This is a genomic window from Streptomyces sp. AC512_CC834, from assembly GCF_019049325.1.
In the GTDB taxonomy this organism is placed as follows: Bacteria; Actinomycetota; Actinomycetes; order Streptomycetales; family Streptomycetaceae; genus Streptomyces.
The window spans coordinates 1-56,116 of record NZ_JAGMUO010000038.1 but is presented as its reverse complement, the minus strand read 5'-3'; the positions used below and the strand labels follow the sequence as shown (position 1 = coordinate 56,116).

49 protein-coding genes and 1 pseudogene (1 of these 50 cut by a window edge) are annotated in these 56,116 nt (G+C 71.8%); 29 read left to right on the top strand and 21 right to left on the bottom strand.

Annotated features, from left to right (window positions below):
• The 3 genes from KUM40_RS16395 to KUM40_RS16385 form a co-directional block, all read right to left on the bottom strand.
• Nucleotides 1-1,073, bottom strand: partial view of an FAD-dependent oxidoreductase gene (locus tag KUM40_RS16395; RefSeq protein WP_217166713.1) — the 5' portion only. It extends 193 nt beyond the left edge of the window; 1,073 of the gene's 1,266 nt are visible here — the first part of the coding sequence; it begins with the start codon at nt 1,071-1,073; its stop codon lies beyond the left edge, outside the window.
• A gap of 211 nt (nt 1,074-1,284) precedes the next feature.
• Nucleotides 1,285-2,559: a deoxyguanosinetriphosphate triphosphohydrolase gene (locus KUM40_RS16390; RefSeq protein WP_217166712.1), complete on the bottom strand. Its 1,275-nt coding sequence runs from the start codon at nt 2,557-2,559 to the stop codon at nt 1,285-1,287.
• A 137-nt stretch (nt 2,560-2,696) separates the two neighbouring features.
• Nucleotides 2,697-3,476, bottom strand: coding sequence for a sirohydrochlorin chelatase (locus KUM40_RS16385; protein ID WP_217166711.1), 780 nt, complete (start codon nt 3,474-3,476; stop codon nt 2,697-2,699).
• 165 nt (nt 3,477-3,641) lie between these two features.
• Here KUM40_RS16385 and KUM40_RS16380 point away from each other — a divergent pair, with 165 nt between their 5' ends.
• The 3 genes from KUM40_RS16380 (at nt 3,642) to KUM40_RS16370 (ending at nt 7,816) form a co-directional block, all read left to right on the top strand.
• On the top strand, nt 3,642-4,334 hold the full coding sequence (locus tag KUM40_RS16380) for a vancomycin high temperature exclusion protein (protein WP_217166710.1): 693 nt from the start codon (nt 3,642-3,644) through the stop codon (nt 4,332-4,334).
• A 175-nt stretch (nt 4,335-4,509) separates the two neighbouring features.
• Entirely contained in the window at nt 4,510-6,681 is a 2,172-nt protein-coding gene (locus KUM40_RS16375) for a molybdopterin oxidoreductase family protein (RefSeq protein ID WP_217166709.1), read from the top strand.
• A gap of 205 nt (nt 6,682-6,886) precedes the next feature.
• A complete protein-coding gene (locus KUM40_RS16370) occupies nt 6,887-7,816 on the top strand; it encodes a LysR family transcriptional regulator (protein ID WP_217166708.1) in 930 nt (309 codons plus the stop codon).
• Here KUM40_RS16370 and KUM40_RS16365 read toward each other — a convergent pair.
• The 3 genes from KUM40_RS16365 to KUM40_RS16355 form a co-directional block, all read right to left on the bottom strand.
• Complete coding sequence (locus KUM40_RS16365; RefSeq protein WP_217166707.1) at nt 7,765-8,508, bottom strand: SDR family oxidoreductase; 744 nt, start codon at nt 8,506-8,508, stop codon at nt 7,765-7,767. The two genes, KUM40_RS16370 and KUM40_RS16365, sit on opposite strands and share 52 nt — an antisense overlap.
• A gap of 52 nt (nt 8,509-8,560) precedes the next feature.
• On the bottom strand, nt 8,561-9,355 hold the full coding sequence (locus tag KUM40_RS16360; RefSeq protein ID WP_217166706.1) for an SDR family oxidoreductase: 795 nt from the start codon (nt 9,353-9,355) through the stop codon (nt 8,561-8,563).
• A gap of 151 nt (nt 9,356-9,506) precedes the next feature.
• Nucleotides 9,507-10,094 (bottom strand): NADPH-dependent FMN reductase, encoded by a 588-nt coding sequence (locus KUM40_RS16355; protein ID WP_217166705.1) that lies wholly within the window; start codon nt 10,092-10,094, stop codon nt 9,507-9,509.
• A 291-nt stretch (nt 10,095-10,385) separates the two neighbouring features.
• Between KUM40_RS16355 and KUM40_RS16350 the strand changes: the two genes are divergently transcribed.
• The 3 genes from KUM40_RS16350 (at nt 10,386) to KUM40_RS16340 (ending at nt 13,216) form a co-directional block, all read left to right on the top strand.
• A complete protein-coding gene (locus KUM40_RS16350; protein WP_217166704.1) occupies nt 10,386-10,928 on the top strand; it encodes a hypothetical protein in 543 nt (180 codons plus the stop codon).
• A gap of 119 nt (nt 10,929-11,047) precedes the next feature.
• A complete protein-coding gene (locus KUM40_RS16345; RefSeq protein WP_217166703.1) occupies nt 11,048-11,677 on the top strand; it encodes a class F sortase in 630 nt (209 codons plus the stop codon).
• Between the two features lie 405 nt (nt 11,678-12,082).
• The gene (locus KUM40_RS16340) at nt 12,083-13,216 is read left to right on the top strand and encodes a PQQ-binding-like beta-propeller repeat protein (RefSeq protein ID WP_217166702.1); all 1,134 of its coding nucleotides are present in this window, start codon (nt 12,083-12,085) and stop codon (nt 13,214-13,216) included.
• Nucleotides 13,217-13,905: 689 nt separating this feature from the next.
• Here KUM40_RS16340 and KUM40_RS16335 read toward each other — a convergent pair.
• Entirely contained in the window at nt 13,906-15,087 is a 1,182-nt protein-coding gene (locus tag KUM40_RS16335) for a helix-turn-helix transcriptional regulator (protein ID WP_217166701.1), read from the bottom strand.
• Between the two features lie 150 nt (nt 15,088-15,237).
• Between KUM40_RS16335 and KUM40_RS16330 the strand changes: the two genes are divergently transcribed.
• From KUM40_RS16330 to KUM40_RS16305, 6 genes are all read left to right on the top strand, one after another.
• Complete coding sequence (locus tag KUM40_RS16330) at nt 15,238-15,606, top strand: hypothetical protein (RefSeq protein WP_217166700.1); 369 nt, start codon at nt 15,238-15,240, stop codon at nt 15,604-15,606.
• Nucleotides 15,603-15,779: a hypothetical protein gene (locus KUM40_RS16325; RefSeq protein WP_217166699.1), complete on the top strand. Its 177-nt coding sequence runs from the start codon at nt 15,603-15,605 to the stop codon at nt 15,777-15,779. The genes KUM40_RS16330 and KUM40_RS16325 overlap by 4 nt, the downstream gene beginning before the upstream one ends.
• Nucleotides 15,776-15,964, top strand: a complete 189-nt coding sequence (locus tag KUM40_RS16320; protein ID WP_217166698.1) for a hypothetical protein — start codon at nt 15,776-15,778, stop codon at nt 15,962-15,964. The genes KUM40_RS16325 and KUM40_RS16320 overlap by 4 nt, the downstream gene beginning before the upstream one ends.
• 215 nt (nt 15,965-16,179) lie before the next feature.
• A complete protein-coding gene (tgmA, locus tag KUM40_RS16315) occupies nt 16,180-16,395 on the top strand; it encodes a putative ATP-grasp-modified RiPP (protein ID WP_217166697.1) in 216 nt (71 codons plus the stop codon).
• Nucleotides 16,395-17,342 (top strand): ATP-grasp ribosomal peptide maturase, encoded by a 948-nt coding sequence (tgmB, locus tag KUM40_RS16310; RefSeq protein WP_217166696.1) that lies wholly within the window; start codon nt 16,395-16,397, stop codon nt 17,340-17,342. Before tgmA ends, tgmB begins: the two co-directional genes overlap by 1 nt.
• The gene (locus KUM40_RS16305; protein ID WP_217166695.1) at nt 17,329-18,516 is read left to right on the top strand and encodes a hypothetical protein; all 1,188 of its coding nucleotides are present in this window, start codon (nt 17,329-17,331) and stop codon (nt 18,514-18,516) included. Before tgmB ends, KUM40_RS16305 begins: the two co-directional genes overlap by 14 nt.
• 111 nt (nt 18,517-18,627) lie before the next feature.
• Here KUM40_RS16305 and KUM40_RS16300 read toward each other — a convergent pair whose 3' ends face one another.
• Nucleotides 18,628-19,410 (bottom strand): sulfite exporter TauE/SafE family protein, encoded by a 783-nt coding sequence (locus KUM40_RS16300; RefSeq protein ID WP_217166694.1) that lies wholly within the window; start codon nt 19,408-19,410, stop codon nt 18,628-18,630.
• A gap of 184 nt (nt 19,411-19,594) precedes the next feature.
• On the opposite strand from KUM40_RS16300, the gene KUM40_RS16295 reads away from it, so the two are divergent.
• From KUM40_RS16295 to KUM40_RS16275, 5 genes and pseudogenes are all read left to right on the top strand, one after another.
• Nucleotides 19,595-20,830 (top strand): NAD(P)/FAD-dependent oxidoreductase, encoded by a 1,236-nt coding sequence (locus KUM40_RS16295; protein WP_217166693.1) that lies wholly within the window; start codon nt 19,595-19,597, stop codon nt 20,828-20,830.
• Nucleotides 20,830-23,466, top strand: coding sequence for a nitrite reductase large subunit NirB (gene nirB, locus KUM40_RS16290; RefSeq protein ID WP_217166692.1), 2,637 nt, complete (start codon nt 20,830-20,832; stop codon nt 23,464-23,466). Before KUM40_RS16295 ends, nirB begins: the two co-directional genes overlap by 1 nt.
• A complete protein-coding gene (nirD, locus tag KUM40_RS16285; RefSeq protein ID WP_217166691.1) occupies nt 23,463-23,813 on the top strand; it encodes a nitrite reductase small subunit NirD in 351 nt (116 codons plus the stop codon). Before nirB ends, nirD begins: the two co-directional genes overlap by 4 nt.
• 47 nt (nt 23,814-23,860) lie before the next feature.
• Nucleotides 23,861-24,454, top strand: a complete 594-nt coding sequence (locus tag KUM40_RS16280; RefSeq protein WP_217166690.1) for a TetR/AcrR family transcriptional regulator — start codon at nt 23,861-23,863, stop codon at nt 24,452-24,454.
• A 102-nt stretch (nt 24,455-24,556) separates the two neighbouring features.
• Nucleotides 24,557-25,326: pseudogene (locus KUM40_RS16275) on the top strand (SDR family NAD(P)-dependent oxidoreductase).
• Between the two features lie 87 nt (nt 25,327-25,413).
• Here the strand turns inward: KUM40_RS16275 and KUM40_RS16270 are convergent.
• Nucleotides 25,414-26,349 carry an oxidoreductase gene (locus KUM40_RS16270; RefSeq protein ID WP_217166689.1) on the bottom strand — a complete coding sequence of 312 codons (936 nt, stop codon included), beginning with the start codon at nt 26,347-26,349 and terminating at the stop codon, nt 25,414-25,416.
• A gap of 195 nt (nt 26,350-26,544) precedes the next feature.
• Here KUM40_RS16270 and KUM40_RS16265 point away from each other — a divergent pair, with 195 nt between their 5' ends.
• Nucleotides 26,545-27,003: an excalibur calcium-binding domain-containing protein gene (locus KUM40_RS16265; protein ID WP_217166688.1), complete on the top strand. Its 459-nt coding sequence runs from the start codon at nt 26,545-26,547 to the stop codon at nt 27,001-27,003.
• A 31-nt stretch (nt 27,004-27,034) separates the two neighbouring features.
• On the opposite strand, the gene KUM40_RS16260 is transcribed toward KUM40_RS16265, so the two are convergent.
• Nucleotides 27,035-28,246, bottom strand: a complete 1,212-nt coding sequence (locus KUM40_RS16260) for an acyltransferase (protein ID WP_217166687.1) — start codon at nt 28,244-28,246, stop codon at nt 27,035-27,037.
• 303 nt (nt 28,247-28,549) lie between these two features.
• Nucleotides 28,550-31,279 (bottom strand): pyruvate, phosphate dikinase, encoded by a 2,730-nt coding sequence (gene ppdK / locus KUM40_RS16255; RefSeq protein WP_217166686.1) that lies wholly within the window; start codon nt 31,277-31,279, stop codon nt 28,550-28,552.
• A gap of 480 nt (nt 31,280-31,759) precedes the next feature.
• On the opposite strand from ppdK, the gene KUM40_RS16250 reads away from it, so the two are divergent.
• A complete protein-coding gene (locus tag KUM40_RS16250; RefSeq protein WP_308401165.1) occupies nt 31,760-33,685 on the top strand; it encodes a CDP-alcohol phosphatidyltransferase in 1,926 nt (641 codons plus the stop codon).
• A gap of 19 nt (nt 33,686-33,704) precedes the next feature.
• On the opposite strand, the gene dusB is transcribed toward KUM40_RS16250, so the two are convergent.
• Nucleotides 33,705-34,871: a tRNA dihydrouridine synthase DusB gene (dusB, locus tag KUM40_RS16245; protein ID WP_217166685.1), complete on the bottom strand. Its 1,167-nt coding sequence runs from the start codon at nt 34,869-34,871 to the stop codon at nt 33,705-33,707.
• 108 nt (nt 34,872-34,979) lie between these two features.
• On the opposite strand from dusB, the gene KUM40_RS16240 reads away from it, so the two are divergent.
• Together KUM40_RS16240 and KUM40_RS16235 are read left to right on the top strand one after the other, a co-directional pair.
• Complete coding sequence (locus KUM40_RS16240) at nt 34,980-36,425, top strand: MFS transporter (protein ID WP_217166684.1); 1,446 nt, start codon at nt 34,980-34,982, stop codon at nt 36,423-36,425.
• 215 nt (nt 36,426-36,640) lie between these two features.
• The gene (locus KUM40_RS16235) at nt 36,641-37,405 is read left to right on the top strand and encodes a class I SAM-dependent methyltransferase (RefSeq protein ID WP_217166683.1); all 765 of its coding nucleotides are present in this window, start codon (nt 36,641-36,643) and stop codon (nt 37,403-37,405) included.
• Nucleotides 37,406-37,426: 21 nt separating this feature from the next.
• Here KUM40_RS16235 and KUM40_RS41345 read toward each other — a convergent pair whose 3' ends face one another.
• From KUM40_RS41345 to KUM40_RS16215, 3 genes are all read right to left on the bottom strand, one after another.
• A complete protein-coding gene (locus KUM40_RS41345) occupies nt 37,427-42,130 on the bottom strand; it encodes a cation-translocating P-type ATPase (RefSeq protein WP_254395197.1) in 4,704 nt (1,567 codons plus the stop codon).
• Nucleotides 42,131-42,139: 9 nt separating this feature from the next.
• Complete coding sequence (locus KUM40_RS42435) at nt 42,140-42,874, bottom strand: hypothetical protein (protein ID WP_308401164.1); 735 nt, start codon at nt 42,872-42,874, stop codon at nt 42,140-42,142.
• A gap of 86 nt (nt 42,875-42,960) precedes the next feature.
• Nucleotides 42,961-43,890, bottom strand: a complete 930-nt coding sequence (locus KUM40_RS16215) for a helix-turn-helix domain-containing protein (RefSeq protein WP_374227386.1) — start codon at nt 43,888-43,890, stop codon at nt 42,961-42,963.
• Nucleotides 43,891-43,991: 101 nt separating this feature from the next.
• Between KUM40_RS16215 and KUM40_RS16210 the strand changes: the two genes are divergently transcribed.
• Together KUM40_RS16210 and KUM40_RS16205 are read left to right on the top strand one after the other, a co-directional pair.
• Nucleotides 43,992-45,425, top strand: a complete 1,434-nt coding sequence (locus KUM40_RS16210; protein ID WP_217166682.1) for an MFS transporter — start codon at nt 43,992-43,994, stop codon at nt 45,423-45,425.
• 135 nt (nt 45,426-45,560) lie between these two features.
• Nucleotides 45,561-46,652 (top strand): chitinase, encoded by a 1,092-nt coding sequence (locus KUM40_RS16205; RefSeq protein ID WP_217166681.1) that lies wholly within the window; start codon nt 45,561-45,563, stop codon nt 46,650-46,652.
• 103 nt (nt 46,653-46,755) lie between these two features.
• Here KUM40_RS16205 and KUM40_RS16200 read toward each other — a convergent pair whose 3' ends face one another.
• Nucleotides 46,756-48,138 (bottom strand): glycine--tRNA ligase, encoded by a 1,383-nt coding sequence (locus KUM40_RS16200; protein WP_217166680.1) that lies wholly within the window; start codon nt 48,136-48,138, stop codon nt 46,756-46,758.
• Between the two features lie 160 nt (nt 48,139-48,298).
• Here KUM40_RS16200 and KUM40_RS16195 point away from each other — a divergent pair, with 160 nt between their 5' ends.
• The 4 genes from KUM40_RS16195 (at nt 48,299) to KUM40_RS16180 (ending at nt 51,496) form a co-directional block, all read left to right on the top strand.
• Nucleotides 48,299-49,297, top strand: a complete 999-nt coding sequence (locus KUM40_RS16195) for a metal ABC transporter substrate-binding protein (RefSeq protein WP_217166679.1) — start codon at nt 48,299-48,301, stop codon at nt 49,295-49,297.
• A gap of 23 nt (nt 49,298-49,320) precedes the next feature.
• On the top strand, nt 49,321-50,094 hold the full coding sequence (locus KUM40_RS16190) for a metal ABC transporter ATP-binding protein (protein WP_217166678.1): 774 nt from the start codon (nt 49,321-49,323) through the stop codon (nt 50,092-50,094).
• A 20-nt stretch (nt 50,095-50,114) separates the two neighbouring features.
• The gene (locus KUM40_RS16185) at nt 50,115-51,017 is read left to right on the top strand and encodes a metal ABC transporter permease (protein ID WP_217166677.1); all 903 of its coding nucleotides are present in this window, start codon (nt 50,115-50,117) and stop codon (nt 51,015-51,017) included.
• A 62-nt stretch (nt 51,018-51,079) separates the two neighbouring features.
• Complete coding sequence (locus KUM40_RS16180; RefSeq protein ID WP_217166676.1) at nt 51,080-51,496, top strand: Fur family transcriptional regulator; 417 nt, start codon at nt 51,080-51,082, stop codon at nt 51,494-51,496.
• Here the strand turns inward: KUM40_RS16180 and KUM40_RS16175 are convergent.
• The 5 genes from KUM40_RS16175 to KUM40_RS42430 form a co-directional block, all read right to left on the bottom strand.
• Entirely contained in the window at nt 51,493-52,278 is a 786-nt protein-coding gene (locus KUM40_RS16175; protein WP_217166675.1) for a YoaK family protein, read from the bottom strand. The two genes, KUM40_RS16180 and KUM40_RS16175, sit on opposite strands and share 4 nt — an antisense overlap.
• Before the next feature lie 109 nt (nt 52,279-52,387).
• The gene (locus KUM40_RS16170; protein WP_217166674.1) at nt 52,388-53,218 is read right to left on the bottom strand and encodes an isoprenyl transferase; all 831 of its coding nucleotides are present in this window, start codon (nt 53,216-53,218) and stop codon (nt 52,388-52,390) included.
• 42 nt (nt 53,219-53,260) lie between these two features.
• Complete coding sequence (gene recO, locus KUM40_RS16165; protein ID WP_217166673.1) at nt 53,261-54,010, bottom strand: DNA repair protein RecO; 750 nt, start codon at nt 54,008-54,010, stop codon at nt 53,261-53,263.
• 22 nt (nt 54,011-54,032) lie between these two features.
• Nucleotides 54,033-54,254, bottom strand: coding sequence for a hypothetical protein (locus KUM40_RS16160; protein ID WP_217166672.1), 222 nt, complete (start codon nt 54,252-54,254; stop codon nt 54,033-54,035).
• Entirely contained in the window at nt 54,251-54,457 is a 207-nt protein-coding gene (locus tag KUM40_RS42430; protein WP_308401163.1) for a hypothetical protein, read from the bottom strand. Before KUM40_RS42430 ends, KUM40_RS16160 begins: the two co-directional genes overlap by 4 nt.
• 114 nt (nt 54,458-54,571) lie before the next feature.
• On the opposite strand from KUM40_RS42430, the gene KUM40_RS16155 reads away from it, so the two are divergent.
• Entirely contained in the window at nt 54,572-55,405 is an 834-nt protein-coding gene (locus tag KUM40_RS16155) for a helix-turn-helix transcriptional regulator (protein WP_217166671.1), read from the top strand.
• Nucleotides 55,387-55,623 (top strand): DUF397 domain-containing protein, encoded by a 237-nt coding sequence (locus KUM40_RS16150; protein WP_217166670.1) that lies wholly within the window; start codon nt 55,387-55,389, stop codon nt 55,621-55,623. Before KUM40_RS16155 ends, KUM40_RS16150 begins: the two co-directional genes overlap by 19 nt.
• Nucleotides 55,624-56,116 lie beyond the last annotated feature (493 nt).

The window sequence follows — 56,116 nt, the reverse complement described above, 5'->3', positions numbered from 1 at the left end:
ACCTGGTCGTACGATCCCGCCGGCGCCCAGCCGGAGTACTCCATGCCCAGGTCGTACTGGTCGGTGAAGAAGTAGGGCACGCGGTCGTGGGCGGGGCCCTTGCCGAGCATCGCGCGGGCCGCGGCCGGGCCGCCGTTCAGGGCGTTGGCCCAGTGCTCCACGCGCAGGCTGGTGTCGAAGAGGGCGTGGTGGAAGGAGGCCACGTCGCCTGCGGCGTAGACGTCGGGGTCCGAGGTGCGCAGGTGCGCGTCGACGACGATGCCGCCGCCCCGGTCGCGGTCGGCGATCTCCAGCCCGGCGGCCTGGGCGAGCGAGGTGCGCGGGGCGGCGCCGATCGCGGCGAGCACGTCGTGCGCGGGGTGCTCCTCGCCGTCGTCGGTACGGGCGGCAAGGACCATGCCGTCCTGGCCCACGATCTCGGTCAGCCGCACCCCGAAGCGGAAGCGGACGCCGTGCGCCTCGTGCAGCTCGGCGAAGACCGCGCCCAGCTCGGGGCCGAGGACGCCGTGCAGCGGGGTCGGTCCCGGCTCGATGACGGTGACCTCCGCCCCGTACTCACGCGCCGCCGCCGCGACCTCCAGGCCGATCCAGCCGGCGCCGGCGATCACGAGGTGGCCGTTGTCCCGGCCGAGGGAGGCGAGGACGCCCTTGAGGCGTTCGGCGTGGGCGAGGCGGCGCAGGTGGTGGACGCCGGCGAGGTCGGTGCCCGGGACGTCGAGGCGGCGGGGTTCGGCGCCGGTCGCGACGAGCAGCTTGTCGTACCTGACGTGGGTGCCGTCGTCGCCGTAGTGGACGGTCTTGGCGACGCGGTCGATCGCGACGACGGTCTGGCCGAGGTGCAGCTCGATGTCGTGCCGCGCGTACCAGGCGGGCTCGTGCACGAAGACGCTGTCGCGCTCCTCCTTGCCGAGGAGGTAGCCCTTGGACAGCGGCGGGCGCTCGTAGGGGTGGTCGCGTTCGTCGCAGATGAGGATCACCCGGCCGCTGAACCCCTCCGTGCGGAGTGTCTCGGCCGCCTTCGCGCCCGCCAGGCCGCCTCCGACGATGACGATTGTCTGATCCGCGTCGACCACTTGTTTGCCTCCTCGTCAGGGTGCCGCCACATGCGAGCGTCCCGCACGTGGCGTGGTGCGGGAAGGGGGAGTGACCCGATCAGGCCATGGACTGCCGCGTTTCGGCGCCCGAGTGCCGCGTTTCGGCGCGTGAGTGCCGCGTTTCGGCGCGTGAGTGCCGCGTTCGGGGCGCCTGGGGCCTGATCGGGTCACATCCGTCCCGCCGCCAGTCTCATGATTGCCCCGTCAGGCGGGCGTGAAGCGAGCGGGCCGAGGCGTCGGTGAGGGAGGCGATCTGGTCGACGATCACCCGCTTGCGCGCCCGGTCGTCGGCGGCGCCGTCGAACAGGGCGCGGAACTGCGGGTCGAGGCCGTCCGGTGCGCGGGCGGTCAGCGCCTCGGCCAGCTCCGCGACGACGACGCGCTGGTCGGCGCGGAGCCGCTCCTGCTCGGTGCGCTGCATGACGTACCGGACGGCGACCGCCTTGAGGACGGCGCACTCCATGCGGGTCTCGCGGGGTACGACCAGCTCGGCGGTGTACCGGGTGAGCCGGCCGGCGCCGTACGCGGCCCGGGTGGCGGCCTCGGCGGCCAGGCAGAAGCGGCCGATGAGCTGGCTGGTGGCGTCCTTCAGCCGGGCCTGGGCGACGGCCGAGCCGTCGTAGCCGTGCGGCCACCAGTCCTGGGCGAGGAGCCGGTCGAGGGCGGCGGCCGGTTCGGCGTGGTCGGTGCCCTCCGGGACGTACCGGCCGACGGCGACCTCGAAGACCGCCTCGCGCTCGGGGTCGGCGAGCAGGCAGTTCGGGTCGATGTGCCCGGCGTGCAGGCCGTCCTCGACGTCGTGCACGGAGTACGCCACGTCGTCGGCCCAGTCCATGACCTGCGCCTCGAAGCAGGTGCGGGCGCCGGGGGCGTCCTTGCGGAGCCACTCGAAGACGGGCCGGTCGTCGTCGTAGACGCCGAACTTGCGCGAGGCCGGGTCGGTGGGATGGGCGCCGCGGGGCCAGGGGTACTTGGTCGCGGCGTCGAGCGTGGCGCGGGTGAGGTTGAGGCCGACGGAGCCGTCCTCGGTGAACCGCTTGGGCTCGATGCGGGTGAGGAGCCGCAGCGACTGGGCGTTGCCCTCGAAGCCGCCGCAGTCCTCGGCGAACGCGTTGAGCGCCTGCTCGCCGTTGTGCCCGAAGGGCGGATGCCCCAGGTCGTGGGAGAGGCAGGCCGCCTCGACGAGATCCGGGTCGCAGCCGAGGGCGGCCCCGAGTTCGCGGCCGACCTGGGCGCATTCCAGGGAGTGCGTGAGGCGGGTGCGCGGACTGGCGTCCCAGACGGGGCTGCCCTCCCCCGGCGTCACGACCTGCGTCTTGCCGGCGAGGCGGCGCAGGGCGGAGGAGTGCAGGATGCGGGCGCGGTCGCGTTGGAAGGCGGTGCGGCCGGGGCGTTTATCCGGTTCGGGGGCGTAGCGGGCCACTGACGTGGGGTCGTACGGGATGGGGGGTGCGGTGCCTTCCATGTACTGAACAGTATGCGGAGGGGCTGACAAGTGGGGGCGGATCCGTCTGCCGGGTTCTGTGGGCGCGCGGCCGCGGGTCCGTGCGCGGCTGGTCGCGCCCGCGCGGCGGAGCCGCACATCGACGGGGCCCCGCGCCGCTAGGTGGTGGCCGCTGCCCGGCGATTCAAGGCGCCGCTGGTCATCAGCGCCTCGTCGTAGCGGTGCAGCAGCAGGCGGGCCATCGCCGGGTGGGTGCCCAGGGGCGCCGACGCGATCCACGGCGCCGCTGCCGTGCACTGTGTCGCGAAGCGGCCCGGGGCCGTGAAGCAGGAGGCGACGGCCACCCGGCGGTGGCCCCGGGCCGTCAGGGCGCGTACCGCCTCCGGGACCGTCGGGGAGGCCGCCGAGGCGTAGGCCGGGAGCACCGGGACGCCCAGGCGGGCGGCGAGGAGGGCCGCGGTGCGGGCGGTGTCGGTGGCCGAGTCCGGGGCGCGGGAGCCGGCGGCGGCGAGGACGACGGCGTGGTCCGGCCCCGGGTGGGTGGGCCAGCCGGCCTCCAGGAGGCGGTCTTGGAGGGCGTCCACGAGGAGGGGGTGCGGGCCGAGCGGGGCGGCGACGCGGGTGCGGGCCGGGGAGACCGCGGCCATCTCGGGGATGTCCCGTTTGACGTGGTGGCCGCGGCTGAGCAGGAGGGGGACGAGGACCGCGTCCCCGTCGCCGAGGGCGGCCAGCGTGTCCGGCAGCAGGGGTTCGTTCAGTTCGATGTGACCGAGGTGCACCGGCAGGGCGGGGCGCAGGGCGCGCACCCGGTCGAGGAGGGCCCGTACGGTGCTCAGCGCGCGCGGGTCGCGGCTGCCGTGGGCGACGACGACCAGGGCGGGGGTGCCGCCGGTGGCCTCCGTGCTCGTGCTGCTGCCTGTCAGTGTCATCACCGTCATGCACCGAGGGTGGCGGCGGCACGTTGCCTTTCCGTTGCGTGGGTGTCACGGGAACTTTCCGTCGGTTCACAGCGCGCCGCGCACCGCGTGTGAGCGTTCGGCGAACCGGACGGCACGCCTCGACGTCCCTGGGGGCAGGAGACCGACCGGGGAGGGAACCGTCCGATGCGCCGCCCGAGCTTTCGCAGACCGCGCCTGCCGCGCACCCGCAGGGGGCGGCGGAGGCTGATCCAGGTGGTCATGGCCGGGTGCGTGCTGGCCCTGCTGCCCGCGACGTGGCTGCGCCTGGTCACCGACGACCGGCTGCGCACCACGGCCGACGTGCCCCGGACCGAGGTCGCGGTCGTCTTCGGCGCCGGGCTGTGGGACGGGGAGCCCTCGCCGTACCTCGCGCACCGGCTGGACGCGGCGGCCGAGCTGTACCGGGCGGACCGGATCGAGGTGGTCCTCGTGAGCGGGGACAACAGCCGTGAGGAGTACGACGAGCCGGACGCCATGCGGGCCTACCTCGTGCGCCACGGGGTGCCCGACGGGCGGATCGTCAGCGACTACGCGGGGTTCGACACCTGGGACTCCTGCGTGCGCGCGAAAAGGATCTTCGGGGTGGACAGGGCCGTGCTGATCAGCCAGGGCTTCCACATCCGGCGGGCGGTGGCCCTGTGCCAGGAGGCGGGGGTGGCGTCGTACGGCGTCGGGGTCGACGACAAGCACGACGTGACCTGGTACTACGGGGGCGCCCGGGAGCTCCTCGCGGCGGGCAAGGCGGTGCTGGACGCGGTCTTCGAGCCGGATCCGCACTTCCTGGGGCCGAGGGAGCCGGGGGTGGCGCGGGCGCTCGCACTCGCCGACGCAGAGTGACACGTCCCACACCGCGCCCAACGCCGCCTCCCACACCGCGCCCCTCGCCCTGCCCCTCACCGTGTCCCTCACCCCGCCCCTCACGGTGGCCGCGGGGCGGCGGGGAGGTCGCCGTCCCGGCGGTGTAACAGAGCGCCGCCCGGTCGCGTAACACGGGCGACGCACGCTGGACGGCATGCAGAACACCGCCCCGCAGAACACCGCACCGCAGAGCACCGCCACGCCCACGCACTGCCCGTACTGCGCCCTGCAGTGCGGGATGAATCTGACCCCCGCCGCCGACGGGACCGTCGAGGTGAACGAGCGGGCGGACTTCCCGGTGAACCGGGGCGCGCTGTGCGGCAAGGGGCGTACGGCGCCGGCGGTGCTCGCGTCGGGGGCCCGGCTGACCTCGCCGTTGGTGCGTTCCGGCGACGGGACGCTGGTGCCGGCCGGCTGGGACGAGGCGCTGGACCGGATCGCCGGGAACCTGGCCCGCACGCGGGCGGAGCGCGGCGCGGACGCGCTCGGGGTGTTCGGCGGGGGCGGGCTGACCAACGAGAAGGCGTACGCGCTGGGCAAGTTCGCCCGGGTGGCGCTGGGGACCTCGCAGATCGACTACAACGGGCGGTTCTGCATGTCGTCGGCCGCGGCGGCCGGGACGAGGGCCTTCGGACTCGACCGGGGGCTGCCCTTCCCGCTGGAGGACATCCCGAAGACCGGCTGTGTGATCCTCGTCGGGTCAAACCCGGCGGAGACGATGCCGCCGTCCCTCAGGTACTTCACGGAGCTGCGCGAGAACGGCGGCACGCTGATCGTCGTCGACCCGCGCCGGACGAAGACCGCGGACCAGGCCGACCTGCACCTCGCGCCCCGGCCCGGGACCGACCTGGCGCTCGCGCTGGGCATGCTGCACCTGGTGGTCGCCGAGGGGCGGGTCGACGAGCGGTACGTCGAGGAGCGCACGGCCGGCTGGGAGGAGGCGCGGGCGGCGGCGATGGCGCACTGGCCGGAGCACGTGGAGCGGATCACGGGCGTGTCCGTGCCCGAACTGCGGGAGGCGGTGCGGCTGTTCTGTGCGCCCGAGGCGGCGATGGTGCTGACCGCGCGCGGGCCCGAGCAGCAGGCCAAGGGCACGGACACGGTGGGCGCGTGGATCAACCTGTGCCTGGCGACCGGGCGGGCGGGGCGTCCGCTGTCCGGGTACGGCTGTCTGACCGGGCAGGGCAACGGGCAGGGCGGGCGTGAACACGGCCAGAAGGCCGACCAGTTGCCCGGCTACCGCAAGCTGACCGACCCGGCGGCGCGGCGGCACGTCGCCGAGGTGTGGGGCGTGGAGGCGGACTCGCTGCCGGGGCCGGGGCGCAGCGCGTACGAGCTGCTGGACGCGCTGGGCACGGACATCGGGTCGCTGCTGGTGATGGGGTCCAACCCGGTGGTGTCGGCGCCCCGCGCGGCGCACATCGAGGAGCGGCTGCGGTCGCTGGACTTCCTGGCCGTGTGCGACGTGGTGCTCTCCGAGACGGCGGCGCTGGCGGACGTCGTCCTGCCGGTGACGCAGTGGGCGGAGGAGTCGGGGACCACGACCAGCCTGGAGGGGCGGGTGCTGCTGCGGCGGCGCGCGATCACCCCGCCGGACGGGGTCCGCAGCGACCTGGAGGTGCTGCACGAGCTGGCCGCCCGGCTCGGCGTGGAGAAGGGCTTCCCGACCGAGCCCGAGGAGGTCTTCGAGGAGCTGCGCCGGGCGAGCGCGGGCGGCCCGGCGGACTACTCCGGGATCGACTACCGGCGGCTGGCGCGGGAGAACGGGGTGTTCTGGCCGTGCCCGGCACTCCCGGTACCCCCGGCACCCCCGGCGCCCCCGGACGAGGAGGCCGTGTCCGTGTCCCATCCGGGCACCCCGCGCCTGTTCCTCGACCGGTTCGCCACCGACGACGGCCGCGCCCGCTTCGTCCCGGTGTCGCACCGTCCGAGCGCCGAGGAGCCGAACGACGCGTATCCGGTACTGCTGACCACGGGGCGCGTGGTGGCGCAGTACCAGTCCGGCGCGCAGACCCGGCGGGTGGACGAGCTGAACGCCGCCGCGCCCGGCCCCTTCGTGGAGCTGCACCCGAGGCTGGCGGCGCGGCTGGGGGTGGCCGAGGGTGACCGGCTGGCCGTCGTCTCCCGGCGCGGCCGGGCGGTGGCGCCGGCCCGCATCACCACCGGCATCCGTCCCGACACCGTGTTCATGCCCTTCCACTGGCCGGGCGAGGGACGCGCCAACACCCTGACCAACCCGGCGCTCGACCCGACCTCGCGGATGCCGGAGTTCAAGGTGTGCGCGGTGCGGGTGGAGGCGGAGGCGGAGGCGGAGGTCGCGCGGTAGCGCTCGCCTCGCAGGGTCATCCTCGTCCACCGACTACGCGGGCGCCCGCGCCGCCAGCCGCCACCCTCAGCGCGGCCGGTGAACGTGGGCTGACGGCCGCTCCCGGTCACGCTCACTCACGCTCCCTTACCCTTGCGGCGAGGCCGCGGTGCGCATCGCGGCCCGTCGCAGCGGGGGAACGAAGGGAACGAGGGGACGGCAGCCGATGAGCCTCCGACAGTTCGAGTACGCCCTGGCCGTCGCCGAGCAGGGCTCGGTGACCGCCGCGGCGGAGGTGCTGCGCGTCGCTCAGCCCTCGGTGTCCCAGCAGATCCGCGGACTGGAGCGGGACCTCGGTGTGGAGCTGTTCTCCCGCACGCCGACCGGTCTCGTGCCCACCGTGGCCGGCCGCGCGTTCCTGCGGGAGGCGGAGGTCGCGGTGAGCGCGGAGCGGCGGGCGCGGGCGACGGCCCGGGCCGGCGCCGACGAGCTGGTGGGCGAGCTGGTGGTCGCGGTGCAGATGGGCCTGGGCACGCGGCAACTGCCGGGCGCCCTGGCCGCGCTGCGCCGCCGCTTCCCGCGCCTCGAGATCACCGTCTTCGAGGAGCCGAACCCCACCGAGCTGGAGCGGCTGGCCCGCGGGGGCGTGATAGACCTCGCCCTGATGGCCGGGCCGTGCGAGGACGGCCTGTACGACGGCCACCACCTCGGCGACGAGGAGTTCGTCGTGGTGCTGGCCGCCGGGCACCCGCAGCTCGCCGCGGACCGGGTCGCGCTGCGTGACCTGGAGCGGGAGCCGTGGGTGCGGTTCGACCCCAACAGCGCGCTCGACGGCGTACTGGTGGACGTGCTGCGGGACAACGGGCTGGCCCCGACCACGGTCGCCCGCGTCTCCCAGACGGCGACGGCCGTGCGCTGGGCCGCTCACGGGCTGGGGGTCACCTTCGTCCCGGCCTCCGCCGTGCCCCCGGGGCACGAGCACCTCGTGCGCCCGCTGTCCCCGGTCGTGTCCCAGCCCGTCGTCGCCGCGGTACGGCCGGGCGCGGGCCCGGCGGAGACGGCCCTGCTCGAGTTCCTGCGCCAGGAGACCTGGTACAGGTTCGCTCAGAGCTGGGTGGCACCTCCGTCGACGGCGAGTTCGGCGCCCGTGGTGTAGGTGGCGTCGAAGGCGAGGAACGCGGCCGCCCGGGCGATCTCGTCGGGGGTGCCGAAGCGCCGCATCGGATTGTCCGCGACCCGCTCCGCCTTGAACCGCTCGGCCTCCTCCGCGCTCATCGTCGCGTCCAGGGCCCCCGTGTCGACGGGGCCCGGACTGACGGCGTTGACCCGGATCCCGCGCGGCAGCAGCTCACGGGAGAGACTGCGGGCCATCGAGCGCAGCGCTGCCTTGCCCGCCGCGTAGACGCTGGTGTCCACCATGCCGATGACGTTCGCGACCGAGGTGGTGAGGACGACGCCGGCGCCCGTGCTCAGCAGCGGGGCGAGCTTCTGCACGGTGAAGTAGGCGCCCTTGACGTTGATCGCGAACAGCTCGTCGTAGGCCTCCTCGGTCGTCGATCCGAAGGGCGTGAGGTTCGCGACGCCGGCGTTGGCGAACAGGGCGTCGACCGTGCCGAGTTCGGTCTTCACCCGGTCGGCGAGAGCGTCCAGGTCGGACAGTGCGGCCACGTCGCCGCGGACGGCCACCGCGTTCCCGCCGAGCCGCTCCCGCGCGGCGTCGAGCGTGGCCTGCGAACGGCCGGTGATCACGACGCGCGCTCCGCCGGCCACCAGCAGTTCCGCCATCGCGAAACCCATTCCACTGCCGCCGCCCGTGATCACGGCATTCTTGTTGCTGTACTTACCCATTTCCGGGGCCCCTTTTTGGCAGGCTTCTCGAGTTTCACTTTCTTTTCGGGGATCAGCCCTTGGGATATTCCCCGCCGTCCACGGCGAGGTTGGTCCCGGTCACCCAGCCCGCCCGGTCGGACACGAGGAACAGCACCGCGTGGGCGATGTCGTCGGGCAGGCCGTCGCGTCCCAGCGGGGCGGTGCCGGTCGCGGCCGGTCCGGCGTTGAGGCTCGCCCAGTGCTCCCGGGTCTCCTCTCCGCCGGGGGTGGAGGTCCGGCCGGGGCTGACGGTGTTGACCCGGACACCGGAGGGGGCCAGCGTCGCGGCCAGTCCGGCGCTGTAGTTGTCCAGCGCCGCCTTCGCCGCCTGGTAGTGCAGGAACGGGGGTGCCGGGGGCGCGACCGCGGCCGAGGAGATGTGCACGATCGCCCCCGAGCGCCGTTCCCGCATGCCCGGCGCCAGCAGCGAGTTCAGCCGGACCGACGCGAGGAGGTTCAGGTGCAGCGTGTCCAGCCACTCCTCGTCGGGGATGAGCAGGCCGTCCTTGTGGGGCCGCGCCCCGCCCGCGTTGTGGACCAGGATGTCCACCCCGCCGAGCGCCTCCCGCGCGGCCCCGGCGAGCGCCTGAGCCCCGGCGAGGGTCCGCACGTCCGCCTGCACGAAGCCCGCCCCCTCCGGCGCCGTGCCCGTCGCCGACCTGGCGGTGGTGATCACCTCGGCACCGGCGCCCAGGAGCCGCCGGACGATGGCCGCTCCGATTCCGCGCGTACCGCCGGTGACCAGGGCCCGCTTTCCAACGAGTTCCCCGTTCTCCCCGTTCTCCGGGTTATCCGAGTTGTCCGACTCGTTTTTCTTCACGGCCATGACGTTATCCCTTTCACGTTCGCATGATTACCCCCACACGGTAGATCCGGAAATCGAAGGGAAGCAAAGACGAAATTGCAGCGGCTGCCATAGGAAGCTCCTATGGCAGCTTCCTATGGGCGCTTCCTACGGGCGCGCTTCCTACGGCGCCTCACGCGTCGTCGTAGGGCCGCTTCTCCTTCGCCTCCCGCAGGGCCTGCCCCCACCACACCAACTGGTCGAGCATCGTCTTGGCCGCCGCGTCCGGCCCCGACGGGTCCCTGAGCGTGCCCTCGTCGTCGAAGGACGCGCCCGCGTTGTGGAAGGAGACGGTGTCGCGGACGGTGACGGCGTGCAGTTCGGCGAAGACCTGGCGCAGGTGCTCGGCGGCGCGCAGGCCGCCGGACAGACCGCCGTAGGAGACGAGACCGACGGGCTTGGCCCGCCACTCGGTGAAGTGCCAGTCGATGACGTTCTTCAGACCCGCCGGGAACGAGTGGTTGTACTCGGGGGTGAGCACGACGAACGCGTCGGCGTCCGCCAGTTTCGGGGTGATCTCCGCCAGTGCGGCACCCGCCTCCGGGGTCCGGGCGAAGGTGGTGGGCAGCTCGGTCCCGGCGACGTCCACCACCTCCGGGACCAGGTCGTCGTGGGCCTCGAGGTGGTTCATGAGCCAGTCGGCGATGACGGGGCCGAAGCGGCCGTGCCGGTTGCTGCCGACGAGCAGGGTCACACGCAGGGGTGCGGTCGTGGTGTTCATGCGGGAGAGCCTGGTACCTCAACCTTGCTCGAGGTCAAGCCGCGATGCGGGAGGGCCCGTTCGGAGGCACCGGTCACCCGTTCACACCCGCGTCCCGCGCCCCTCCGGATCTTTTCGGAACCCGCCCGCCGCACGCCCGTGACCTGCCCAGACGCTGTCCGGTACCGGGCGTTCGGGAGCGCGGGCAACACCCATTCGCCCCATACCCCGCGCGTTCTCGGGGGGCGGGCCGCGTCCGGTGCCACTTTCCTCGGTAGGGCAGGGGCCACCGAAGAGCTCAAAGGAGCACCGATGCGACGTACCGCCCGCCTGCTGACCGGTACCGCGCTCGCCGCCGCGGCCGTCGGTCTGACCACCGCGGCCCCGGTGTACGCCGGGGAACCCGGCACCGCCGGCGGCGGTCTGACGGTGTTTCCGTCCTCGGTCGTGCCGGGCGAGCGGGCGGTGGTGACGACCCCGGCGTGCGGCAGGGGCGGCTCGGCGGCGGGTGACGCCAGTGCGGTCGGCGCGGGTGCCTTCCCGCTGGCGCCGGGCACCGGCGAGGGCGAGGGCGAGGCGAGCGGCCACTTCGAGGTGCCGCCGAGCGCGCAGCCGGGGACGTACGAGATCGTCGCGACCTGTGGGGACGACGAACGGCGGGTGACGGGCGACCTGGTGGTCACGCTGACCTCGGCCGCCGAGCAGGTGTACCCCAGAGGAAGCGTGAAGACGGGGGTCGGCGGCGCTCTTGGCCCCGATCCCGCGCAGACCGCGGCCGGCGTGGCGGCTCTCGCCGTCGCCGCCGCGGGCGGTACCTGGCTCCTGCATCGCCGGGCGAGAGGCGACGGGATCTGACGGGCACCCTCCGCTGCCCGTCCGCCGGTACCGCACTTCCCCACCCCCTCCGGGTCCGACGCCCCTCGCGGCCCGGAGGGGGCAGGGGACCTCCAGGGATCCGAGGGAGAGGGGACGTCATGCGCAGGGTCAAGGACACCGCGATAGCGGGCGTCACCGTGGTCGCCCTCTGCTGCGGGGCGGGGCTCCTGCTGGCCGGCGCCCACACCGACGCCCCACCCCAGCCGTCGGCCGCACAGGCCGGCACCGGCCGGCCCGACCAGTCCGACCGGGGGGCCGCCGCACCCGCGCTGCCGCCCTCCCCGCCGGACCGCGTCCGCATCCCGGCGATCGGCGTGGACGCCCCGCTGACCGGCCTGGGCCTGACGGAGACGGGCAGCCTGGACGTGCCGCCCGCCGAGAAGAAGAACCTCGCCGGCTGGTACGAGGCCGGCACCACCCCGGGCGAGACGGGCACCGCGATCGTCGCCGGGCACGTCGACAACGCCGAGGGCCCCGCCGTCTTCTACCGCCTCGGCGCCCTGAAGAAGGGCTCCACGATCGAGGTCGACCGGCGCGACGGCGGCGTCGCGCTCTTCACCGTGGACGCGGTGGAGGTGTACGCCGCCGACGACTTCCCCGACGAGAAGGTGTACGGCGCGGCGAACCGCCCCGAACTGCGCGTCATCACCTGCGGCGGCGACTACTCACGCAGTACCGGGTACCAGGGCAACGTGGTCGTCTTCGCCCACCTCACCGGCAGCCGGTGACGCGTTCAGCACGTGCGCTCGCGGTGCCGGTGAGGAGCATGCGCCGAATGACAAGAATCCCTGCACTTCCCGCCAAGGACTGCGGAGCCCGTCCGAGGGACAGTGGCAGCACAGGGGTCCAACGGTTTCAGGGGTGGGGATGCAGAGCATGAGCGCGTCGGTGACGCGGTGAGGGTTCACGGAGGGACCAGGGCCCCGGCGACCGGGCCCGGGCGACGGGCTTCCCGCACGCTGACGGCTGCCTGCGCACTGCTCCTGCTCACTGTCGGCTGCGGCGGTTCCGGCGACCCGGACGACGCCGGTTCCCGTACGGAGGATCAGCGCGAGGCGGGTCGTAGCGGCGATGGCGGGGAGGGCGCCGAGGCTCTCGTCGCCCACGACCCACCGACGCGATTCGCACCGGGCGTGCCCTTCGCCGTGAACCCGAGCGGACTCGCCGCGGTGACACTCGACGGAACGAAGGCATACACGTTCGGCGAGCAGGGTGGTTCTCTCATCGCCATCGACCTGGCATCGGGCGAGACAGTGGGGACAGCGAAGCCGGAGGGCAGCATGCCGGACGGGTACCTGCCCGCGAGGCGCGACCCGCCCAGAGACCTCACTCCCTCCTGCGAGAAGCGGGGACCGGCCGTGGCGACCGTGGGTGGGAAGAAGGTCGCGCTGGCACTGTTCCCGGTCGTCGAACAGGGCAGCGGCACCCAGCCCGACGCCGAGGCCGTCGAGATGGTGGCCCTGGACGCCGACAGTGGGAGGACCGCGTGGCGTACTCGCCTGGACCTCCAGGAGGAACACACCACGTGTCGTGTCGCCGGAGTCAGCGGGCACACGGCGGTGCTGGTCCTCGGAGGCGACCGGTCAATCGGTGTGTCGCACACGACCTACGGGGTCGACCTGACGACCAGGAAGGTGGTGTGGCAGCAGGAGAACTTCGAGGCACAGCTCGTCCTGAACCACCACGTCGTCGGCGGAACGGAGAACGCGGAAGGCTGGGTGGTCCTCGCCTCCCACGACGCGGAGCGCGGCGCGCGGCAGTGGACATCGTCCGCGACGTCATACGGTCAGCTCGACGCCACCATGTTCTCACCGGAACGGGTGCTCGCCCGGGCCGTCGGCCTGGGCTCCGGCACCACGGTCGTGAAGCTCTCCGACGGCAGTCCGCAGCCCCTGGAGGGATACGGCGAGGATTCCCCCGCCATCAACCGCTGCCTGTACGACGGACGGTCGCTGACGGTCTGCAGCATGGGCGACGAGGAGGAAGCGGAGCTGGTGGCATACGACGCGGACGGGAAGCGTCGGTGGAGGATCGGAGGCCCGTCCGACGACACCGGCCGGATCGCACCGTTCCTGACCGCGGCCTACCACGGCCTCGTCTACGGAGTGGTCCAGCGGGAGAACCGGCAGCCCGAGCCGATCGTCCTAGACGGGCGCACCGGCACGGACCGGGAACGCTCACCGGGCGCGGCTCCCCGGCTGGTGAACGCGTACGTCGGGCTGGACGACGAAGGGGCGTCCGTGATGGTCCACCGGTCGGCGGGCTGAAGCCCCGCCCCGACTTGGCCCCCGGGCAGAAGTCTTCGCCACCTGCTGGAAACGCCTCACCGCCCTACAGGCTGTCACCTGACAGCAGGCTACCAAGGACCAGCAAGGAGAAGACCAGCAGCACTCCGGGCCCGTGGAACCCGCCGCACCCGCAGCGTCACGCGACGGCCCACCTCGAACGGTCCGAGGACATCAGGGGCGAACTGCCGAGCAGGTCAGCCACCGAATCCTGCTGACGAATCGAGGCTAGTCCTGCCAGCACATGCCGGTGGCCGACCAGGGCATGCTGCGAGGTAGGTCAGTTCTGAGCTCAGGGGGTGAAGGCATGCCTTCACTGCTCAAATTTAATGCTGAGCGTAAGCGGTCATTGCTCACTACAGGCCGACCGTGCTGGTAGACGCATAAGGCCGCGCCAATGTCCCCGTGCTGGGCGAAGTTCGCCAGGACCGCCTCGCGGACCGGTTCGAAACCGGGCGCTACCTCACCGTCGATCGTTGTCATGTCGCTCATCCTGGCAACTTGGCTGCCTACTTGACGGGGTGAGCCCACCGCCAACCTCACCCCGCCGAGCTGCTCACGCCCCCAGAACTGGCCGGCCCGGCCGTCTCGTCCGCATGAGCACGGTCGGGCAAGCCGTAAGATTCACCGAGGGCTTCTCGTACGCAGGAGGCTTGCGTCCCAGAACCGGCCTACCCAGAGAGGCCGGTCTTCTTCGCCATCTCCATGAGCTTGGGTCGTGCTCTCTGATGGAGCACGAAAAGCACTCGGACTACCTCTCTCACCATTGGATGGACCTCAGCCATCTGAGGGGCCACCTCGAATGCCTTCTCCAGGGCTTGTTCAGCCCCCGCATAGTCCCTGGTCTCCAACCTCACTCGGGCTACGTCGATGTACATTCGACCAAGGCGGTTGGGTGTGAGGGTCGCAGGCGGGGTTCTGATCAATGGACCCGCCATTTCGGCTGCCTTATCGGGCTTCCCCAGCTCCATATGAGCCGCAAGCTCATACAGGGCCGTGTTCTCCTGCCCGAAAGTCAAATTGTGCTTCAGAACATCGTTCGGGATCCGCTCAGCATGCCTTTTCGCCTTCCGAAGGTGGTCCGCCGTGGCATCGGAGTCCTTATGACGGGACGCGAGGACGATTCCTCGAAGGTGCAGGGAGCCCAGGGAGAGCGCTCGGGCCGGCGTATCGGCTCCGGCGACCTGTTCGTAGCGGCTGACGGCCCGTTCGACGATGGCCAGGCCGTCGCCGTACTGCCCAGCGCTCTGGTAGGTGCCGGCCTCGTTCCAGGCCGCCACGACTTCCGCCTCAGGGTTCCAGGTCTGCTGTGCGGCCCAGACCTGACGAGAGACGATCATGTCTGCGAGATCGGACTGTGCGAGCCGGTGAGCGGCTGCGTAGGCGCATCCGTAGACGTCGGAGACCTGAGTCCAGGCGCCGGCCTCTCCGGAGGACGACAGAGCCGTTGCGGTGACTTGACCCAGAAGCCGGGGCAGCAGCTCAAGTAGCTCCAGGTACTTGGTTTCAGCCCGGAGTCTCATCGCCTTGTCCACGTCGGCCGCCAATACGGCCGGATCGGGCACGTCTTCCCGGGGAAGGGTGTACCTGCGCACCGCACCCCGGAGTTCGTTGAGAAGGTCGGCCTGTTCGGACAGGCCCAGGAACGGCTGTCCGTAGATGCGCTGGACCGGGACGTGCAGAGTCTTCGCCACCGCTGCGGCCAACGGGGGCGTGGTCGGCCGGATGCCGTTCTCGATCTTGGTCAGGTAGGACACGGAGATGCCGGCCAAGCGAGCCAGCTTGGCCTGGCCGAGTCCTCTGGCCTTGCGAAGGACAGCGATGTTCTCGCCGGGTGCCGGGGTGCTCTCCATACACCTACTGTTCCACGATCAGATGCCAACGGCCCATCAGATGACGTACGACCGACAGCAGTTGTGCAACTCCTGTGTTAGCTGATCTTGCTCTTCCACTGTTGTCTAGTAACAGACAGCGACAACGTGTCCACACGGAGGTACACGGTGGTGAGCGGGAGTAGAGAGAAGATCGCAATCAGCGTCGATGACATGCCGATCGACGTGGACGGAGCTGGGGACACCGTGGATTCGGTCCTGGGCATGAGGCTGGACGCTTCAAGACGCCAGGACATCGACTCACGCACGGGTGTACTCATCGGTTTCATGAGCGAGCTGCTTACGGCAGACCTCGGAGCGAACGATGACGATGAGGTCATGGCCCTCTACCGAGCCTGCTATCACCTGCTCGACCTGAAGAGGCGCCCCACCCAGGAAACGCCGGTCTACGAGTCATTCCAGTTCATGCGGGACTGTGCGATCCGTGCCAGGGCGCTCCTGGCCCTCTACGAGGTGAAGAACGGGGCCAAGGCCCCGTGACGAGAGTGGTTCGCAGGTTCGTGGACTACAAGAAGAAGGACTGCGGGGCCACGTCCAAGGAGCTGGGCGGCGAAGAGGCCGCTGTCGACCGGATGGCCGAGCACCGCGCCGAGACGGGGCACAGCCGCTTCAGGCTGTCGTTCAGTGACTACGCCCTGGTGGAGCCGGAGTGACGCGCCGCCCTCTGGTCCACGGCTGGTGTCTGCTGTGCCGGCACCCCGCCCTGGTCTTCTGGATTGGGCCTGTCGAGCACGCCGGACTGTCCGCGCCGGCCTACATGTGCGAACCCTGTGCCGACTTCGTCCGCGAGTACATCGCGTACTACAACGAACAGCGAGACGCCCGCCCGGCCTGCTGACTCTCGCCCTGACTTGGAGGATTCACGCGGCGCCCCTCGCACCGCGCGTACTGACACAGCGCGGGCGCGCCGACACAGACTCCTCGCCCGTCCGTAATCCCATCCCCCGTGGCGCGGATGGGCGAGGACTGCTCGCCCCGGTGGTCCACGGCGCCACACAGCCCGAGTGCCCGCCGGGACGGGTGCAGCATCCCTACGAGAAGAGAGGCAGTTACATGACGACCCTGCCCGCCGAGATGACGCCGTTCGCGATGCGGTACGCCGCCCGGCAGACCAGCACGGCGCCCGACACCAGCGGCGTGGTCTACGACCCGACGTTGCAGGTTGCCTTGACGGCAGAGGGCAACCCCTGGGCGGACCTCATGGCCAACGACACCAGCAGCAACACGAACAGCGACAGCAAGAACGACGAAGGAACGGACCTCTACTGATGGCCGCCGCCAGGGGGTCGGTGCTGGTTCTCACGAACCAGCTCGACGCAACCGCGGATTCGGTGGTGTCGCGGCTGAACGACCGGGACGTTCCGGTCTTCCGCTGCGACTCGGCGGAGTTCCCGCAGGAACTCACGCTGTCCGCCACGCTCGCTGACGGTTGGGCCGGCGTACTCGACAACGGGGTTCGCCAACTCGATCTGTCCGACGTGAGGGCGGTCTACTACCGCAGGCCCGAGGAGTTCCGGCTCCCTGGCGGCATGTCCGAGGCTGAGCGGCAGTTCGCTGCCGCTCAGTCCCGGGCGGGCTTCCTCGGCGTGGTCGCGTCGCTCCCCTGCCTGTGGGTCAACCACCCCGCCCGCGAGCAACAGGCCAACTACAAGCCGTGGCAACTCAGGGTCGCTCACGGCCTCGGGCTGAACCCGCCCCGGTCCATCGTCACGAACGACCCCGCAGCCGGTCGCAAGTTCGCAGCCGACATCGGAGCTCCGATCATCACGAAGTCTCTCGGCTCCCCGGTTGACACGGTTGTTGTCGACCCGGCCGAGTTCGACGACTCGGTTCGCCTCTGCGCGCACCTCTTCCAAGAGTGGGTGGACAAGGCTCACGAAGTGCGGTTGACCGTGGTCGGGTCGCGCTTCTTCGCAGTCGAGATCCACGCAGGGTCAGACGCGGCGCGGGTGGACTGGCGGACCGACTACGGGAGTCTCGCGTACCGTCCGACGGTCGTTCCGGAAGCGGTGCGACGGCGTGTAAACGCCTTCATGGACCACTTCGGGCTCGCCTTCGGCGCCTTCGACTTCATCGTGACCCCGGAAGGGACCTGGCGGTTCCTGGAGGTGAACGCCAACGGCCAGTGGCAATGGATCGAGCAGGAGACAAGCCTGCCGATCGCCCGCGGTATCGCTGACCTACTGGAGAAAGGCAGAACCGATGACGACCAGTGAGACGCCCGAGCAGCTCCCGGCGCTACTGAGGAAGCTCGTGAGTGAGTTGGTGGCAGACGGGTCGCTCCATTCCCGTGCGTGGCGTGCCGCTGTCGAGGCGGTACCCCGGCACGCCTTCCTTCCTGAGTTCTTCCGGGACGCGCCGGGGAGCGACGGGGTTACGGAGTACACACCCGTGAGCCAGGGGCGTGACCCCGACGGGTGGTTGCGCCTCTGTTATGAGAACAAGACGTGGGTGACACAGCTCGACAACGGGGCGACCACTTCGGCTGACGCCCCGGTTCGAGGCATCCCGACAAGTTCGTCCACGCTCCCCGGTTCCGTCGTGCGCATGCTCGAAGACCTCGACGTGACGGAAGGCATGTCCGTACTTCAGGCGGGCGGAGGGTCGGACTACTCGACCGCGCTTCTCTGCGAACGGCTCGGCGACAAGCATGTTGCACGCGTCGAGTACGACCCCGGGCTGTCGGACCTCGGGCGCGATCGGCTCGCTTCCCTCGGCTACACCCCTCGCCTGGTGGCCGGCGACGCTGCCGCAGGCTGCCCGGAGGGAGCACCGTACGACCGAATCATCAGCACGTACTCACCCACCCATATTCCGGCGGCATGGCTGGAGCAGTCGGCCCCGGGCGGCGTCGTACTCGCTTCACTGGTGGGCAGCCTCGGGGCGTACGGGTACGTGCGGGTGCACGTCGAGTCCCCGGAGACGGCGCGCGGGCGGTTCATCGACAGTACGGTTTCGTTCATGCCCGACCGGGACACTGTGAAGCCCGAGATCGGGCCTCTGATTCGGCCGGCGATCGAGAGGCGCAACGAGGTGGACGGCGTCCCGTCGGGCGTCGCCCTCGCCATGCTCGCGGTACCGTCCCTGATGTGGGCGCTTCAGCTCCGGTTGCCGGGAACGCTGGCCGTTGGTCTCAACCTGAACGGGACTCCCGGCCGCTGGTTTCTGCACCCTGACGGGGCCTGGGCGACGCTGGAAGCCGATGACAAAGGAGTCCGCGCGTACCAGGGCGGCCCACGTGACCTTTGGTCCGAGATTGAAGCCGCTGTCTCCCAGTGGCTGGGGGACGGGTGCCCGGAGCTGAGCCGCTACGGGCTCACCGTGACACCGGGAGAGAACACAGTGTGGCTCGACTCACCGCGTAGGCAGGTCGGAGCACTGAGCGAGTAGCCGTAGCGGTCGGTGTTTGGACAGTCTGTCCCGGCAGAAGCGCCACTTCGGCGGCGTGTCGCCGGGACAGGCTGTCCAAACATGAGCCCCGGACCATGGGGCCGCCGTCCGCTACGCCACCCACTGCTCCCACGCCAGGTTCGCCACCAGCGCGAACACCACCGTCAGCAGGACGACGCGGACGAAGCCGCTGCCCCTCTTGAGGGCCGTGTGGGCGCCGAACATGCCGCCTGCCAGATTGAAGACGGCCATCAGGGCGGCGAGCTGCCACAGGACCGCGCCCTGCCAGGCGAACATGGCGAGGGCGCCCACGTTGGTGCAGCAGTTGACGATCTTGGCGGTGGCGGACGCGGTCACCAGGTCCAGGTGGAGCACGGCGGTGAGGGCCAGGATCAGGAAGGTCCCCGTGCCGGGTCCGACGAGGCCGTCGTAGAAGCCGATGCCGAGGCCCGCGAGGCCGATCGCGGCGAGGACCCGGCGGCGGGTGACCGGGCCGGTGGCGGGCGCGGTGCCGAAGGCGGGGCGGAAGATCACGAAGGCGGCGACCGCGAGCAGCACCACCATGATCACCGGCTTCAGGACCTCGGTGCTCATCCCGGCGGCGAAGAACGCCCCGCCCGACGATCCGGCCAGCGCCACCAGGCCGATGCGTACGGCGGTGCGCACGTCCACCGGCGCCTTGCGGGCGTACGTCACCGCCGCGCCCGTGGTGCCGACGATGGAGACCGCCTTGTTGGTGCCCAGCGCGTGCGCGGCCGGGGTCCCGGCGGGCAGGCCGAGCAGCAGTGCGGGCAGGAGCAGGAGGCCGCCTCCGCCGACCACGGCGTCGATCCAGCCGGCCGCGAGCGCGGCGAGGCAGAGCAGAACGACCGTGGTCAGCGATATGTCGGGCATGATCGCGACCCTATGGACGGAATGGATGTGCCGTCCATCGAGATGAGGGACTTCTGAGGTTGCCGCGCACCCGGCCGTGGCCCTCATCCCTCACATCCCTCCCCCACCCCCGCTGAGGGCAGCGTTCCCCGCGGGAAACAGTCGTGATGCCACCGGGTAACACCCGCACCGCACGCTCGGTGTCATGACCTCGAATACGCGTGTGGTGGTGATCGGCGCCGGACTGGCGGGCGTGACGCTCGCCCGGCGGCTCGGTGAGCTCGGCACGCCCGCGCTGGTCGTCGGCGACGAGGAGCACCGCCCGTACAACAGGGTGCTGCTCGCCGAGGTGCTGGCCGGACGGTACAGCCCCGAGGTGATCGCCCTGCCCGCGCCCGGCGTGCTGCTGCGCGGCCGGGTCACCGGCATCGACCGGGCCGGGCGGACCGTGCGGTGCGCCGACGGGTCGGTGATCGCCTACGACACGCTGGTCCTGGCCACCGGCTCCAACGCCGTGCTGCCGCCCCTGCGCGGCCTGTTCACCCCGGACCACGAGCTGCCCGAGGGCGTGCACGCGTTCCGGACCATGGACGACTGCCTGGGGCTGTCGAAGGCGGTACGGCCGGGGGTGCGGGCGGTCGTCATCGGGGGCGGGCTGCTCGGAGTGTCCGCGGCCCGTGCGCTGGCCGTGCGCGGCGCCCAGGTCGTGCTGGCCCAGCAGTCCGAGCGGCTGATGGAACGGCAGCTCGACCCGGCGGCCTCCGCGCTCGTCCGGCGCCATCTGGAGGGCCTCGGCGTCGAGGTGCACACCGAGTGCCGGGTACGGGACGTACGCAGCGTCGGCGGGGCGGTGCGGTCGGTGGAGATGGCCGACGGGTACGCCCTCGGCGCCGATCTCGTCGTCCTCGCCTGCGGGGTCCGGCCCCGGGTCGGGCTCGCGCGGGAGGCCGGGCTGGAGGTCGGCAAGGGCGTCCTCGTCGACGACGAGCTGCGCACCTGTGACCCGCACATCCGCGCCGTCGGCGACTGCGCCCAGCACGCCGGACGCGTGTACGGGCTGGCCGCGCCCGCCCTCGAACAGGCCGGCGCGCTCGCCGAGCTGCTCGCCGGGAGCGGCACCGCCCGCTACACCGGCACCCGGTCCCTGACCCGGCTCACTCTCACCGGACCCGGCAGCCCCTTGGGGCCGGACGTCCCCCTCGACCTCGCCGCGTTCGGTGAGACCGACCCCCGCCCCGGCGACGACGTCGTGCAGCTCGCCGACGCCACCCGGGGCACCTACCGCAAGGTCGTCGTCCGTGACGACCGGCTGGTCGGCGGGGTCCTGGTCGGCGAACTCGGCACCGTCGGCGCGCTGGCGCGCGCCTGGGAGGGAGCAGAGCCGCTCCCGTCCGACGGCGGCCCCCTGCTCCACCTGCTCACCAACGACGGAGGCTCCTGATGACCGCCACCCCGGGGCCCACCCCCACGATCGTCCTCGTCGGCCACGGCATGGTCGGCCAGCGCTTCCTCGAAGCCCTCGCCGAGCGCGGCCTGACCGCCACGCACCGTGTGGTCGTGCTGTGCGAGGAACCGCGTCCCGCGTACGACCGCGTCCAGCTCACCTCGTACTTCTCGGGGAAGACACCCGAGGACCTGTCGATGACCGACCCGGCCTTCATCACCGAGCACGGCATCGAGCTGCGCGTCGGAGATCCGGCGGAGACGATCGACCGGGAGGCGCGCAGGGTGACCGCCCGGTCGGGACTCGTCGTCGACTACGACGTCCTCGTCCTGGCCACCGGCTCCTACCCCTTCGTCCCGCCGGTGCCCGGCAAGGACGCCGAGGGCTGCTTCGTCTACCGGACGATCGAGGACCTGCTCGCCATCGAGGAGTACGCGAAGACGCGCGCGACGACCGGTGCCGTGGTGGGCGGCGGGCTGCTCGGTCTGGAGGCGGCCGGTGCGCTCAAGGGGCTCGGACTCACCTCGCACATCGTGGAGTTCGCGCCGCGGCTGATGCCGGTGCAGGTCGACGACGGCGGCGGCGCGGCGCTGCTGCGCACCATCGAGGACATGGGCCTGTCCGTGCACACGGGCGTCGGCACCCAGGAGGTCGTGACCGGCGACGACGGTGCCGTCACCGGTATGAAGCTGTCCGACGGTTCCGAACTCGCCACCGATCTCGTCGTGTTCAGCGCCGGTGTCCGGCCCCGCGACCAGTTGGCCCGGGACTGCGGGCTCGCGGTCGGCGAGCGCGGCGGCGTCAGCGTCGACGAGCGGTGCCGCACGGTCACCGACGAGCACGTGTTCGCGATCGGCGAGTGCGCGCTGGCGGCCGACGGCCGGGTGTACGGTCTCGTGGCCCCCGGGTACGAGCAGGCCGAGACGGCCGCCGCGACCATCGCCGCCCAGGACGCCTCCTTCACCGGCGCCGACCTGTCCACCAAACTGAAGCTGCTCGGCGTGGACGTGGCGTCCTTCGGCGACGCGCACGGCACCGCCGAGGACTGCCTGGACGTCGTCTACTCCGACTCCCGCGCGGGGCTCTACAAGAAGCTGGTCGTCGGGCGCGACGGCACGCTGCTCGGCGGCATCCTGGTCGGCGACGCGGAGGCGTACGGCACGCTGCGCGCCTTCACCGGCTCGGTCCCGCCGGTCTCCCCCGAGTCGCTCGTACTGCCCGCCGATGCCGGGGGCCCGGTCCAGCTCGGGCCGTCCGCGCTGCCCGACGACGCGGTGATCTGCTCCTGCCACAACGTCACCAAGGGCAGCATCCGCGGCGCGGTGACGGAGCACTCCTGCACGTCCGTGCCCGAGGTGAAGAAGTGCACCAGGGCCGGCACCGGCTGCGGCTCCTGCGTCAAGGTGCTCGGCCAGTTGGTCACCGCCGAGCTGGAGGCGAGCGGCGTCGAGGTCGACAAGGGCCTGTGCGGCTGCTTCGCCCAGACCCGCGAGGAGCTGTACGAGATCGTCCTCGCCCTGCGGGTCACCTCCTACCGCGAGCTGCTGGACCGGCACGGCCGTGAGGGCGCGCGGGGCGGTGAGGGCTGCGAGGTGTGCAAGCCGGCGGTCGGTTCGATCATCGCCTCGCTGGCCCCGGCGATCGGCGCGAGCGGCTACGTCCTGGACGGCGAGCAGGCCACGCTCCAGGACACCAACGACCACTTCCTCGCCAACCTCCAGCGCAACGGCTCGTACTCCGTCGTCCCGCGCATCCCCGGCGGTGAGATCGCGCCGGAGAAGCTCATCGTCATCGGTGAGATCGCCCGGGACTTCGGGCTCTACACGAAGATCACCGGCGGTCAGCGCATCGACATGTTCGGCGCCCGCGTCGAGCAGCTCCCGGTGATCTGGGCGCGCCTTGTGGACGCCGGCTTCGAGTCCGGGCACGCGTACGGCAAGTCGCTGCGCACCGTGAAGTCCTGCGTGGGGCAGACCTGGTGCCGCTACGGCGTCCAGGACTCGGTGCGCATGGCGATCGACCTGGAGCTGCGCTACCGGGGGCTCAGGTCCCCGCACAAGCTCAAGTCGGCGGTGTCCGGTTGCGCCCGCGAGTGCGCGGAGGCCCAGTCGAAGGACTTCGGCGTGATCGCCACCTCCAACGGCTGGAACCTGTACGTCGGCGGCAACGGCGGCGCCACCCCGCGCCACGCGGACCTGCTCGCGCAGGACCTCTCGGACGCCGAACTGGTCCGCCTCATCGACCGGTTCCTGATGTTCTACATCCGCACCGCCGACAAGCTGGAGCGCACCTCCACCTGGCTGGAGCGGATCCCGGGCGGCCTGGACCACGTACGGGACGTCGTCGTGCACGACTCGCTCGGCATCTGCGACGAGCTGGAGTCCCTGATGCGCGCCCATGTCTCGCACTACCGCGACGAGTGGGCCGAGACCATCAACGACCCCGAGAAGCTGGCCCGGTTCGTGTCCTTCGTGAACGCGCCCGACACCCCCGACCCGGTCGTGGGCTTCGTGCCCGAGCGCGACCAACTCAAGCCCGACCTGCCGCTGCTGAACATCGGCATGCGGCGCCCCGAAGCAGACCTAGAGAACGACCTCGAGAAAGACCTCCTGGAAGGAAGCACCCGGCGATGACCCTGGCACCCGAGACGACCGACCTCAAGGTCCGGCTGCGGCTGACGGACGACTGGTTCACGGCCTGCGACCTCGGCGCCCTGCTCCCCGGCCGCGGCGTGGCGGCCCTGCTCCCGGACGGCGGCCAGGTCGCCCTGTTCCGCGACCGGGACGGCGAGCTGTACGCCATCGACAACCGGGACCCGTTCACCGGCGCGGCGGTCCTCTCCCGCGGCCTGACCGGCACCCACCGGGGCCGCCCCTTCGTCGCCTCCCCGCTCCTCAAGCAGCGCTTCGACCTCACCACCGGGGAGTGCCTGGACGACGAGGCGATGCGGGTGGAGACGTACGAGGTGAAGGCCGCCTGACTCGACATTTCTTGACCGAGCGTTTCAATTAGACCTAGGCTGCACGCGTGGCCAGGACCAAGGAGTTCGATCCGGACGCCGCGCTGCGGGCAGCCCTGGAGCTGTTCTGGCGGCGCGGCTACGAGGCGACGTCCATGTCGGACCTCGTCGAACATCTCGGCATCGGGCGCGCCAGCATCTACGCGACCTTCGGCAACAAGCGCGAGCTGTACCTGAAGGCGCTGGCGCGCTACGAGGAGGGGCTGCTCCCGGACCTGCTCCAGGACCTGTCCCGGCCGGGCCCCGCCCTGCCGGGCGTGCGGTCCCTGGTGCGGCGCTACGCCGTCGAGGCGACCGTCGACGACCTGCGCCTGCGCGGCTGTTTCGTCACCAACACCGCGGCCGAGCTGGCCCCGCACGACGCGGTCGCCGCCCGGCGGGTCGAGCGCAACTGGGACCAGTTGGAGACCGTGCTGCACACGGCGCTGACCCGGGCCCGCGCCGAGGGCGAACTGCCCGCCGGCCGCGATCCGCAGGCCCTCGCCCGGATGCTGCTGGTCCTGCTCCAGGGCATGCGGGTGGTCGGGAAGGCCTCGCAGGACCCGGCCCGGGTGCGGGACGCGGCGGAACAGGCGCTGACACTGCTCGACCCGCTCGACTGAGACACCGGCGCACCCCTCTCCGGAGGGACGTTTTCGTGACCTCATAATGAACCGATCGTTCAAGAAAACCTGATTGACGCGGTCAAGAAAAAGGGGAGATTCATGACCACCCAGCGCTTCACCGACAAGGCCGCCCTCGTCACCGGTGCGGGCTCCGGCATCGGACGGGCCGTCGCGCTCGCCCTCGCCGCCGAGGGCGCGAACGTCGTCGTCTCGCCGGGCGCGGACGGGGGCCGCTCGACGAGACGGTGACCCTGATCGAGGCGGCGGGCGGCAAGGCGCTGGCCGTCACCGCGGACGTCACCCGGACCGCCGACGTGGAGGCCGTCGTGGATGCCGCAGTGGAGCGCTTCGGCTCCCTCGACGTGGCCGTCAACAACGCGGGCGTCTTCCGCGGCGGGGTACCCCTGGCCGAGCTGCCCGAGGAGGACTGGCGCACGCAGCTCGACATCAACGTCACCGGCGTGTTCCTCGCCCTGCGCGCCGAGGTCCGCCGCATGCGCGCCCAGCCCGGCGGCGGCGCCATCGTGAACATCGCCTCCACCTTCGGGGCGCACAAGCGCAGCCCGGGCGCCACGGCCTACGCGGCGGGCAAGGCGGCCGTGTCGGTGCTCACCCGGGGTGCCGCCCTGGACCACATCGCCGACGGTGTCCGTATCAACGCCGTCAGCCCCGGCGCCACGGCGACCTCCATGTCGCTGCTGCCCGGCGAGACGGAGGCGGGACGGGCCGAGCGGATGCGCGGGCAGACGCCGCTCGGCCGGGTGTCGGCGGTGGCGGAGGTCGCGGCGGCCGTGCTGTACCTCGCGTCGGACGACGCGGCGTCGGTCGTGGGCACCGACCTCGTGGTGGACGGCGGCCAGACGGCCTGAGCGCGCTCGGCTCCTGAACGCTCGGATCCTGAGCGCTCGGGACCTGAACGCCCGGGACCTGAACGCTCGGCTCCTGAGCGCCCGCGATCAGGGCTGCCGCAGCGCCTCGTAGGTGACGCCCGTCAGCCGCTCGGAGGCGGACCACAGCCGCTCCCCCATCGCGTCGTCGGTGGTCCAGGACGCCCGCCAGGACGGTACGGGCGTCCCGCGCCACATCGCGAAGGAGGGGCCGGTGAAGGAGTCGGAGGGGACGCCGGGCGCGGTCGCGGCGTACAGGACGGGCAGCGCGCCCGCCTCGGCGGGCTGGGCGACGACCCGGTTGCCGAGCCGCGCCAGCCGCTCGGCGAGCCGACGCCCCTCGGCGCGGGGTCCGGCGGTCTGCAGACCGGTCTCGGCGTATCCCGGGTGGGCGGCGACAGCGCGGACGTCCGAGGCGCCCTCGCGGGCCGCGAGCCGGCGCGCCAGCTCGTGGGTGAAGAGCAGGTTGGCGGACTTCGAGCGGGCGTAGGCGGTCCAGCGCCCGTACCGCCGGACACTGTTGAGGTCGCGCGGATCGACGTTGGCCAGGGCGTGCATGAAGCTGGAGACGGTCACGATCCGGGCGCCGGGTGTGGCGAGCAGGGTGGGCAGCAGCAGCCCGGTGAGGGCGAAGTGACCCAGATGGTTGACGCCGAACTGCGTCTCGAAGCCGTCCGCCGTCGTCCCGTGGGGCAGGGCCATCACCCCGGCGTTGTTGACGAGGAGATCGACCCGCTCGTACGGCAGTCCGTAGGAGAACTCCCGGACCGAGGCGAGGTCCCCGAGATCCAGCCGTGCCGCTTCCACGGCGGCGCCGGGCACCTCCCCCAGGAGGCGCTCCACGGCCGCGCTCCCCCGTGCCTCGCTGCGGCAGGCCAGCACGACGGACGCGCCGTTGCGCGCCAGTTCCCGGGAGATCACGTGACCGAGGCCGCCGTTGGCGCCGGTGACGACGGCGACGCGCCCGTCCAGGTCGGGGATGTCACCCGTGTTCCAGCCGGTCATCCGCGGCTCCTTCGCTGACTCCTTCGCTGGTCCGGACCCGTCTCACCGTACGCGCCCGGCACCCCTGAGCGGAGAGCTACCGTCCGGTCACGTCACGTTTACATCACGAGTCCTTCATAACTCCACCACATCTCGGGCACCTCAATAGCTTCGTCATCTCATATCCGTCGATCCACACCATTCCCGGGACTCTCGATGAACCTGCTCCGCAAGCCCGCCGCCGTGACCGTCGCCGCGCTGGCCCTGGCCGCCCTGCCGACCGCCGCCGCCCAGGCGCACGACGGCACCCACCCGTTCAAGAACTGCACCGAGGCGTACGACGCCGGCTACTCCAACATCCAGAAGGGTGACGAGCACTACGGCGCCCACCTGGACCGCGACAACGACGGCTTCGGCTGCGACAAGCCGCCCGCCGACTTCGTGCCCGCGAGCGACAAGGACACCGACGACGGCGCAGGCGCCGGCAGCGGGAAGGACTCCGGGAGCGACAAGAGCGGCGGGGACGAGGCCGCCGGGCAGCAGGGCCCCGACCTCGCGGAGACCGGCGGCGACGACAACACGCCGTACATCGCGGCCGCAGGCGGTGTCGTCGTGCTCGCCGGCGGCGGACTGCTGCTGGTGACCCGACGGCGCCGGAGCAACAGCGCAGCCTGACCCGGCGCGGGGCCGCCGGGGTGCCGTCCGCTCAGCGGCGGCGCTCCGGCGGCTTGAGACTGAAGGCGGCGCTGCTCAGCCAGCGCCGCGAGGCCCGGGCCACCGGGCGTTCGACGAACCGCTGCACGAGGTAGGCCAGCGCCACCAGCGCGGCGACGGTGATCCCGACCATCACCCACGGGTCGGCCCGGTCGCCGAAGTGGTGCAGGACGTTGACGCCGATGGTGTCGTGCAGCAGGTACAGCGGGAAGGTCAGGGTGCCCGCGACGGTCAGCCCGCGCCAGCGGATCCGGCTGGTCCAGCCGAGGGCGACGGCGGCGATCAGCAGGAAGAACACCGTGATGACCAGGACCAGCCAGCCGCGCCCCGGCTGCCAGGAGTCCCAGTTCAGCCGGCCCCCGTCGGGTGTCAGCAGGTAGTGCAGCGCCACCAGCCACGACATGGCGACGATGCCCCACAGCAGCGGGGTCGGACGGTAGCGGTACATGAGGTAGAAGGCCATGCCCGCGATGAAGTACGGGGCGGACGGCGGGTTCACCAGCAGCGTGAGCAGGTGGATGTCGGCACTGGGGGCCAGTACCGCGGCGACCGTCCACAGCCCGCAGTAGATCACCACGCGCTGGTAGGTCAGGCCCTTCCACACCACGACCGCGAAGGTCAGGTAGAAGCACAGCTCGGGCCAGAGCGTCCAGTAGACGGAGTCGAGGTCCTCCACGCCGAGCGGCGTCTGGAGCATCGTCAGGTTGGCGAAGATCACGCGCGCGGGCGGTTTCCCGAACGGGTCGCCGGCGATGAAGTAGATCACGCACGCCGAGATCGCGACGGCCGCCCAGTACATCGGGTAGAGGCGGGTGACGCGCGAGATGAAGAAGTCGCGCGGGGAACGGCCCCACGCGCTCATGCAGATGACGAAACCGCTGATCAGGAAGAACAGTTCGACGCCGAGCCGGCCGTAGGCGACGTACGGGTGCGCCGTGGGGAAGACGCTCTCGACGGGACGGCCCCAGATGGTCTCCATGGTGGAGGGCACCTGGCCGACGAAGTGGAAGACGACCACCGACAGGGCTGCCAGGAACCGGAGTCCGTCGAGTGCGGCGAGCCGGTTCCGGTGGACGGGAGGACCGGCCTCGGCGACCTTCTCCTCGGGACCGGTCCGTGGACCGGGCACTCCGGAGGCGCCTCTGTCCCTGGTCCCGTCCGGGGCGGTCGTGCCGGCCGGTTCCCTGTGATCCGTCTGGGTCATCCAACCACCGTTCCGGGTGTCCGCCGCTGTCCGCCGTCGCGGCTCTCAAACTTCGCTGACAGCTTCCTGCTGCTCACCGCAGAGCGATTCACACCGTTGAACGCGTCACAAAGGACGGGCGAAGGGCGGGCGAACGGCGCGCGAAGACCCACGGAACCATACGCGAAGACCGCGGAACAACACGCGAGAGGCGGCACCCCCGCACAGGGTGCCGCCCTTTCCCGTGATCCGGAGCCGCCGCCGATCGGTGAGGGTGGTCGGGTGACAGACGGCGGCTCCGGGGCCTGAGGCCCCCTTCGGGGGTTACCGGTGGTCGCTGCCCTTCGACCGGGAGGCCGCCCGGCCGGCCTCCAGACGGGCCACCGGGATGCGGAACGGGGAGCAGGAGACGTAGTCCAGACCCACCTCGTGGAAGAAGTGGACGGACTCCGGGTCGCCGCCGTGCTCGCCGCAGACGCCGAGCTTGAGGTCGGGGCGGGTGGCGCGGCCGGCCTTCGCCGCCGCGGCGACCAGGGAGCCGACACCGTCCCTGTCGATCGTCTCGAACGGGGAGACGCCGAAGATGCCCTTCTCCAGGTAGGCCGTGAAGAAGCTGGCCTCCACGTCGTCGCGGCTGAAGCCCCACACGGTCTGGGTCAGGTCGTTGGTGCCGAAGGAGAAGAACTCCGCGGCCTCGGCGATCTGACCGGCGGTCAGGGCGGCACGGGGCAGCTCGATCATCGTGCCGATCGACAGCTTGAGCTTCGCTCCCGTGGCCGCCTCCACCTCGGCGATGACCTGGTCGGCCTCGTCGCGGACGATCTCCAGCTCCTGGACGGTGCCGACCAGCGGGATCATGATCTCGGCGCGCGGGTCGCCCTTGGCCGCCTTGCGCTCGGCGGCGGCCTCGGCGATCGCCCTGACCTGCATGGTGAACAGGCCGGGGATGACCAGACCGAGGCGGACGCCGCGCAGGCCCAGCATCGGGTTCTGCTCGTGCAGCCGGTGCACGGCCTGGAGCAGGCGCAGCTCGTTCTCGTGCGGCTCCTGACGGGACTCGGCGAGCGCGACACGCACCGACAGCTCGGTGATGTCCGGCAGGAACTCGTGCAGCGGCGGGTCGAGGAGGCGGACGGTGACCGGGAGGCCGTCCATCGACTCGAAGAGCTGGACGAAGTCCTGCTTCTGGAGCGGCAGCAGCTCCTTCAGCGACTCCTCGCGCACGGCCTCGGTGTCGGCCAGGATCAGCCGCTCCACCAGCCCGCGCCGGTCGCCGAGGAACATGTGCTCGGTGCGGCACAGACCGATGCCCTGGGCGCCGAACCTCCTCGCCCGCAGCGCGTCCTCGGCGTTGTCGGCGTTGGCGCGCACCCGCAGCCGGCGCTTGCGGTCGGCGAAGGCCATGATGCGGTGCACGGCCTCGACCAGCTCGTCGGCGTCCTCGGCGCCCGCGTGCATGCGGCCCTCGAAGTACTCGACGACCGGCGACGGCACGACCGGCACCTCGCCCAGGTAGACCTTGCCGGAGGAGCCGTCGATGGAGACGACGTCGCCCTCCTCGACGACGTGGCCGCCGGGCACGGTCATCCGGCGGCGCTTGGTGTCGACCTCCAGTTCCTCCGCGCCGCAGACACAGGTCTTGCCCATGCCGCGCGCGACGACGGCCGCGTGGGAGGTCTTGCCGCCGCGCGAGGTCAGGATGCCCTCGGCGGCGATCATGCCGTCCAGGTCGTCGGGGTTGGTCTCGCGGCGGATCAGGATGACCTTCTCGCCCGAGCGGGACCACTTGACGGCCGTGTACGAGTCGAAGACGGCCTTGCCGACCGCCGCGCCCGGCGAGGCCGCGATGCCCCGGCCGACCTTCTCGACCTTCGCCTCGTCGTCGAAGCGGGGGAACATGAGCTGGGCGAGCTGGGCGCCGTTGACGCGCTGGAGGGCCTCCGCCTCGTCGATCAGGCCCTGGTCGACGAGCTGGGTGGCGATGCGGAAGGCCGCGCCCGCCGTGCGCTTGCCGACGCGGGTCTGGAGCATCCACAGCCGGCCGCGCTCGATGGTGAACTCGATGTCGCAGAGGTCCAGGTAGTGGTTCTCCAGCGTCTCCATGATCTGCATGAGCTGGTCGTACGACTTCTTGTCGATCTGCTCCAGCTCCGCGAGCGCGACGGTGTTGCGGATGCCCGCGACGACGTCCTCGCCCTGGGCGTTCTGGAGGTAGTCGCCGTAGACGCCCTGGTGGCCCGAGGCGGGGTCGCGGGTGAAGGCGACGCCCGTGCCCGAGTCGGGCCCGAGGTTGCCGAAGACCATGGAGCAGACGTTGACGGCGGTGCCGAGGTCGTGCGGGATGCGCTCCTGGCGGCGGTAGAGCTTGGCGCGCTCGCCGTTCCAGGACTCGAAGACCGCCTTGATGGCGAGGTCCATCTGCTCGCGCGGGTCCTGCGGGAAGTCCCGGCCCGCCTCGGTCTTGACGATCTTCTTGAACTTGGTGACGAGTTTCTTGAGGTCGGCGGCCTCCAGCTCGGTGTCGACCGCGACCTTCTTGGCCGCCTTCGCCGCCTCCAGCGCCTCCTCGAAGAGGTCGCCGTCGACGCCGAGGACGGTCTTGCCGAACATCTGGATCAGGCGGCGGTAGGAGTCCCATGCGAACCGGTCGTCGCCGGCCTGCTTGGCCAGGCCCTGCACCGACTTGTCGGAGAGGCCGATGTTGAGGACCGTGTCCATCATGCCGGGCATGGAGAACTTGGCTCCGGAACGCACCGACACGAGGAGCGGGTCGTCGGCCTGTCCGAGCTTCTTGCCCACCTTCGCCTCGAGGGCGTCGAGGTGCGCACTCACCTCGTCCCGCAGTGCCGCGGGCTCCTCGCCGCTGTCGAGGTAGGTCTTGCAGGCCTCGGTCGTGATCGTGAAACCGGGAGGGACCGGGAGACCCAGGTTGGTCATCTCGGCGAGGTTGGCGCCCTTGCCGCCGAGGAGGTCCTTGAGGTCCTTGTTGCCCTCGGTGAAGTCGTAAACGAACTTCGCTGCGTTCGCTACCTGGGGATCTTTGTTTTCCGACACGGGTCTCGACTCCTCGAGGACGCGGTGGCTGCCCTGACGGCGAGGAATGTACCCAGATCAAAGGCACCTGGGTACGTCCACTTGCGCGTCATACGCCTGTAACCACTCGTCCGCCAGCGGATCGAAAGTCAAGGCTTGGCAAGCGATCGGCCGCTTGTGTTTTCACTTCTTGAACGGACGAACTCTCAGACCCTTCGCTTCTCGCTCACCTGAGCGGCATTCCCTACGTTTGAGTTCGATCGATGAACGATCAACGCCTGGCACTCAGTGCCACACCTTGGAGAAGTGGAGTCGCCCAAGATCCGCTCATCTGAGCGACACTCCTATCAGAGGTGGCGAGAATCACGCTGCCACAGGCCGCCGGATTTCACCATGCGGACCGGTGAACGGACGGCCCGCCGCGGACGTACGACACTGCGGCGGGCCCGGCCCCCTCGCCGGGCCCGCCGTCCACCGGGATTCGCACGGAAGGACCTTCGGGTGCCCGTCTTCACACGCTTTCGCCAGTCCCCGACCCCGGCAGAGGAGCCGGACGAACCCGGTGAACCCGGTGAACCCGGCGAGAGCGCACAGGAGCCGGACGAGCCGGCCGAGCCGGACGAGCCCGATGTCGCCGAGCCGGAGAGTGCCCCCGAACCTGAGGAGGAGACCGTCCGGCCGGAGAGCGTCGCCGAGCCGTCGCGGGCCGCCGCGGCCGGCCGCCTCGCACGCCGGCGTGCCTGGCACAACTGGCGCGCATGGCGTACCTGGCGTACCTGGCGTACGCGGCACCCGCTCGCCGCCGTCGTCGTCCGCCGTGCCACGACGGCGCTCTCGGCCGTTCTCGTGCTCGGGGCGCTGCTGCTGCCGAACACCCTCGTGGCCCTGGAGCCCAACCGCTTCGCGCGGATCCCGGCGGAGGCGGTCATCGCGGCGGTGCTGCTGCTCTGCCTGCCCCGCAGGGCACGCCTGGTCGGGGCGGCGCTGTTCGGGACCGCCCTCGGCGCGCTGACCGTGGTGAACCTGCTCGACATGGGCTTCACCGAGTACCTGGGGCGGCGCTTCAACCTCGTCCTGGACTGGGGTCTGCTCGACGACGCCCAGTCGTACGTGGCGGACTCGATGGGCGGCGCGGCGGCGACCTGGGCCGCCGTGGGCGCCGTCACGCTCGCCGTGCTGCTGCTGGTGCTCATGGCCCTGGCGGCGGTCCGGCTCGGCGAGCTGCTCGCCGCGCACCGGGAGCGGGCGGCGCGGGGCGCGCTGATGGCGGCCACCGTGTGGATGACCTGCGCGGCGCTGGGCCTGCAGACCTTCGGCGTGCCGGTCGCCACCAGGAGCGCCTCCGGGGCGATGGAGGCGCAGGCGCACCGGGTGGTGGACACGCTGCGGGACGAGGCGGCCTTCGCGAAGCAGGCGAAGGCGGACCGGTTCGGGGGCACGCCCGGCGCGCAGTTGGTGCCGGACCTGCGGGGCAAGGACATGATCTTCACGTTCATCGAGAGCTACGGCCGCAGCGCCCTCGAGGACCCGGTGATGGCACCGGGTGTCGACCGGACGCTGGACACGAGCACGGCGGCGCTGGCGAAGGCGGGCTTCCAGGCCCGCAGTGGCTGGCTGACCTCGGCGACGTACGGCGGCAGCAGTTGGCTCGGCCACTCCACGTTCATGTCGGGCTTGTGGGTGGACAACCAGCAGCGCTACCGCACCGTCACGGCCGGCGACCACCTCACCCTCACCAAGGCGTTCCAGAAGACCGGCGCCTGGGACACGGTCGGGGTGATGCCGGGGGTGCAGAAGGCCTGGCCGGAGTCGGAGTGGTACGGGCTGGACAAGGTGTACGACGCGTTCGAGGTGGGCTACGAGGGGCCGAAGTTCAGCTGGTCGACCATGCCGGACCAGTACGCCCTGGAGGCCTTCCAGCGGCTGGAGCACGGCAAGAAGCGCGACAAACCGCTGATGGCGGAGGTCATCCTCACCTCCAGCCACCAGCCGTGGGCGCCGATCCCGAAGATGGTCGGCTGGGACGAGATCGGCGACGGGTCGGTGTACGACGGCATCGAGGCGTCGGGTGTGAAGGCGTCCGACATCATCACCGACTCCGCCCGCTCGAAGGAGGAGTACGGCAAGTCGATCGAGTACTCGGTCACCAGCCTCACCCAGTGGCTGGAGCGCTACGGCACCGACGACACCGTCCTCGTCTTCCTCGGCGACCACCAGCCGCTCTCCCGCGTCAGCGGAAACAAGGCGAGCCGGGACGTCCCGGTGTCGATCGTCGCCAAGGACCCGAAGGTGCTCGACGCGATCGACGACTGGCACTGGACCGAGGGGCTCAAGCCGGCCCAGGACGCCCCGGTGTGGAAGATGAGTTCCTTCCGCGACCGCTTCCTGACGGCGTACGGCTCCGTCCCGCACCCCACCAAGGGCTGAAGAGCCGACCGAGGGCCGGTCAGCCGCCGGAGGTGTCCAGTTCCGCGTCCGCGCCGACGCCCGCGCAGTCGTACGGGTCCTTCAGCCAGCCGTCCGGCAGGACCACCCGGTTGTTGCCGGAGGTGCGGCCGCGGGGGCCGTCGGCGCCGGTCGGCCAGGGCTGGTCGAGGTCGAGTTCGTCGAGGCCGGTGCGCAGGGCTTCCAGCGAGGAGGTGATGGCCAGCCGCTTTCGCATCTCGGAGCCGACGGCGAAGCCCTTGAGGTACCAGGCGACGTGCTTGCGGAAGTCGATGACGCCGCGCGCCTCGTCACCGATCCACTCGCCGAGCAGCGTGGCGTGCCGGACCATCACGTCGGCGACCTCGCGCAGCGTGGGCCGCACATAGTCACCGCGCCCCTCGAAGGCGGCGACGAGGTCGGCGAAGAGCCACGGCCGCCCCAGGCACCCGCGCCCGACCACGACACCGTCGCAGCCGGTCTCCCGCACCATCCGCAGCGCGTCCTCGGCGGACCAGATGTCGCCGTTGCCGAGGACGGGGATCTCCGGGACGTGTTCCTTGAGGCGGGCGATGGCGTCCCAGTCGGCGGTGCCGCCGTAGTGCTGGGCGGTGGTGCGGCCGTGCAGGGCGATGGCGGTGACGCCCTCCTCGACGGCGATGCGGCCGGCGTCGAGGTGGGTGAGGTGGTCGTCGTCGATGCCCTTGCGCATCTTCATGGTGACGGGCAGGTCACCGGCGCCGGTGACGGCCTCGCGGACGATGGCGCGCAGCAGGTTCCGCTTGTACGGGATGGCCGAGCCGCCGCCCTTGCGGGTCACCTTGGGCACGGGGCAGCCGAAGTTCAGGTCGATGTGGTCGGCCAGGCCCTCCTCCGCGATCATGCGGACGGCCTTGCCGACGGTCACCGGGTCGACGCCGTACAACTGGATCGAACGCGGCGTCTCGGTCGCGTCGAAGTGGATGAGCTGCATGGTCTTCTCGTTGCGCTCGACCAGCGCGCGGGTGGTGATCATCTCGCTCACGAACAGGCCCTTGCCGCCGCTGAACTCCCTGCACAGGGTGCGGAACGGCGCATTGGTGATCCCGGCCATCGGTGCGAGCACCACGGGCGGTGCGACGGTGTGCGGGCCGATCTGCAACGGTGCGGCGGCGGTGGTGCCGGGGGCGGGCGTGGTGAGCGTGGACATTCCTCCATTGTCACGTACGCGGGGCGGTGCCCGCCGCCCCCTGTGGACGAAGACCATGTACCGGTAATTAGTTAACCGCACTATCGATATGAGCGTACGATGGAGGCCATGCCCGAGCTGACCCACCGCCGCCGCATGCTCGTGCTCGCCATCTGCTGCATGAGCCTGCTGATCGTGAGTATCGACAACACGATCCTCAACGTCGCCCTCCCCTCCATGCAGCGCGACCTGCACGCGAGCACCTCGGGCCTCCAGTGGGCGGTCGACGCGTACACGCTGGTGCTGGCGGCGCTGCTGATGCTGTCCGGCTCCACGGCCGACCGCATCGGCCGCAAGCGGGTCTTCATGACCGGCCTGGTGATCTTCACCCTCGGCTCGCTGCTGTGCTCGCTGGCGCCGGACCTGTCCTCGCTGGTCGTCTTCCGGATGATGCAGGCGGTGGGCGGTTCGATGCTCAACCCGGTCGCCATGTCGATCATCACCAACACCTTCACCGACCCGCGCGAGCGGGCCCGTGCGATCGGTGTCTGGGGCGCGGTGGTCGGCATATCCATGGCCGCGGGCCCGCTGGTCGGCGGCGTACTCGTGGAGTCGGTCGGCTGGCGCTCGATCTTCTGGGTCAACCTGCCGGTGGGCCTCGCGGCCCTCCTGCTCACCCTGCGCTTCGTCCCCGAGTCCCGCGCACCGAAGGCCCGCCGCCCCGACCCGCTGGGCCAGCTCATGGTGATCGTGCTGTTCGGCTCCCTGACGTACGCGATCATCGAGGCGCCGAACGCAGGCCTCACGACGGTGCTGCCCTTCGCCGCACTGGCGGTGGCGGCGCTGCTCGGCCTGCTCCTCTACGAGCCCCGCCGCGCCGAACCCCTCATCGACCTGCGCTTCTTCCGGTCGGCGCCGTTCAGCGGGGCCACCGTCATCGCGATCAGCGCGTTCGCCGCGCTGGGCGGCTTCCTGTTCCTGTCCACGCTGTACCTGCAGAACGTGCGCGGACTGAGCGCGCTGGAGGCCGGGCTGTGGATGCTGCCGATGGCCGTCCCGACCTTCCTGTGCGCCCCGCTGTCCGGGCGGCTGGTCGGCAGCCGGGGGCCACGGCTGCCCCTGCTGATCGCGGGCGGCGCGCTGACCGTGAGCGGGACGCTGTTCGCCGCCTTCGAGGCCGAGACGTCGAACGTCACCCTCTTCGTCGGCTACGTCCTGTTCGGCGTCGGCTTCGGCTTCGTCAACGCGCCCATCACCAACACCGCGGTCTCCGGCATGCCCCGCGCCCAGGCGGGGGTCGCCGCGGCGATCGCCTCCACCAGCCGCCAACTGGGCCAGACGCTGGGCGTGGCGGTGGTCGGCGCGGTGCTGGCGGCGGGCGTGGGCGCCTCGTCGTACCGCGACACCTTCGTCTCCGCCGCCCGCCCCGGCTGGTGGATCCTGGCCGCCTGCGGCCTCGCGGTCCTCGCCCTGGGCGCCGTCACGAACGGCCGCTGGGCCCACCGCACGGCGGACCGGACGGCGGAGCGCCTGGAGTCGCCGGAGGTGCGGGAGGCGGCACGGACGGGGGGCTGACGCCGTGACTCGGGGGCCTGACGCGGTAATCGGGGGTCTGAGCCGTAATCGGGGGGCTGACACAGTAGTCGGGGGCCTGAGCCGTAGTCGGAGGGCCTGACGCCGTATCCGGGGCCTGAGCCGTAATCGGCTGGTGACCGCGGAGCCCGCGCACTAGCCTGCGGCCGACGGCGACACGGGCCCGGGCCGGACTCGGCCCGGAAAGGGGCGGATACATGGCGGACGCGGCCGACTTCTACACCGGCATCGTGGCGGAGTCCTACGCGCCGCTGAAGTCCTTCTCCCCGGAACCCGACCCGTACGCGGCCTTCGTCCGGGCGGCCGGTGAACCGGCGCTGGAGCTGGGCTGCGGCGACGGCGATCCCCTGCTCGCGCTGCGCCGGCAGGGGCTGGACGTGGCGGGCGTCGACTCCTCCGCCGACATGCTGGAGCGCTGCCGCGAACGGGCGGCCCGCGAGGGGGTCACCGTCACCGTGCACCACCAGCGCATGGAGGAACTCCGCCTGGACCGCCGGTTCCGGGCGGTCTTCCTGGCCGGGCCGACCTTCAACCTCCTGCCGGACGACGCCACCGCCGAGGCGGCCCTGCGCCGCGTCCGCGAGCACCTGACGGACGACGGCACGGTCCTGATCCCGCTGCATGTCCCGGCCCCCACCCCTGCGCGGGAGCTCGGAACGGTCCGCGCGGCCCCCGCGGCCGACGGCGCCGAGCTGCGCTTCTCGATGGTGTCCGAGGAACGCGACGAGGCCGCCCGCACCCAGACCGCAGTACTGCGCTACGAACGCCACCGGGGCGACGAGAGCACCGTCGTGGAGCGCGCCTGGGCGCTGCACTGGTACCGCAGGTCCGACTTCGAGAGGCTCGCCGTCGCGGCCGGGCTGACCCCGGTCTCGGTCACCGACGCCGACGGCGCGGAAGCCGACGACGACACCGCCTACCTGACCTTCCGGCTTCGCGCCGCCGAGCCCGCGGCAGGCTGAGGACCCGCCCCCGGCCCCGCCTCAACGCACGGCCGTCGGCAACCGCTCCGCCGCCTTCGGCCAGTACTTCACGATCGCGTCCTCCACGCCCGGCAGCGCCCGCTGTCCCGCCAGCGCCAGCGTGATCGCCGCGGCCACGCCCGTCCAGGCGACCGGGCCCAGCGGGGTGCAGCCGAAGAGGCGGCTGACGCCCGGGGTCTGGACGAGGGCGACCAGGGCGGCGGCGGAGCCGAGGGACGTGACCTGGACGAGGCGGCTGTCGCGGCGGTCGGCGAGGGTCTGGGCGAGCTGGGTGCCGACGACGGCGCACAGGGCCATGGTCGTCGAGCGGCGCTGCGTGCCCGGCGTGAAGCGGCCCAGCAGCCAGGCCGCGGTCGCCCCGAGCGCCGTGGTCAGGGCCCGGTGCCTGATCTGCCGGAGCAGGGGCTCGCCCAGTACCGCCGTACCGAGCGGCGTGCCCGCGTCGGCGGCCTCCTGCTCGGGGTCCCCCGTCTTCGTCACCGCGACCGCCATCGCCGGGAACAGGTCGGTGAAGAGGTTGACCAGCAGCATCTGGCGGGTGGACAGCGGGGCGGCGCCGCCCAGCACCGTGCCGAGGATGCCGAAGCCGACCTCGCCCGCGTTGCCGCCGATCAGGATGGCGATGGCGTCGGCGACGCTGTGCCACAGTGCCCGGCCCTCCCGGACCGCCTCCACCAGGACCAGCAGGTCGTCGCCCGTGACGACCAGGTCGGCGGCGTTGCGGGCGGCGGCCGAGCCGCGGGCGCTGATGCCGACGCCGATGTCGGCGGCCCGGATCGCGGCGGCGTCGTTGGCGCCGTCGCCGACCATGCCGACGACCCTTCCGGCGTCCCGCAGCGACTCGACGACCTGGAGTTTCTGCTCGGGCGCCACCCGGGCCACCACGTCCGCGTCGCCCAGCATCCGGGAGCGGGCCGTGCGGTCGGCGGCGGCGAGTTCGTCGCCGGTGACGACGACGGCGTCCTCGGGCCAGCCCAGGTCGACGGCGATGGCGCGGGCGGTCTGCGGATGGTCTCCGGTCAGCACCACGGGCCGTACGCCCGCCTCGCGCAGCCCCCGTACCAGCGCCGGGGACGTCTCGCGGGCCACGTCGGCCAGCGCGAGCAGTCCGGTGAACTCCAGCTTCGACGGCTGCTGTTCGAGGACGTCGGCGGCCTTCTCGTCCCGGCCCAGGGGACGGGAGGCCACCGCGATGATGCGCAGCCCGTCGCGGGCCAGGCGCTGCGCCGCCTCGGTGGCGTGCGACGGCAGGCCGGTGCAGGCGGGCAACACCGTCTCCGGGGCGCCCTTGACCACCAGCACCGCGGGCCCGCCGGCGTCCCGTCCGACGGCGTCCCGTCCGACGGCGGCGGCGTAGCCGCGGGAGGTCTCGAAGGGCAGCCCCTCCTCCTGCGTCCACTCCGGGTCGTCCCCGGCCGCGTCCAGGACGGCCTCGTCGGTGGCGTGGGTGGGCCGGGCACCGTCGCCGTCGCCGTTCAGCCGGGGACAGGCGCGCGCGGCGATCCGTACGGCGTCGGCGGCGTCCGGGTCGCCCACCCGGCGGACCGTGCCGTCGGCGCCGGCGACGCGCGTCAGCCGCAGCCGGTTCTCGGTGAGGGTGCCGGTCTTGTCGAAGCAGATGGTGTCCATGCGGCCGAGCGCCTCCAGCGTGCGCGGGGTGCGCACGAGGACGCCCCGGCGGCTCAGCCGGCGGGCCGCCGCGAGCTGCGCCACCGTCGCCACCAGCGGCAGCCCCTCGGGCACGGCGGCCACCGCCACCGACACCCCGCCCGCGACCGCCTGCCGGACCGGCGCCCCGCGCAGCAGCGACAGACCGGTCACCGCGGCCCCGCCCGCCAGGGTGAGCGGCAGCGCCTTGCGGGTCAGCTCCTGGAGCCTGGCCTGCACCCCGGCCGCCGCGGGCGTACGGGCGGCCAGAGCGACCGCCCGCGCCGCCTCGGTGTGGTCCCCGGTGTCGACCACGACGGCACGGGCACGTCCGGCCACCACGGTCGTGCCCTCGAAGACCATGCAGTACCGCTCCGCCACGGGGGCGCGGGGCGACGGGTCCACGGACTTGTCCACGGGCAGCGACTCACCGGTCAGCGCGGACTCGTCCACCTCCAGACCGTCCTCCCACAGCAGCCGTGCGTCGGCGGGCACCACGTCGTCCGCCTTCAGCTCGATCACGTGGCCCGGGTGCAGCCGGGTGGCATCCACGATCCGCGCCTCGGCCTCCGCCGCCCGGCCCGAGACGATCTCCTCCGACGCCGTCCTGTCCGACGCCGTTCCGTCCGGCGCCGCGTCGTCCGGCGCCGTCCCGTGCAGCTCCGCCCCGTCCGACGCCGTCCCTTCCGGCGCCGAGGCCCGGACGCGCCGCGACGGGGTTCCCGCGGCCGCGACGGAGGGCGCTCCGCCGTCCTGGCCGGAGCCCGTGCCGCGGGCCGGGGTGCCGCCGTCTCCGGCTCCGTCGCCGAAGACGTACCGCTCGGAGTCGGCGGTGTACTCCCCCGCCGCGCCGTCGGACGCGGTCCGCCTGCCCGCCCGCGCGGGGTCCTCCGCCAGGCGGGCCTTCTGCTTCTGCTCCGCCAGCAGCCCGGACAGCGCCCGCTCGGCACGCAGCCGCTGGAAACCGCCGACCAGCGCGTTCAGGTCGAGCGCCCCGACCACGAGCAGCGCGTCCACGACCGACCCGAGGATCGCGGAGGCGGCCGAGCCGACCGCCAGCACGGGGGTGAGCGGGTCGTCCAACTCCCCCCGTACGGCCCGCGCAAGCTGCCACGACCAGCGCGCCGGGGCCAGCACCCGGACCCGGCCGGCCCGGTCGGCGACCGCGTGCAGCCGGGCCGACGCCAGCTCCACGGCGGTCGGCTCGGGTTCGCGCTCCCGCTCGAGCCGGTCCCGTACGTCGTCCGGGTCCAGCGTGTGCCACGCCACCCGGGCCCGGGGATGCGGGGCGCGGGCCGTCGCCACGCCGAGCGCCGCACGCGTCCCGGACAGCAGGGCCATCGCCGCGCTCGCGTCGACCGGCGCGTGCCGCATCCCCAGCAGCGCCGACATGCCGCCCCTGCGCCTGCTGCGCGCCTCGCCGACCGCCACCAGCAGTCCGGACAGCGCGGCCCCGGACCGGGCCAGCGTCTGGGACCGGTGCCCGATCGCACGGACCGCCGGCACCGCCCGCAGCAGCCGCCACACGTCGGCGAGACCCTGCGGCGCGAGCACGTCCGCACCCCAGGCCACCGGACCGTCCGTGTCGGCCAGCGCGACGGCCACGTCCCCGGCGAGCAGCCCCGCCAGCACGGTCCCTTCGTCGCCGGGCAGCGGCCGTACGACGGTGATGACGCCGCCCTCGGCGCGCAGTTCGGCCACGACGTCCCCGAGCGGGCGCCGGGCGCCGACGACCTGGTCGGCGAGGCCGGTGAAGTCGGCCAGCGCCGGGTCCTCGACCATGACCACGCGCAGGCCCGCGCGCCGCGCCGCGTCCAGCACGTCCTCGGTCCACGGGTCCGCGCCCGCGCCCGGCACCCGCAACGCGCTGGGGTGCAGCACGACCGTGCGGGCCATCTCCAGTTGCCGCAGCCGTCCGGGATCGCGCACGAGCACGCCGGTGCGGGACAGCGCGGCACTCAGTACGGCGTGGAAGGCGGCGGGCCCGTAGCGCGCGGCCTTGGGCGAGCCTGCGAGCACCGCCTCCGCCGCCTCGGCCACGTCGTGCTTGACCAGCAGCGTCACGGCGGCGCCCGCCACGCTGCCCGCCGAGGCGTGGGCGGCGTAGTCCTGGGCCGGTGAGGTGCGCGGCGGCGGGCGCAGGGCGGGTGCGGCGGGCAGGCTGCCCCGGCCCGGGACGCACAGCCGGTCGTGCACGACCTCGAAGGCCGCCGTCCGTGCCACCGCCTCCGTCAGCTCACAGACGCGCAGCGCCCCGTCGAGCACCAGTGAGGTGGGGCTCTGTCCCGCGCCGTGGACGGCCGCGTTGGCGGCGGCCAGCGCCACGTCCATGCGGTGGTCGCCGAGCCGCTCGCCCAGCCAGGCGCGGAAGGCCGGGTTCTCGCGCAGCAGCGTCGCGACGGCGGTGACCAGGCGTGGCGACGACGGCAGCCGCAGGCGCGCGCCGGTCACGGCGGCAGCGATGCCCAGCACGTCGGCCCCGAGGGCGGTCGCCGCGACGCGCACCGAGACCGGGTCGCCGGGATGGACCGGCTCTTCGGCCAGGTCGTCCAGGCCGTCCAGCTCTTGGTCGTCCAGATCTTGGTCGTCCTGCTGGTCCGTACGGGTGAGTCCGTGTCGCTCGGCGAGTTCGGTGGCACGCTCCACGACGCGGTCGGTGAGCGCGTCCTCCGTCGCGGTGACCACCAGCCTGGCCAGGCCGGTGTCCCAGTAGGCGAGCAGCACGTCCGGATGCTCGGCCAGCGCCGCAGCCACCCTCCCCGCCACGCGTTCCGTGCCGCCCGCCCGGCGTACCTCGTCCGTGGAGGCCGGGCGGAGCGCCAGGTGCGCCCGGGGTCCGGCCTGCCAGTCCCGGGTGCCGCCCGGCAGCGCGGCGCGGGCGACCCGTGCCGCCCGCGCCGCGAAGTCGGCGCCGCGTACACCGGCCCGCGCGGTGCCCGCCGCCGCGCCGGCCGCGGCGCCCACGGCCGGCGCGGTGCCGCGCGCGAGCAGCCGGGGGCCCGCCAGCACGAATCCGGTGACGGCGTCCTGGGAACGGGTCAGCAGTCCACCGGCCATCGCTGTCCCTCAGCCGGACGTGCGGGTGCGCGACGCGGAGCCCGTCTTGCGGCTCCGACTGCGGCCGCCGCCCGAGGTCGAGGCCGAGGGCCGGCTCGACGACGCCTTGGTTCCCGACTGGCTCTTGGCCCGAGTGGGGGACGCGGTCTTCTTCGCGGGGGACTTCTTCGCGGCGCCGGCCCTGGTGGCGGTGGACTTGGCAGCGGTGGACTTGGCGGCGGCCTTCCTGGCGCCGGTGGTCCCCTTCCCCGCAGCCGTCTTGGCGGTCCTGGCCGTCTTCGCGGTCTTCGCCGCCGGGGTCTTCGCCGCGGCGGTCTTCGTCCCAGCCGTCTTCGCCGCGGCCTTCCTGGCTGTGGTCTTCCTGGCTGTGGTCTTCCTGGCCGCGGTCTTACGGGCCTGCGCCCGGGCGGGCTTCGTGTCCCCGGCGCCCCGCGCCGCCCCCGCGCCCTCGCCCTCGCCCTTCGCCGCACTCCCGTTCCTGCCGCCCTGTCCACGCTGCTGGGTCAGCCAGGCCACCGCCGCTCCGGTGAGGGCCACCGGCCACTCCACCAGTCCGGCGACGCCCAGCGCCCCGGCCCCCGTGTAGACGATCACGCGCCGCCCGCGCGGCGACACCGCCCCGATCCTGTCCAGCGCGCCCTCGGCGGCCCTGCCGACCGTTCCGGCGCCCGGCACCTTCCGTACCACCGAAGCGGCCGCGTGCAACGGCATCGGGAGTGTCCGCGCCGATTTCTGCTCAGCCATGACTGTTCGTCCTCGCCCTGTCCGTGCTGTGGAAACCCTGGGAACATCACCTTCCGCATTTCTCCGGGTTCCCGCACTTCGGGCGCTCACCCGGGCGGCGTCGGCCGGCGCTCCAGAGCGATGGCGTGCAGCTTCTCCAGCCGTTCCCGGGAGGCCTCGTCGGCCAGCACGTACGTCACCATCCGGGGTCCTGGTGCCGGTCCGAGCCACAGGTCCGTGTGGTCGACGCGGACCCGGCCGACGTACCGGTTGAGGAACTCCTTGCGCTTGCCGCGGTGGGCGACGACCTCGTGGCGTTCCCAGACCTCGCGGAACTCGGGCGACTGGGTGCACAGCCGCTTGAGCAGCATCTTCCAGGCGGGCTCGGCGAGATGGCCGGCCATCGTCGCGCGCAACCGGGCGGCCATCAGCCGCTGGGTCTCCTCCAGGTGGACGATCGAGGACCGCCAGTCCTCGTTGGTGAAGGAGAGGATCATGCAGTTGCGGTCCTCGGGCGGCACCGCCTCCAGGTCGCACAGCAGCAGCCCGTACGTGCGGTTGTGGGCGAGGATGTCGTACCGGCTGTTCTGCACGCAGGCGGGGTACGGCTCGAACTGCTCCAGCAGCGCCCGCACCGCCGGGGTGATCGCCGGGCAGACCGTCGCGGGCGTCGGGTCGACGGCCCCCGCGAGCTGGAAGAGGTGGGCGCGCTCGGAGGGGTCGAGCAGCAGGGCGCGGGCGAGGGCGTCGAGGACCTGCACGGAGACCTGGATGTCACGGGCCTGCTCCAGCCAGGTGTACCAGGTGACGCCGACGGCCGAGAGCTGGGCGACCTCCTCGCGCCGCAGCCCCGGTGTCCGGCGCCGGCGTCCGCGGGGCAGCCCGACCTGCTCGGGGGCGATGCGTTCGCGGCGGCTGCGCAGAAAGGCGGCGAGTTCGTGCCGCCGGATGTCGGAGCCGACGTCCCGGGGCGGGGACTGTGCGGCCGTCTCCTGACCTGTCTCCTGACCCGTCGTCCGACCCGTCATCGTCGTCATGCCTCCAGGGTGCCGCGTCCCGGACCCTGTTGCCAGGTACTCCTTCTACCAGGACAAGAAGACTCTGGTACCACCTTGGAAAGGGTCGCAGGCTCGACCACGTGACCGAAACCATCACCTCACGCCCCGTCCGTACGGCCGCCGCCGGGGCGCCGCCCGTGCTCGGCGGCCTCGGACTCTTCACGGTGCTGCTGGCCGCGGCACTCCCGCTCATCGACTTCTTCATCGTCAACGTCGCCCTGCCGACCATCGGCGCGGACCTGTCCGCGAGCGAGGCGGTCCTGGAGCTGGTCGTCGCCGGGTACGGGGTGGCGTACGCCGTCCTGCTGGTCCTCGGCGGCCGGCTCGGCGACCTGTTCGGCCGGCGGCGGCTGTTCCTGGGCGGCATGGCGGCCTTCGGGCTGACCTCCCTGGCCTGCGGTCTCGCGCCGGACGCCTGGACGCTGGTGGCGGCGCGGGTGGCGCAGGGCGCCTCGGCCGCCGCGATGCTGCCGCAGGTGCTGGCGACCATCCAGGCGACCACCACCGGTCCGCGGCGCGCGAAGGCCATGGGCCTGTACGGGGCCACGGCCGGCCTGTCGATGGTGGCGGGCCAGATCCTGGGCGGCGCACTCGTGGCCGCCGACATTGCGGGCACCGGCTGGCGTTCCGTCTTCCTGGTGAACGTCCCGGTCGTCCTCGCAGGCCTCTTCCTCGCCGCCCGCGCGGTGCCGGAGACCCGCTCCGCGCGCCCGGAGCCGGTGGACGTGCGCGGCACGTTCCTGCTGGCCGCCTCGATCCTGACCCTGCTGGTCCCGCTCACCGAGGGCCGGGCGGCGGGCTGGCCGCTGTGGACGTGGCTGTCGCTGGCGGCGTTCCCGTTCGTGGCGGCGGCGTTCTACGCGGTGGAGCGCGGGGCGGACCGCGCGGGCCGTACGCCCCTCGTCCCGCCGAGCCTGTTCGCGATCGTCTCGCTGCGGCGCGGCCTGCTGCTGATCGTGCCGTTCTCGATCGGCTTCAGCGGCTTCATGTTCGTCATCGCGGTGGCGTTGCAGCAGGGCGCGGGCCTGGGCCCGGTGGACGCGGGCCTGGCCCTGGCCCCCCTCGCGGTGGTGTTCTTCCTCTTCTCCCTCGCCGGCCCCCGGCTGGTCGCCCGCTACGGCACGCGCGTCGTGCCGACGGGCGCCGCCCTCCAGGCGCTGGGCCTGGCCCTGATGACGCTGGCCGCGTGGCGCTCCTGGCCCGACCTCGGCCTGGTCGAACTGCTGCCGGGCGCGGCGATCACCGGTGCGGGCCAGGCGCTCCAGCTCCCCGTCATCTTCCGGGTCGTCCTGTCGGAGGTTCCGCCGGTGCGCGCGGGCGTGGGCAGCGGCGTCATGATCACCACTCAGCAGTCGTCGCTGGCCCTGGGCGTGGCCACGCTGGGCACCCTGTTCCTGTCGCTGGCCCCGGGCATGGGCATGCGGGACGCCCTGGTGACCACGCTGCTGGTCCAGTTGGCGGCGGTGGTGCTGACCGGCCTGCTGAGCCTGCGTCTGCCGCGGACGATCGACTGAGCCGGCCGCACCCAGTTTGGTCCAGACCTCTTGACGAAAGGTCTGGACCACACCACTGTCATGCCTACGACACACGCAACGGCGTATGCACCAACACACGCACTCCCTCACCGAACCCCCACCGGGAGGCCCGGCATGATCCGCCGCAAAGTCCGTCGCAAGGTCCGTCTACTGGCCGCCGCACTCGCGGCCACCGTCCTGGCCCCCTTGGGGGTCGCCACCGCGTCCGCCGCCCCCACAGGCGCCGCACCCGCCTCCTCCCCCGCCGCGGACACCTGCGCCGTGAAGTCGAAGCCCGCCGGCAAGGTCCTCCAGGGCTACTGGGAGAACTGGGACGGCGCGGCCAACGGCGTCCACCCGCCCTTCGGCTGGACCCCGATCACCAACCCCCAGATCGCCGCCCACGGCTACAACGTGCTCAACGCGGCCTTCCCGGTGATCCGTTCCGACGGAACGGCCCTGTGGGAGGACGGCATGGACCGGGGTGTGAAGGTCGCGACGCCCGCGGAGATGTGCGCGGCCAAGGCGTCCGGGCAGACGATCCTGCTCTCCATCGGCGGCGCGACGGCGGGCATCGACCTCAACTCAACCGCCGTAGCGGACCGTTTCGTCGACACGATCGTGCCGATCCTCAAGAAGTACAACTTCGACGGCATCGACATCGACATCGAGACCGGCCTGGTGGGCAGCGGCGACATCAGCCAACTCTCCACGTCCCAGGCCAACCTGATCCGCATCATCGACGGCGTCCTCGCCCGCATGCCGTCCAACTTCGGCCTCACGATGGCCCCGGAGACGGCGTACGTCACCGGCGGCAGCGTGGTCTACGGCTCGATCTGGGGCGCGTACCTGCCGATCATCAAGAAGTACGCCGACAACGGCCGCCTGTGGTGGCTGAACATGCAGTACTACAACGGCAGCATGTACGGCTGCTCCGGCGACTCCTACTCGGCCGGCACGGTGCAGGGCTTCACCGCCCAGACCGACTGCCTGGACAAGGGCCTGGTCATCCAGGGCACGACGATCCGGGTGCCCTACGACAAGCAGGTCCCGGGCCTGCCCGCCCAGCCCGGCGCGGGCGGCGGCCACATGCCACCGTCGCTGGTGTCCCAGGCCTGGAACCACTACAACGGCTCCCTCAAGGGCCTGATGACCTGGTCCCTCAACTGGGACGGCTCGAAGAACTGGACCTTCGGCGACAACGTGAAGTCCCTACAGGGCCGCTGACGTGAAAACGCCCACCCTCCAGCCGACCGAGTCGGGTGGTGGGTGGGCATAGGCCGGGGGTCCAGGGGGCAGAGCCCCCTGGTACGTCAACGCCGACGAACGTTCAGCACCCAACCAGCCGAGAGGCGAGGTACCCCTCGATCTGGTCGAGAGACACCCGCTCCTGCTTCATCGTGTCCCGCTCCCGAACCGTCACCGCGTTGTCGTCCAACGTGTCGAAGTCCACCGTCACACAGAACGGCGTCCCGATCTCGTCCTGGCGCCGGTACCGGCGCCCGATCGCACCGGCGTCGTCGAACTCGATGTTCCAGTTCTGCCGCAGCGCCTGCGCGAGCCCCTTCGCCTTGGGCGACAGCTCCGGGTTGCGGGACAGCGGCAGCACGGCGACCTTCACCGGCGACAGCCGCGGGTCGAGCCGCAGCACCGTACGCTTCTCCAGCTTGCCCTTGGCGTTCGGCGCCTCGTCCTCGATGTACGCGTCGAGCAGGAAGGCGAGCATCGCCCGGCCGACACCGGCCGCCGGCTCGATGACGTACGGCGTCCAGCGCTCGCCGGCCTCCTGGTCGTAGTAGGAGAGGTCCTGGCCGGAGGCCTTGGCGTGCGAGGAGAGGTCGTAGTCCGTCCGGTTGGCGACGCCCTCCAGCTCGCCCCACTCGCTGCCGCCGAACGAGAAGCGGTACTCGATGTCGGCGGTGCGCTTGGAGTAGTGGGAGAGCTTCTCGGCCGGGTGCTCGTACCAGCGCATGTTCTCCTCACGGAGACCAAGCCCCCTGTACCAGTTCCAGCGCTGCTCCATCCAGTACTCCTGCCACTTCTCGTCCTCGCCCGGCTTGACGAAGAACTCCATCTCCATCTGCTCGAACTCGCGGGTGCGGAAGATGAAGTTGCCGGGCGTGATCTCGTTGCGGAAGGACTTGCCCATCTGGGCGATGCCGAACGGCGGCTTGCGGCGCGAGGTGGTCTGCACCTGGGCGAAGTTGGTGAAGATGCCCTGGGCGGTCTCGGGCCGCAGGTAGGCGACGGAGCCGCTGTCCTGGGTCGGGCCGAGGTGGGTGGAGAGCAGACCGGAGAACTGCTTGGGCTCGGTGAAGGTGCCCTTGTTGCCGCAGTTGGGGCAGTTGAGGTCGGCGAGGCCGTTCTCCGGGGCGCGGCCCTTCTTCTCCTCGTACGCCTCTTCCAGGTGGTCCGCGCGGAACCGCTTGTGGCAGGAGGTGCACTCGGTCAGCGGGTCCGTGAAGGTGGCGACGTGGCCGGAGGCCACCCAGACCTCGGGGGCCAGGATCACGGAGGAGTCGAGACCGACGACGTCCTCGCGCGAGGTGACCATGTAGCGCCACCACTGGCGCTTCAGGTTCTCCTTGAGCTCGACACCGAGCGGACCGTAGTCCCAGGCGGCGCGCTGACCGCCGTAGATCTCACTGCACGGGAATACGAAGCCACGGCGCTTGCTCAGGCTGACGATGGTGTCGATCTTGTCGGCGGCCACGGTGCTCTCTTCATTACGACGACGGGCGACGAAGCGAGTTGCTTCCAGAGAATGCTTCAGGTTACCGGCGTGGGTCGCCCCTCGGCCAAATCGGGGCCGCCCGGCCGCGGAAGCGTCCGCTTGTTGACAACGGTTTCCATATTTGTTGAAAATGAGTGTCATGAACGTACGACGACGTCACATATCAGGCATAGCAGTCACCGCAGCCGCCGCGCTCGGCCTCGGAACCCTCTCCGCCTGCTCCGGCGACAGCGCAGCGGCGGGCAACACGGACAAGTTCGACGTCGTCGCGTCGTTCTACCCCATGGCCTTCCTCGCCGAGGAGATCGGCGGCGACCACGTCAGCGTCACCAGTCTGACCGAGCCCGGCCAGGAGCCGCACGACCTGGAGATCAGCGCCAAGCAGCGCGCCCAGCTCGAGGAGACGGACGCCGCGCTCTTCCTCAAGGGCCTGCAGCCCTCCGCCGACGAGGCCATCGCCCAGTCCGGCGTCAAGACGAAGATCGACGCGGCCACGCTGACCACCCTCGAGGAGCACGGCTCCGAGGTCGGCGGCCACGCGGCCGAGCACGAGGACGAGCACGCCGGGGAGGAGCACGCCGAGGACGAGCACGGCCACGACCACGGCGAGGAGGCCGGCAAGGACCCCCACATCTGGCTCGACCCGGTCAAGTACGCCGAGGTCGCCGAGGGCGTCGGCAAGGCCTTCGAGAAGGCCGACCCCGACCACGCCGCCGACTACAAGAAGAACACCGCGGCCCTGGTCGAGAGGCTCGGCGGCCTGAACACGAAGTTCGAGACCGGTCTGAAGGACACGAAGACCAAGGTCTTCATCACCACCCACGCGGCCTTCGGCTACCTCGCCGAGCGCTACGGCCTCATCGAGGAGGCCATCAGCGGCCTCAGCCCGGAGTCGGAGCCCAGCGCGGCGCGGATCAAGGAGCTTGAGAAGATGGCCAAGGCGGACGGCGTCTCCACGGTCTTCTACGAGACGCTCGTCAGCGACAAGACCGCGAAGACGGTCGCCAACGACGCGAACCTCGAGACGGACGTCCTCGACCCGATCGAGGGCATCACCGACAAGTCCCGCGGCGACGACTACTTCCAGGTCATGGAAGCCAACCTCAAGGCCCTGCAGACGGCCCTGGGAGTCAAGTGATCAACTCACCGGAGGGCGGCGGCATGAGCGAGCCCGTCAACGTCATCTCGCTGCGCGGCGTCCGCGCCGAACTCGGCTCACGCCCCGTCCTGCGCGGTATCGACCTCACCGTGCGCCGCGGCGAGGTCGTCGCGCTGCTCGGCGCCAACGGCTCGGGCAAGTCCACGGCCGTGCGCTCGGTCATCGGCCAGGTGCCGGTCACGGCCGGGGAGATCGAGCTGTTCGGCACCCCGCGGCGCCGCTTCCGCGACTGGGCGCGGGTGGGCTACGTCCCGCAGCGCACCACCGCCGCGGGCGGCGTCCCCGCCACGGTGACCGAGGTCGTCTCCTCCGGGCGCCTGTCCCGGGCCCGCTTCGGCATCCTGCGCAAGGCCGACCACGAGGCCGTTCGGGGGGCCCTCGAGCTGGTCCGCATGGCGGAGCGGGCCAAGGACTCCGTGGACGCCCTCTCCGGCGGCCAGCACCAGCGGGTACTGATCGCCCGCGCCCTCGCCGCCGAACCCGAACTGCTGATCATGGACGAGCCGATGGCGGGCGTCGACCTGGCCAGCCAGGAGGTACTGGCCGAGACGCTGCGGGGGCAGGTCGCGGCCGGCGTCACGGTCCTCCTCGTCCTGCACGAGCTGGGCCCCCTGGAGCCCCTGATCGACCGGGCCGTGGTCCTGCGCGACGGCTGCGTGCTGCACGACGGCCCGCCCCCGAAGGCGGTCGGCCAGCACGCCCTGCCCGGCCACGACCACGTCCACCCGCACGCACCCACGGACGCCGAACCGGTCCGCACCGGCCTGCTGAGCTGAGAAGGCGACGACTGACGACTATGGAAATCCTGAACTACGCCTTCATGCAGCGGGCCCTGCTGGCGGCCGTCCTGGTCGGCATCACCGCCCCCGCCGTCGGCATCTACCTGGTCCAGCGCCGCCAGGCCCTCATGGGCGACGGCATCGGCCACGTGGCGATGACCGGCGTCGGCCTCGGCTTCCTGCTCTCCTGGTCCCCGGTGTGGATGGCGACCCTGATCTCCGTCCTCGGTGCGGTCCTCATGGAGCTGATCCGCTGGTACGGCAAGACCCGCGGCGACATCGCCCTCGCCATGCTCTTCTACGGCGGCATGGCCGGCGGCGTCATGTTCATCAACCTCGCGCCGACCGGCTCCAGCGCCAACCTCACCTCGTACCTCTTCGGCTCCCTGTCCACGGTGAGCGAGTCCGACGTCACCGCGATCTGCGTGCTGGCCGCCTTCGTGGTCCTCGTCACCCTCGGCCTGCGCCGCCAACTCTTCGCCGTCAGCCAGGACGAGGAGTTCGCCCGGGTCACCGGCCTGCCGGTGCGCGCGCTGAACCTGCTGACGGCCGTCACGGCTGCGGTCACGGTGACCGTCGCGATGCGCGTCGTCGGACTGCTGCTGGTCTCCGCGCTGATGGTGGTCCCGGTGGCCGCCGCGCAGCAGCTCACCCGCAGCTTCGCCGCCACCTTCGCGATCGCCGTCGCGATCGGCGTCACCGTGACGATCGGCGGCACGGTGACGTCGTACTACCAGGACGTGCCGCCCGGCGCGACGATCGTGCTGCTCACCATCGGCGCGTTCGTCCTGCTGACCGTGCTGGCGGCACCACTCGCCCGGCGACGCGCGCGGGCCCTCACCGCCGCGCAGCCCACCGGGGATCCGGCGGAGTGCAAGATTCCGGCCACCCGGGGGGCCACCGACGAGGTCGGCGTCTGACCGCGGGCCGACCGGGCTGGCACAATGGCCCGGCAAGCCGCCGAGACGTGAGGAGGAATCCAGTGACGACCGCTGGACCGCCCGTGAAGGGCCGCAGCACCCGGCAGCGTACCGCCGTGTCGGCGGCCCTCCAGGAGGTCGAGGAGTTCCGCAGCGCACAGGAACTCCACGACATGCTCAAGCACAAGGGCGACTCGGTCGGGCTCACCACCGTCTACCGCACCCTGCAGTCCCTCGCCGACGCCGGCGAGGTCGACGTCCTGCGCACCGCCGACGGCGAGTCCGTCTACCGCCGCTGCTCCACCGGCGACCATCACCACCACCTGGTCTGCCGCACCTGCGGCAAGGCCGTAGAGGTCGAGGGCCCCGCGGTGGAGAAGTGGGCCGAGGCCATCGCCGCGGAGCACGGCTACGTCAACGTCGCGCACACGGTGGAGATCTTCGGCACCTGCGCCGACTGCGCGACGCCGGGCACCTAGGGGACATCGGGTCCCACGGGCCCCGCCCGCTTCCCCTGCTCCCTCCGCTTCCTCTGTTCCCTCAGCTCCTTCGGCGGTACGGCCAGGTGTGCCGCCGCCAGGAGCAGCGCCACGGCGGCGACGACGAACAGCGCCCGTCCGGTGCCCAGCGGCACCAGCAGCAGGGTGCCCAGCACACCGCCCGCGAAGATTCCCGTCACGGTGGCCGTCCACCGCGTCCTGGCCAGCCGCTGCCGACGAGACATCCCCCGCAGCGCCGCGCGCGGCTCCTTCAGCACGTCGCTGACCAACCGGGCGACGGCGGTCTGGCTCAGCAGCGTCGGCATCCCCGGCACGTCCAGGCGCAGCGCGGTGGCGGCGCGCAGCCCCATCGCCAGCGCGACCGCCCCGACGACCACCAGGTCGGACCCGTCCACCGCCGCGGCCCCGTCGCCGTGCCGCACCACCGCCACGGCCCCGCCGAGCGCCAGCAGCAGCCCCTCACCGGCCAGCCCGACGGCGAACCACGACCGCCCGCGCGCCGCGACCCGCATCAGCACCACGGCTCCCACCCCGGCCCCCACCAGGAACGCCCCGATGGCCGTGGCGGGCCGAGCCACCGGCACGTCGCCCTCCCCGGCCAGCGCGAACGACAGGAACAGCACGTTTCCGGTGGCGAGCGCGCAGAAGACGTTGCCCATGGTCAGGAAGCTGACGGCGTCGACGGCGCCCGCGAGCACCGTGAGCACCGTCATGACCGCCGTACGCCGGGGGTCGGGCGGGGCCGCGGAGGACTCGGACATACGGCCAGCATGGTCAGCGCCCCGAGACGGCCACCGCAACCGGCGAGCCGACACGCCCCCGAAGCACCCGAGCGCCCCAGCACCCCAGCACCCCAGCCGGATGCGGCTGCTACGCCTGCTTGCCCTCCATGGCCAGCAGCTCCTCGTTCGGAATGGCCCCGCCGAACCGCCGGTCCCGGGAGGCGAACTCCAGGCAGGCCCGCCACAGGTCGCGCCGGTCGAAGTCGGGCCACAGCACGTCCTGGAACACCATCTCCGCGTACGCGCTCTGCCAGAGCAGGTAGTTGGACGTCCGCTGCTCCCCGCTCGGCCGCAGGAACAGGTCCACGTCCGGCATGTCCGGGTAGTACAGGTACTTGGCGAGGGTCTTCTCGTTCACCTTCGACGGATCGAGCCTCCCGGCCCGGACATCCTCCGCGAGGGCCTGCGCCGCGTCGGCGATCTCGGCGCGCCCGCCGTAGTTCATGCAGAAGTACAGCGTGAGCCGGTCGTTGTCCTTGGTCTGCTCCTGCGCGATCTGCAGCTCCTTGGCGACCGACTTCCACAGCTTGGGCATCCGGCCCGCCCAGCGCACCCGCACCCCCAGCTCGTCGAGGGTGTCACGGGACTTGCGGATGAAGTCGCGGTTGAAGTTCATCAGGAAGCGCACCTCGTCCGGCGAGCGCTTCCAGTTCTCGGTGGAGAAGGCGTACAGGGAGATGTTCCCGACGCCCATCTCGATCGCGCCCTGCAAGACGTCCATGACCTGCTCGGCCCCGACCTTGTGCCCCTCGGTGCGCGGCAGCCCGCGCTCCTTGGCCCAGCGCCCGTTGCCGTCCATGACGATCGCCACATGCTCCGGAACCAGCTCGCCGAGCCCCGGGGGCCGCGCGCCGGACGGGTGCGGCTCCGGCGTCCTGTACTCCCGGCGCTGCCGCCCCAGGATCCCGCGTACGGCCATGTGTCTCTCGTCTCCTCAGTACTGTGGTTTTTCCAGCTATTGCTAGGACTTCTCGACGTACCGCAGGGAACGCAGGCCGCGCTCCAGGTGCCAGTGCAGGTACGCGGACACCAGCCCGCTCCCCTCCCGCACGTGCCGCGACTCGCACGCGTCCGCCGTGCCCCAGTCTCCCGTGAGCAGCGCCCCGAGCAGTTCCAGAGCCTGCGGCGAGGGTACGACGCTGCCGGGCACCCGGCAGTCGCCGCAGACGGAGCCGCCCGACCCGACCGAGAAGAACCGGTTCGGACCGGGCATGCCGCACTTCGCGCAGTCCCCGAACGTCGGGGCGTACCCGTTCACGGCCAGCGAGCGCAGCAGGAACGCGTCGAGAATCAGGTTCGGCGCGTGCTCGCCCCGGGCGAGGGTCCGCAGCGCGCCCACGAGCAGCAGGTACTGCTGCACCGCCGGCTCCCCCTCGTGGTCGGTGAACCGCTCCGCCGTCTCCAGCATCGCGGTCCCCGCGGTGTACCGCGCGTAATCGGTGACGATCCCGCCGCCGTACGGCGCGATCGTCTCGCTCTGCGTGCACAGCGGCAGCCCGCGCCCGACCAGCTCGCTGCCCTTCGAGAAGAACTGCACGTCCACGTGCGAGAACGGCTCCAGCCGCGCCCCGAACTTCGACTTCGTCCGCCGCACCCCGCGCGCCACGGCGCGTACGCGACCGTGACCGCGCGTGAGCAACGTGATGATCCGGTCCGCCTCACCCAGCTTCTGGGTGCGCAGCACGATGCCGTCGTCGCGGAACAGACTCATGCCGCCCATTCTCGCGCATGCTTCAAGGCACCTCGCCACGGCTTCGCGCGTTGGTGTACGCCATCGCCGCGCTGAGCCGCTCGGACGGGGTGGCGTGGCGTACGTCACCCGGCTCGGCGTCCCACTCCCGCCCGCCTCCATACGGCCGTAGCTGCACGTACGGCCCCTCGTGCCCCATGACGATCCCGACCCGCCCGCTGCGGGTGTCCACCGCGTGGATCCCGACGGGCGGCATCGTCGTCATCGCAGCGCCGCCGCGAGCCGCTGCGCGGTCTCCACGGAACACCGGCCCAATTCGACGAGCGGGCAGGGCACCTCCCGCGCAAGACTCACCGGGTCGAGCCCGAGGGAGGGAAGAGTAATTCCTGCCTCCGCGAGCGCTGCGCGCAATTCTTTCACCGTGTCCTCCGCTCCTTCGACGCAGAGCGCCGAGTGTCGTGCCTCCACCGTTTTCCCCCCGCTTTACGGTTTCACTCTTCGTGTCCCCAGAATGCCGCGCTGCGCCTACACTCGACAGGAGTATGTGCACTACAAGTGGAGGTCAGCGCAGGGGGGTTGGTTATGGCCAACGGTTCACGGCAAGCCGCGTGGGAGTTCTTCGGAACGGAACTCAAACGCCGGCGAGAGGACGCGGGAATCACCCAAGTCGAGCTGGGCGCACGGGTATTCGTGTCCGGGGGCTACATCGGCCAGTTCGAACAGGCAATTCGGAAGCCGCAGCTAGATGTGGCGCAGAGGATTGACGGGGTACTGCAAACCGACGGTATTTTCGAGCGGCTGTGGAAAAAGCTCATCAAGGACCAGCCGTACACGGAGTACTTCGCTCACGCGGCGGAGCTGGAGCGGCTGGCGACGAGCATCTGCGAGTGGGCGCCCTCCGTGGTGCCGGGGCTGCTGCAGACACCGGGTTACGCCCGCGCTCTCTACCTGGCGAGTAACCCTCTGTCGACGGACGAGTGGATCGACGAGATGGTCAGTCTCCGCATGGAGCGAACGCGACTCCTCAAGGACGCTACACGGCCCGTGTATTGGGCTCTGCTTCACGAAGCCGCGTTGCGCGTCGCGGTGGGTTCCCCCGCCGTGATGGCCCAGCAACTGGAGCATGTCACGGAGCTGGTGCGCAGCCGCAAGATCCTGGCCCAGGTACTGCCGACCTCCGCCGGTGCGCACCCACAGATGGGTAAGTCAATGAAGCTCATGGAGTTCGAGGACGCCCCGCCGACCGTCTATACAGAGGGCGTGCTGTCGGGCAGTCTGCTGGACGATCCGGCAGTAGTGAAGCGGGTACAGGCGGATTACGATCTTCTCAGGGTCACGGCTCTGCCATTGGAGGCGTCCCTGGACATGATCGAGGCGGCGGCGGAGGGCTACAGACGATGCGCGGGTACGACCTGACCAACGCTTACTGGCGCAAGAGCAGCTACAGCGGCGGGAGTGGCGGCGAGGACTGCTTCGAGGTCGCCGACGGAGTCACCGGCGTCGTACCGGTCCGGGACAGCAAGGTGACCGGCGGCCCGGTGGTCGTCGTCGGGTCGGTAGCCTGGACGGAGTTCATACGCACCGTGGGGGCCACTCGCTTCCTTGCCAGTGTCGTGCCTCCACGACCCGAGTAAAGGGCGCTGCGCGTCGCCTTCGGCGATGGCCCTGCGGGCCACCCTTGACTCGGCTCGCTCCAGCACGAGGGAGAAGCGAGCGAGCGGCCCGGAAAGACGGGTGGCCGAGGCACGCCGGTCCCTTCCGTCGGCCGCCCAGTCCCCGGCATGAGGGGCGCACTCGCGCCTCGCATGCACGCCGCGCCGTCTCAGCGGCTTTCGCCCGGAGGGTGGAGAAGCGGAGGAGTGGAGGACCACCGGCCGGACGGCGGGACCGGCCGCATGGCGGTGTCGGCCGGATGGCGGTGTCGGCCGCTTGGAGGGGCCCGACGACGCGATCGGACACTCTGTCCCACCCTTCATCGCACCCCACCTGCGCATTCACCCCACACACCCGGGACACACTGTCCAATCACCGCCTCCACCCCAGACCACCCTCCGAAAGCCGCGAACAAATCAGCGGATTTGTTCGCGGCTTTCGGCATGGCCCCCCCCACCGCCCGCCATCCAACAC

Excerpts from the sequence above, each read along its gene's own strand:
- KUM40_RS16175 (WP_217166675.1), bottom strand. The coding sequence starts at position 52,278 with ATGTCCGAGTCCTCCGCGGCCCCGCCCGACCCCCGGCGTACGGCGGTC.
- recO (WP_217166673.1), bottom strand. The coding sequence starts at position 54,010 with ATGAGTCTGTTCCGCGACGACGGCATCGTGCTGCGCACCCAGAAGCTG.
- KUM40_RS41345 (WP_254395197.1), bottom strand. The coding sequence starts at position 42,130 with ATGGCCGGTGGACTGCTGACCCGTTCCCAGGACGCCGTCACCGGATTC.
- KUM40_RS16375 (WP_217166709.1), top strand. The coding sequence starts at position 4,510 with ATGCAGAACACCGCCCCGCAGAACACCGCACCGCAGAGCACCGCCACG.
- KUM40_RS16350 (WP_217166704.1), top strand. The coding sequence starts at position 10,386 with ATGCGACGTACCGCCCGCCTGCTGACCGGTACCGCGCTCGCCGCCGCG.
- KUM40_RS16295 (WP_217166693.1), top strand. The coding sequence starts at position 19,595 with ATGACCTCGAATACGCGTGTGGTGGTGATCGGCGCCGGACTGGCGGGC.
- KUM40_RS16215 (WP_374227386.1), bottom strand. The coding sequence starts at position 43,890 with ATGACGACGATGACGGGTCGGACGACGGGTCAGGAGACAGGTCAGGAG.
- KUM40_RS16260 (WP_217166687.1), bottom strand. The coding sequence starts at position 28,246 with ATGACCCAGACGGATCACAGGGAACCGGCCGGCACGACCGCCCCGGAC.
- KUM40_RS16170 (WP_217166674.1), bottom strand. The coding sequence starts at position 53,218 with ATGGCCGTACGCGGGATCCTGGGGCGGCAGCGCCGGGAGTACAGGACG.
- KUM40_RS16240 (WP_217166684.1), top strand. The coding sequence starts at position 34,980 with ATGCCCGAGCTGACCCACCGCCGCCGCATGCTCGTGCTCGCCATCTGC.
- KUM40_RS16390 (WP_217166712.1), bottom strand. The coding sequence starts at position 2,559 with ATGGAAGGCACCGCACCCCCCATCCCGTACGACCCCACGTCAGTGGCC.
- tgmB (WP_217166696.1), top strand. The coding sequence starts at position 16,395 with ATGGCCGCCGCCAGGGGGTCGGTGCTGGTTCTCACGAACCAGCTCGAC.
- nirD (WP_217166691.1), top strand. The coding sequence starts at position 23,463 with ATGACCCTGGCACCCGAGACGACCGACCTCAAGGTCCGGCTGCGGCTG.
- KUM40_RS16360 (WP_217166706.1), bottom strand. The coding sequence starts at position 9,355 with ATGGCCGTGAAGAAAAACGAGTCGGACAACTCGGATAACCCGGAGAAC.
- KUM40_RS16380 (WP_217166710.1), top strand. The coding sequence starts at position 3,642 with ATGCGCCGCCCGAGCTTTCGCAGACCGCGCCTGCCGCGCACCCGCAGG.
- KUM40_RS16205 (WP_217166681.1), top strand. The coding sequence starts at position 45,561 with ATGATCCGCCGCAAAGTCCGTCGCAAGGTCCGTCTACTGGCCGCCGCA.
- KUM40_RS16305 (WP_217166695.1), top strand. The coding sequence starts at position 17,329 with ATGACGACCAGTGAGACGCCCGAGCAGCTCCCGGCGCTACTGAGGAAG.
- KUM40_RS16160 (WP_217166672.1), bottom strand. The coding sequence starts at position 54,254 with ATGACGACGATGCCGCCCGTCGGGATCCACGCGGTGGACACCCGCAGC.
- nirB (WP_217166692.1), top strand. The coding sequence starts at position 20,830 with ATGACCGCCACCCCGGGGCCCACCCCCACGATCGTCCTCGTCGGCCAC.
- KUM40_RS16155 (WP_217166671.1), top strand. The coding sequence starts at position 54,572 with ATGGCCAACGGTTCACGGCAAGCCGCGTGGGAGTTCTTCGGAACGGAA.
- KUM40_RS16270 (WP_217166689.1), bottom strand. The coding sequence starts at position 26,349 with ATGACCGGCTGGAACACGGGTGACATCCCCGACCTGGACGGGCGCGTC.
- KUM40_RS16185 (WP_217166677.1), top strand. The coding sequence starts at position 50,115 with ATGGAAATCCTGAACTACGCCTTCATGCAGCGGGCCCTGCTGGCGGCC.
- KUM40_RS16150 (WP_217166670.1), top strand. The coding sequence starts at position 55,387 with ATGCGCGGGTACGACCTGACCAACGCTTACTGGCGCAAGAGCAGCTAC.
- KUM40_RS16385 (WP_217166711.1), bottom strand. The coding sequence starts at position 3,476 with ATGACGGTGATGACACTGACAGGCAGCAGCACGAGCACGGAGGCCACC.
- KUM40_RS16335 (WP_217166701.1), bottom strand. The coding sequence starts at position 15,087 with ATGGAGAGCACCCCGGCACCCGGCGAGAACATCGCTGTCCTTCGCAAG.
- KUM40_RS16300 (WP_217166694.1), bottom strand. The coding sequence starts at position 19,410 with ATGCCCGACATATCGCTGACCACGGTCGTTCTGCTCTGCCTCGCCGCG.
- KUM40_RS16345 (WP_217166703.1), top strand. The coding sequence starts at position 11,048 with ATGCGCAGGGTCAAGGACACCGCGATAGCGGGCGTCACCGTGGTCGCC.
- KUM40_RS16355 (WP_217166705.1), bottom strand. The coding sequence starts at position 10,094 with ATGAACACCACGACCGCACCCCTGCGTGTGACCCTGCTCGTCGGCAGC.
- KUM40_RS16190 (WP_217166678.1), top strand. The coding sequence starts at position 49,321 with ATGAGCGAGCCCGTCAACGTCATCTCGCTGCGCGGCGTCCGCGCCGAA.
- KUM40_RS16370 (WP_217166708.1), top strand. The coding sequence starts at position 6,887 with ATGAGCCTCCGACAGTTCGAGTACGCCCTGGCCGTCGCCGAGCAGGGC.
- KUM40_RS42435 (WP_308401164.1), bottom strand. The coding sequence starts at position 42,874 with ATGGCTGAGCAGAAATCGGCGCGGACACTCCCGATGCCGTTGCACGCG.
- dusB (WP_217166685.1), bottom strand. The coding sequence starts at position 34,871 with ATGTCCACGCTCACCACGCCCGCCCCCGGCACCACCGCCGCCGCACCG.
- KUM40_RS16235 (WP_217166683.1), top strand. The coding sequence starts at position 36,641 with ATGGCGGACGCGGCCGACTTCTACACCGGCATCGTGGCGGAGTCCTAC.
- tgmA (WP_217166697.1), top strand. The coding sequence starts at position 16,180 with ATGACGACCCTGCCCGCCGAGATGACGCCGTTCGCGATGCGGTACGCC.
- KUM40_RS16365 (WP_217166707.1), bottom strand. The coding sequence starts at position 8,508 with ATGGGTAAGTACAGCAACAAGAATGCCGTGATCACGGGCGGCGGCAGT.
- KUM40_RS16195 (WP_217166679.1), top strand. The coding sequence starts at position 48,299 with ATGAACGTACGACGACGTCACATATCAGGCATAGCAGTCACCGCAGCC.
- KUM40_RS16265 (WP_217166688.1), top strand. The coding sequence starts at position 26,545 with ATGAACCTGCTCCGCAAGCCCGCCGCCGTGACCGTCGCCGCGCTGGCC.